At 39.7% G+C, this 57,671-nt stretch carries 49 protein-coding genes and 1 pseudogene (2 of these 50 running past the window's edge); 19 read left to right on the top strand and 31 right to left on the bottom strand.

The window, feature by feature from the left end; genetic code table 11:
- Both EMK97_RS17355 and EMK97_RS17350 read right to left on the bottom strand, forming a co-directional pair.
- Nucleotides 1-143 carry the 5' portion of a hypothetical protein gene (locus EMK97_RS17355; RefSeq protein ID WP_211342252.1) on the bottom strand. 586 nt of this gene lie to the left of the window's left edge, so only the first 143 of its 729 coding nucleotides appear in the window; the start codon lies at nt 141-143; its stop codon lies beyond the left edge, outside the window.
- The gene (locus tag EMK97_RS17350) at nt 136-738 is read right to left on the bottom strand and encodes an RNA polymerase sigma factor (protein ID WP_130604042.1); all 603 of its coding nucleotides are present in this window, start codon (nt 736-738) and stop codon (nt 136-138) included. Before EMK97_RS17350 ends, EMK97_RS17355 begins: the two co-directional genes overlap by 8 nt.
- Before the next feature lie 364 nt (nt 739-1,102).
- Between EMK97_RS17350 and EMK97_RS17345 the strand changes: the two genes are divergently transcribed.
- Nucleotides 1,103-2,428 (top strand): IS4 family transposase, encoded by a 1,326-nt coding sequence (locus EMK97_RS17345; protein WP_130600978.1) that lies wholly within the window; start codon nt 1,103-1,105, stop codon nt 2,426-2,428.
- 59 nt (nt 2,429-2,487) lie between these two features.
- Here EMK97_RS17345 and EMK97_RS17340 read toward each other — a convergent pair whose 3' ends face one another.
- The 3 genes from EMK97_RS17340 to EMK97_RS19085 all read right to left on the bottom strand — a co-directional run bounded on the left by EMK97_RS17340 (nt 2,488) and on the right by EMK97_RS19085 (nt 4,440).
- Complete coding sequence (locus EMK97_RS17340; protein ID WP_130604041.1) at nt 2,488-3,417, bottom strand: M14 family metallopeptidase; 930 nt, start codon at nt 3,415-3,417, stop codon at nt 2,488-2,490.
- A 21-nt stretch (nt 3,418-3,438) separates the two neighbouring features.
- A complete protein-coding gene (gene efpL / locus EMK97_RS17335) occupies nt 3,439-4,011 on the bottom strand; it encodes an elongation factor P-like protein EfpL (RefSeq protein ID WP_130604040.1) in 573 nt (190 codons plus the stop codon).
- A gap of 267 nt (nt 4,012-4,278) precedes the next feature.
- On the bottom strand, nt 4,279-4,440 hold the full coding sequence (locus tag EMK97_RS19085; RefSeq protein ID WP_170176804.1) for a hypothetical protein: 162 nt from the start codon (nt 4,438-4,440) through the stop codon (nt 4,279-4,281).
- A 322-nt stretch (nt 4,441-4,762) separates the two neighbouring features.
- Here EMK97_RS19085 and EMK97_RS17330 point away from each other — a divergent pair, with 322 nt between their 5' ends.
- Nucleotides 4,763-5,767, top strand: coding sequence for a lipid A deacylase LpxR family protein (locus EMK97_RS17330; RefSeq protein ID WP_130604039.1), 1,005 nt, complete (start codon nt 4,763-4,765; stop codon nt 5,765-5,767).
- Nucleotides 5,768-5,781: 14 nt separating this feature from the next.
- Here EMK97_RS17330 and EMK97_RS17325 read toward each other — a convergent pair.
- The 3 genes and pseudogenes from EMK97_RS17325 to EMK97_RS17315 form a co-directional block, all read right to left on the bottom strand.
- A pseudogene (locus EMK97_RS17325) lies at nt 5,782-6,276 on the bottom strand (methyl-accepting chemotaxis protein); the annotation flags it as partial.
- 21 nt (nt 6,277-6,297) lie between these two features.
- A complete protein-coding gene (locus tag EMK97_RS17320) occupies nt 6,298-6,687 on the bottom strand; it encodes a methyl-accepting chemotaxis protein (RefSeq protein WP_130604037.1) in 390 nt (129 codons plus the stop codon).
- Between the two features lie 156 nt (nt 6,688-6,843).
- Entirely contained in the window at nt 6,844-7,221 is a 378-nt protein-coding gene (locus EMK97_RS17315) for a hypothetical protein (RefSeq protein ID WP_130604036.1), read from the bottom strand.
- A 154-nt stretch (nt 7,222-7,375) separates the two neighbouring features.
- On the opposite strand from EMK97_RS17315, the gene EMK97_RS17310 reads away from it, so the two are divergent.
- Entirely contained in the window at nt 7,376-8,428 is a 1,053-nt protein-coding gene (locus EMK97_RS17310) for an aldo/keto reductase (RefSeq protein ID WP_130604035.1), read from the top strand.
- Nucleotides 8,429-8,552: 124 nt separating this feature from the next.
- On the opposite strand, the gene EMK97_RS17305 is transcribed toward EMK97_RS17310, so the two are convergent.
- Both EMK97_RS17305 and EMK97_RS19390 read right to left on the bottom strand, forming a co-directional pair.
- Complete coding sequence (locus EMK97_RS17305) at nt 8,553-9,872, bottom strand: dipeptidase (protein WP_211342251.1); 1,320 nt, start codon at nt 9,870-9,872, stop codon at nt 8,553-8,555.
- 108 nt (nt 9,873-9,980) lie between these two features.
- Nucleotides 9,981-12,311 (bottom strand): S8 family serine peptidase, encoded by a 2,331-nt coding sequence (locus tag EMK97_RS19390; RefSeq protein ID WP_130604034.1) that lies wholly within the window; start codon nt 12,309-12,311, stop codon nt 9,981-9,983.
- 346 nt (nt 12,312-12,657) lie between these two features.
- Between EMK97_RS19390 and EMK97_RS17295 the strand changes: the two genes are divergently transcribed.
- From EMK97_RS17295 to EMK97_RS17260, 7 genes are all read left to right on the top strand, one after another.
- Nucleotides 12,658-13,359, top strand: coding sequence for a 2OG-Fe(II) oxygenase (locus EMK97_RS17295; RefSeq protein WP_130604528.1), 702 nt, complete (start codon nt 12,658-12,660; stop codon nt 13,357-13,359).
- A gap of 131 nt (nt 13,360-13,490) precedes the next feature.
- Complete coding sequence (locus EMK97_RS17290; protein ID WP_130604033.1) at nt 13,491-14,597, top strand: c-type cytochrome; 1,107 nt, start codon at nt 13,491-13,493, stop codon at nt 14,595-14,597.
- 167 nt (nt 14,598-14,764) lie between these two features.
- Nucleotides 14,765-15,127: a GntR family transcriptional regulator gene (locus tag EMK97_RS17285; protein ID WP_130604032.1), complete on the top strand. Its 363-nt coding sequence runs from the start codon at nt 14,765-14,767 to the stop codon at nt 15,125-15,127.
- Complete coding sequence (locus EMK97_RS17280; RefSeq protein WP_130604031.1) at nt 15,127-15,984, top strand: ABC transporter ATP-binding protein; 858 nt, start codon at nt 15,127-15,129, stop codon at nt 15,982-15,984. The genes EMK97_RS17285 and EMK97_RS17280 overlap by 1 nt, the downstream gene beginning before the upstream one ends.
- Entirely contained in the window at nt 15,984-16,889 is a 906-nt protein-coding gene (locus tag EMK97_RS17275) for a hypothetical protein (protein WP_130604030.1), read from the top strand. The genes EMK97_RS17280 and EMK97_RS17275 overlap by 1 nt, the downstream gene beginning before the upstream one ends.
- A gap of 107 nt (nt 16,890-16,996) precedes the next feature.
- A complete protein-coding gene (locus EMK97_RS17270; protein WP_130604029.1) occupies nt 16,997-17,248 on the top strand; it encodes a cupin domain-containing protein in 252 nt (83 codons plus the stop codon).
- 355 nt (nt 17,249-17,603) lie between these two features.
- Nucleotides 17,604-18,185: a GNAT family N-acetyltransferase gene (locus EMK97_RS17260; RefSeq protein ID WP_130604028.1), complete on the top strand. Its 582-nt coding sequence runs from the start codon at nt 17,604-17,606 to the stop codon at nt 18,183-18,185.
- A gap of 13 nt (nt 18,186-18,198) precedes the next feature.
- Here the strand turns inward: EMK97_RS17260 and ushA are convergent, their stop codons facing one another.
- Both ushA and EMK97_RS17250 read right to left on the bottom strand, forming a co-directional pair.
- Complete coding sequence (ushA, locus tag EMK97_RS17255; protein WP_246028824.1) at nt 18,199-19,857, bottom strand: bifunctional UDP-sugar hydrolase/5'-nucleotidase UshA; 1,659 nt, start codon at nt 19,855-19,857, stop codon at nt 18,199-18,201.
- Nucleotides 19,858-19,896: 39 nt separating this feature from the next.
- Entirely contained in the window at nt 19,897-20,427 is a 531-nt protein-coding gene (locus tag EMK97_RS17250) for a DUF2937 family protein (RefSeq protein WP_342774609.1), read from the bottom strand.
- Nucleotides 20,428-20,638: 211 nt separating this feature from the next.
- On the opposite strand from EMK97_RS17250, the gene EMK97_RS17245 reads away from it, so the two are divergent.
- From EMK97_RS17245 to EMK97_RS17235, 3 genes are all read left to right on the top strand, one after another.
- Nucleotides 20,639-21,367 carry a FimV/HubP family polar landmark protein gene (locus tag EMK97_RS17245; protein ID WP_130604026.1) on the top strand — a complete coding sequence of 243 codons (729 nt, stop codon included), beginning with the start codon at nt 20,639-20,641 and terminating at the stop codon, nt 21,365-21,367.
- Nucleotides 21,368-21,384: 17 nt separating this feature from the next.
- Complete coding sequence (locus tag EMK97_RS17240; protein WP_130604025.1) at nt 21,385-21,915, top strand: SRPBCC family protein; 531 nt, start codon at nt 21,385-21,387, stop codon at nt 21,913-21,915.
- Between the two features lie 66 nt (nt 21,916-21,981).
- Nucleotides 21,982-22,719 carry a substrate-binding periplasmic protein gene (locus tag EMK97_RS17235; RefSeq protein WP_130604024.1) on the top strand — a complete coding sequence of 246 codons (738 nt, stop codon included), beginning with the start codon at nt 21,982-21,984 and terminating at the stop codon, nt 22,717-22,719.
- Between the two features lie 87 nt (nt 22,720-22,806).
- Here the strand turns inward: EMK97_RS17235 and EMK97_RS17230 are convergent, their stop codons facing one another.
- The 6 genes from EMK97_RS17230 to EMK97_RS17205 all read right to left on the bottom strand — a co-directional run bounded on the left by EMK97_RS17230 (nt 22,807) and on the right by EMK97_RS17205 (nt 33,507).
- Entirely contained in the window at nt 22,807-23,193 is a 387-nt protein-coding gene (locus EMK97_RS17230; RefSeq protein ID WP_130604023.1) for a GFA family protein, read from the bottom strand.
- A 176-nt stretch (nt 23,194-23,369) separates the two neighbouring features.
- A complete protein-coding gene (locus tag EMK97_RS17225; protein WP_130604022.1) occupies nt 23,370-25,949 on the bottom strand; it encodes a hypothetical protein in 2,580 nt (859 codons plus the stop codon).
- A 99-nt stretch (nt 25,950-26,048) separates the two neighbouring features.
- Complete coding sequence (locus EMK97_RS17220; protein WP_170176803.1) at nt 26,049-26,678, bottom strand: GntR family transcriptional regulator; 630 nt, start codon at nt 26,676-26,678, stop codon at nt 26,049-26,051.
- A gap of 399 nt (nt 26,679-27,077) precedes the next feature.
- Nucleotides 27,078-29,255, bottom strand: coding sequence for a winged helix-turn-helix domain-containing protein (locus tag EMK97_RS17215; RefSeq protein WP_130604020.1), 2,178 nt, complete (start codon nt 29,253-29,255; stop codon nt 27,078-27,080).
- A 162-nt stretch (nt 29,256-29,417) separates the two neighbouring features.
- On the bottom strand, nt 29,418-32,270 hold the full coding sequence (locus EMK97_RS17210; protein WP_130604019.1) for a TonB-dependent receptor plug domain-containing protein: 2,853 nt from the start codon (nt 32,268-32,270) through the stop codon (nt 29,418-29,420).
- A gap of 700 nt (nt 32,271-32,970) precedes the next feature.
- A complete protein-coding gene (locus EMK97_RS17205; RefSeq protein ID WP_130604018.1) occupies nt 32,971-33,507 on the bottom strand; it encodes an SRPBCC family protein in 537 nt (178 codons plus the stop codon).
- Nucleotides 33,508-33,874: 367 nt separating this feature from the next.
- Between EMK97_RS17205 and EMK97_RS17200 the strand changes: the two genes are divergently transcribed.
- The 4 genes from EMK97_RS17200 to EMK97_RS17185 all read left to right on the top strand — a co-directional run bounded on the left by EMK97_RS17200 (nt 33,875) and on the right by EMK97_RS17185 (nt 39,745).
- A complete protein-coding gene (locus tag EMK97_RS17200) occupies nt 33,875-35,944 on the top strand; it encodes a M13 family metallopeptidase (protein ID WP_130604017.1) in 2,070 nt (689 codons plus the stop codon).
- Between the two features lie 501 nt (nt 35,945-36,445).
- The gene (locus EMK97_RS17195; protein WP_170176802.1) at nt 36,446-37,090 is read left to right on the top strand and encodes a substrate-binding periplasmic protein; all 645 of its coding nucleotides are present in this window, start codon (nt 36,446-36,448) and stop codon (nt 37,088-37,090) included.
- A gap of 145 nt (nt 37,091-37,235) precedes the next feature.
- Nucleotides 37,236-38,708: a glutamate-cysteine ligase family protein gene (locus tag EMK97_RS17190; RefSeq protein ID WP_130604015.1), complete on the top strand. Its 1,473-nt coding sequence runs from the start codon at nt 37,236-37,238 to the stop codon at nt 38,706-38,708.
- Nucleotides 38,699-39,745, top strand: a complete 1,047-nt coding sequence (locus tag EMK97_RS17185; RefSeq protein ID WP_130604014.1) for a M14 family metallopeptidase — start codon at nt 38,699-38,701, stop codon at nt 39,743-39,745. Before EMK97_RS17190 ends, EMK97_RS17185 begins: the two co-directional genes overlap by 10 nt.
- Here the strand turns inward: EMK97_RS17185 and EMK97_RS17180 are convergent.
- The 5 genes from EMK97_RS17180 to EMK97_RS17160 form a co-directional block, all read right to left on the bottom strand.
- Nucleotides 39,742-41,031, bottom strand: coding sequence for a sensor histidine kinase (locus tag EMK97_RS17180; protein ID WP_130604013.1), 1,290 nt, complete (start codon nt 41,029-41,031; stop codon nt 39,742-39,744). The two genes, EMK97_RS17185 and EMK97_RS17180, sit on opposite strands and share 4 nt — an antisense overlap.
- 22 nt (nt 41,032-41,053) lie before the next feature.
- On the bottom strand, nt 41,054-41,803 hold the full coding sequence (locus EMK97_RS17175) for a response regulator (protein ID WP_130604012.1): 750 nt from the start codon (nt 41,801-41,803) through the stop codon (nt 41,054-41,056).
- Between the two features lie 44 nt (nt 41,804-41,847).
- Nucleotides 41,848-42,279, bottom strand: coding sequence for a DUF3019 domain-containing protein (locus tag EMK97_RS17170; RefSeq protein ID WP_130604011.1), 432 nt, complete (start codon nt 42,277-42,279; stop codon nt 41,848-41,850).
- 10 nt (nt 42,280-42,289) lie between these two features.
- Nucleotides 42,290-43,342: a MipA/OmpV family protein gene (locus EMK97_RS17165; protein WP_130604010.1), complete on the bottom strand. Its 1,053-nt coding sequence runs from the start codon at nt 43,340-43,342 to the stop codon at nt 42,290-42,292.
- 181 nt (nt 43,343-43,523) lie between these two features.
- Entirely contained in the window at nt 43,524-46,568 is a 3,045-nt protein-coding gene (locus EMK97_RS17160; RefSeq protein ID WP_130604009.1) for a ligand-binding sensor domain-containing diguanylate cyclase, read from the bottom strand.
- A 555-nt stretch (nt 46,569-47,123) separates the two neighbouring features.
- On the opposite strand from EMK97_RS17160, the gene EMK97_RS17150 reads away from it, so the two are divergent.
- Complete coding sequence (locus EMK97_RS17150) at nt 47,124-47,960, top strand: mechanosensitive ion channel family protein (protein WP_130604008.1); 837 nt, start codon at nt 47,124-47,126, stop codon at nt 47,958-47,960.
- A gap of 50 nt (nt 47,961-48,010) precedes the next feature.
- Here EMK97_RS17150 and EMK97_RS17145 read toward each other — a convergent pair whose 3' ends face one another.
- A complete protein-coding gene (locus EMK97_RS17145; protein WP_130604007.1) occupies nt 48,011-48,934 on the bottom strand; it encodes an ABC transporter substrate-binding protein in 924 nt (307 codons plus the stop codon).
- A 253-nt stretch (nt 48,935-49,187) separates the two neighbouring features.
- Here EMK97_RS17145 and EMK97_RS17140 point away from each other — a divergent pair, with 253 nt between their 5' ends.
- On the top strand, nt 49,188-49,520 hold the full coding sequence (locus tag EMK97_RS17140; protein ID WP_130604006.1) for a GIY-YIG nuclease family protein: 333 nt from the start codon (nt 49,188-49,190) through the stop codon (nt 49,518-49,520).
- 11 nt (nt 49,521-49,531) lie between these two features.
- On the opposite strand, the gene EMK97_RS17135 is transcribed toward EMK97_RS17140, so the two are convergent.
- The 7 genes from EMK97_RS17135 to EMK97_RS17105 form a co-directional block, all read right to left on the bottom strand.
- Complete coding sequence (locus tag EMK97_RS17135) at nt 49,532-50,161, bottom strand: DsbA family protein (RefSeq protein WP_130604005.1); 630 nt, start codon at nt 50,159-50,161, stop codon at nt 49,532-49,534.
- Between the two features lie 58 nt (nt 50,162-50,219).
- Nucleotides 50,220-50,594, bottom strand: a complete 375-nt coding sequence (locus EMK97_RS17130) for a hypothetical protein (RefSeq protein ID WP_130604004.1) — start codon at nt 50,592-50,594, stop codon at nt 50,220-50,222.
- A gap of 398 nt (nt 50,595-50,992) precedes the next feature.
- On the bottom strand, nt 50,993-52,642 hold the full coding sequence (locus EMK97_RS17125; RefSeq protein ID WP_130604003.1) for a M6 family metalloprotease domain-containing protein: 1,650 nt from the start codon (nt 52,640-52,642) through the stop codon (nt 50,993-50,995).
- A 9-nt stretch (nt 52,643-52,651) separates the two neighbouring features.
- Entirely contained in the window at nt 52,652-52,954 is a 303-nt protein-coding gene (locus EMK97_RS17120) for an immune inhibitor A domain-containing protein (protein ID WP_130604002.1), read from the bottom strand.
- On the bottom strand, nt 52,935-53,420 hold the full coding sequence (locus EMK97_RS17115; protein ID WP_130604001.1) for a hypothetical protein: 486 nt from the start codon (nt 53,418-53,420) through the stop codon (nt 52,935-52,937). The genes EMK97_RS17120 and EMK97_RS17115 overlap by 20 nt, the downstream gene beginning before the upstream one ends.
- Nucleotides 53,421-53,898: 478 nt before the next feature.
- Entirely contained in the window at nt 53,899-56,019 is a 2,121-nt protein-coding gene (locus EMK97_RS17110; RefSeq protein WP_130604000.1) for a GspH/FimT family protein, read from the bottom strand.
- A gap of 484 nt (nt 56,020-56,503) precedes the next feature.
- Nucleotides 56,504-57,671, bottom strand: partial view of an OsmC domain/YcaO domain-containing protein gene (locus EMK97_RS17105; protein WP_130603999.1) — the 3' portion only. 1,019 nt of this gene lie beyond the right edge of the window; only the last 1,168 of its 2,187 coding nucleotides appear in the window; the start codon falls outside the window, past its right edge — the gene reads right to left on this strand; its stop codon occupies nt 56,504-56,506.

Below are 57,671 nucleotides of genomic sequence, written 5' to 3'. Positions count from 1 at the left end.
CGATTCCAATGTGGCACCTCTTCATCTTGTACTTGCCTTGCCTGCTGAGCTAAATACTCTTCAAAATCAGCATGCTGCTCTATTTGCTCAGAGGTTATCCTTTGTTGAGTGCTTTTTTTATCACTACTATCTTGATTAAACATGACTAACTCCCATGTTTTTTACATCATCTTTTGCAACTACATCTAGCTCGCCATCTTGACTAGCCAAATGGCTTTTCAGCTTTTCTAGGCCACTGTACAATTGCGACTTTGCTGTATTACTTGATATATCAAGTTGTTGAGCAATTTCTTCAAAAGTACACTGCTGAAAGAATTTTAGCTCTACCACCAGTTTCTGTTTGATTGGCAACAACTTCATTGCCTCCACCAACACAGATGCTCTCTGACTCGAAAACAATTGCTGCTCTGGGCATAAGCTAGCATCTTCACTTTCTTGCTCTGGCAGATCATCAATTGAGCTTGTCGGGCGCTTTTTCCGGTAATGTTCAAGACACCTATAATGGGCAATTCTAAAAAGCCAGCCTTTAAAAGGTGCATCGCCGCGAAAGCTTGATAAATTACGAAATACGGCAAGAAAAATATCTTGCATTAAATCCATTGCATCAGCTTGGTTATTCACCATCCTCAGCGCATAGTTGTAAACATTCTTTTCATAACGTTTAACCAATGACACCCATGCTTTTTTCTTGCCAGCCAATGCTTGCCTGATAAGTGCTTCATCACTGCGTTCAAACACAGGCTAGCCTTTTATTTTGTTGGTAATTTTGCATAATTTATTTAAGCGCTTTAATTTTTATATCTGCATTTAACTCGTTCTATTTATAAGGTAGCGTGACTTGTATAAATAGTTTTAATAATCTCGATTTTTTTTCATTTTTATTTTGCATTGATATAAACAAAAAGATTTTTAATTAAAAAAACAACAACTTGTAACAAATAAAATGGAATTTATTATTTTTTAATTATTGTATTTACATAGCCCCAAAAAACAAAAGCCACCAATTGGTTAACACCGATCAGTTAAGAAAATTATTATGATCGGTTGAACGATCTTTACAATCTGTCAAAATCCAGTGATCACAAGTCACTGGATTTTTTTTATGCTTTCAAATTGGTTACTCGATACAGACACTTTTGCTGCTCCCGAAGATTTATCTGTTTTCCAAAAACATTTGCCAATGGAATGGATAGAGAAGGTACTCGTTGAAACGGATAAAGCCAGTATGAGAAGGCGCAAACTACCAGCTGAGCTTGTTGTCTGGCTCATCGTGGGAATAGGCCTTTATCGTAATCGCCCTATTACCGAGGTTGTTGATAAACTTGACCTAATACTGTCAGATAAACTGGGTGAAACACTTGCTCCCAGTGCAATCCCGCAAGCACGAAAGCGCTTAAGTGACACTCCATTAGCTGAACTATTTAAATTGACGGCGACACATTGGTCACAACAACAAGATGGGGATGATACTTGGTGTGGGCTATCACTTTTTTCAGTGGATGGCACACAGCTTCGTTGTGCAGACACGCCAGAAACTGCAAGCGAGTTTGGGTATATCAAGCACCGCCAAGATAAGCACCTTGAATATCCAGTAGTACGATTATGTGCATTAATGTCATTGCGTAGTCGCCTAATAAAAGATGTCGCATTTGGCTCAAGCCGAGTTGGCGAGGTTAATTATGCGAAACAGTTAATTTCATCAGCATCAGCAAATTCACTCACTATTTTTGATAGGTGCTACCTAAGCGCAGAACTTATGATGAATTGGCAACGGCATAACCAAGAGCAGCACTGGTTAACCCCCATAAAAAGTAATACCAAATACCGTGTCATTGAACAGTACAGTGAACATGATTTTCTCATTGAAATGTCAGTATCAAATCATGCCAGAAAACAAGACCCGAGTTTACCTGAAGTTTGGCAAGCTCGCCTCGTTACTTACCCAGAAAACAAACAAAGTAATCATATTAAAGGGCTCCTGAGCTCTTTAACTGACATTAATAAATACAAAGCAGAAGATATTCTGGCAGTGTACTTCGAGCGTTGGGAGATAGAAAATGGCTATGGGGAGTTAAAGCAATTTCAACTTGATAATGCAATATTGCTTAGAAGCCAAACAGTTCAGGGCGTAAAGCAAGAAATATGGGGATTATTAATTGCGTATAACCTAATTAGAGCCGAGATAAGTCAAATAGCGACAGAAGCACAAGTCTCTCCGTTACGCATAAGCTTTGTGATGGCAATGCGATTTATCCAAGATGAGTTTATGTGGTGTGCAATAGCCTCACCAGGTAGTATTCCTAAAAAGTTGAGGGCGATGCGGGAAAACGTAAAACAATTTATATTGCCAGAGAAACGAAAACGGCCCAAAGCCCGGACCGTTCGTATTTCTAAAACCCGCTACCCTGTCAAATCAAAACATGCTTAATTGACATGTGTTAACCAATTGGTGACTTTTTAAAATGATTGAAAGCGAGTTAATAGCGGTTACTTTTGCTCAGCAAGAAAATCTAAGGCAGCGCTAATTGCCGCGACTTGCGCCAAAATACAGTTTTCATCATCCACAATTGGGCTATCAGGGTAAACCTCTGTTGTAGTGACCAAATCAGCATTGGTAAAACCCATACATAAACCTAGCTCTCTGGCGGCATAATTAATTACGCCCCACTGCTCAAGTTCCACACCAATTAATTGATTATTACTATCAGGCGGGGCAATATGAGTCACTTTTTCAACACCTGAAATAATGGCTTTTTGAAAATCTGCTTCTGGCTTTGTGCTATCGCCGACCAAATAAAAACCATCAGGAATATTCCAGTTGTTATGCTCAACCGCATCTCGTGCCGCTAGTGCAGGTCTAAACTCACTATTATCCGTATCTGTTGTTTCATGTAAATCAATGTGCAAAGCAATATCAACATCTAAGTTATTGATAAATTCCATTAATGCGGCTGACTCTTGTGCAGGGCTTTGCGGATAAAATGAGCGGTTAGGGTCAATAGCCTTTGGGTTCCATCGATTAATGGTTTCATATCCCCACGGGCTGACACAAGGAGCAACAATAATATTAAACTGCTTGTTGTACTGGCTAATATTATTCACTTCATTTTCTAAAAAGCGAATTGCCCCCTGCACACCACTTGTTTCATAACCGTGCACACCACCAGTAACTAAAATGGTTTTGTTTTGACTTTGCCAGGTTTTACTTTGCAGTGCATATAAAGGATATCGACTGTCATCAATGGTCAACGCACCATATTGGCTGAGCTCAAAGTGCTCTGATAAAGGCCTTAACTTAACCAATACTTCATCTTGATAGCTGCGCTTTATGCTTTGCTGAGCAAACCAAGCCTGTTTCTCTTGCTCTGCCCACTTCACCCCTGGTGTGCCAATTGGATAAGCTTCGCCATTTTTCATAAAAATTCCTCTTACAGCGCGTTACTTATCAGCACGTCCCATAAACTTCTGCTCAGCGGTGTTCACTTTAATTTTATCACCAGTAGAGATGTGCTCAGGTACTTGAACAACCAAACCTGTTGATAACGTTGCAGGCTTTGTGCGCGCACTTGCTGAAGCGCCTTTTATTGACGGATCAGTTTCAGTGATCACTAATTCAACGCTAGCCGGTAAATCAATACCTACTGGGTTGCCATCAACTATGATGACTGAAAGGCCTTCCGTGTCTTCATTAATATAAAGTACTTCTTCACTGATAGATTCTTTATTCAAGTTATACGGGGTATAGTCTTCGTTATCCATGAAAACATACTCATCGCCATCTAGGTACGAGAACATCGCAGGTCTGCGGCTCAAGTCAGCTAGGTTTAGCATATCTTCTGCTTTAAATGTTTCATCAACTTTACCACCTGTAACCACATCGTATAAACGCATACGGTATAGGCTACCACCTGCTCTACCTTGAGGTACTGAGCGAGTAATATCTCTAACAATAAGCACTTTACCATTATGTTCTATGGCTGCATTTTTCTTTATTTCACTTGCCTTTGGCATACTAAATCCTTAAATAAAACCTTTGCTAATTAAAGGTAGTTATTGAAATCATAATAATTGTGGCAAAAATAGCATGTTCACTGAGTAATGAAAACAACTTAGCCATGAATGAAATAGGAATTATACCAATTGAGTTAACTAGTTGTTCATTCAGCGAGAGTTAAAAGGCTTATAGGCAAGGCAAACAAAAAAGCAGATATAGTTCACTATATCTGCTTTTTTATAATCAAAGGGCAAATTTTCTAGGTTAGTTACCTAGCTAGGCTGTTACTCGTATGAACGCTCAAGCCAGGCAATTTGTAGCTTAAGCTCTTCAATTTCACGATTAGCATCAGCTAACTGTTGTAAGGTTGATTCATGCTCGTTTGAAAGGTTATCTAAGTTCGCTTCTGCTTTTTGTGACATAGTACGTCTTTCCTCATGGGCCATAATAGCCTCCAACAATTGTTACCACAGTTGAATTATTACACAAAAACTTTCATTTGTAACCTTTGAAGCAAAATATTTAGCATTCATTTTGTAAATATCACTTACGAAACGAAAGGATAGTTTTTAGGATAAAATTAATGGAGTTATCAATCAGCGCTATTCTCTGCAATGATTCAATAGCTAACTTATAGCTTTCACAACACTTTGTGGCATTAGCTTATAAAAGCGCCCATTAAAAGTAGACAGTAAAGTTTTCTCACCTCAAATCATTACATAATTTTTGCCACTATAATTAAGGTAGTAGATAGCGGTAAGATTTAGCATGCTCTATTTTCAGTTCTTTTTTGCAAAACTATTTCTCCTTGTAGCTTGCACTTTATTTGTACTAGCGCCTGCACTAGCCTCCCAGTGGCATGCACAAATAGAAAATGACGCGACATTTGCTCAAGATGGCAATTACACCAATGCCTTAGCTTTAGGCTGGGAAAGTGCCCCTATAACTGATTTAACACTGAGACAACAAAAACTACCGTTATGGTTTCATTGGCAACATGCCTTTTTAATTTCACAGCGTAATAGCCAAAATAGCTACGGTATTAAACTTAATCAGCGAATGTGGACGCCAAATGAAATAAAGATCACTAGCCCCCAACCCTATGATCGTCCCTATGCTGGTCTATTACAGCTTGAAAGTCATACCAGCAGCTATAAAAGCAACTATGCGCAAAAAAACTGGTTTGCTATTGGCGTTACAGGCCCGGCCTCAGGAGCAAAACAAGTACAAAAGTACATACATGATTGGCGTGATGCATCTAAGCCAAAGGGTTGGTCATATCAAATTGAACAGCAGCTCACGGTACAGCTTGCTTATGAAGTTGACACTTTGCTTTATCGACAAGCAAGTATTGCCAATACCGATTGGGAAATCAGTGGCTATAGCCATATTGAGCTAGGTAATTTTAGAAGCCAGGCAGACCTAGGGTTAATGCTGCGCTGGGGCAGCAATCTAGCGAATACTTTTGGCAGACTAAGTAGCCATTATGCTCAACTTGGTAATATAACTAGCCAAGTTGATAGCAGTGCTATTATTGCCTATACCAAAGTGCAGCGAGGTTATCGCTTTAATGATCTATCCATTGAAGGAGACTTACCTTATCAATCCTACGTTAAGGTTCAGCACCAACAAGCAAAAGTAGCGTTAGGGTTTATTTGGTCTTTATCAAGCTTTGCCATCGATTGGAGCTTTAATGGCTACACAAAAGATTACACCAGTGATGCAAAAACATGGCACGGCTACGGCTCTTTATCACTGATTTGGTCAATGTGATTAAGCCCCGATAATTAAGTCCTAAATCTCGCGACAGATTGATTAAAGCTAGTCGCTAGCTCTGTCATTCTCATCGAGGTATCGCGTGTTTCCATACTGCCCTTCGATACCGCATCGCCTACTGTTTTAAAATGCTCAACCCAAGATCTCATATCAACCACTTGATGGTGTGACTGCTCAGCCTGCCCAGCAACTTCATGACTATCATCACTTAACGACAAAATAGTGGTTTGTATTAATGACAGTGCTTCTACCGTTTGTTGTGATAATTCCACCGCTTGGTTGGCATGAAGTTGGTTATTTTCCATGGAGGTAACCACTTGAGAAATGGATGCAACTATCGCTTCAAGCATAGTATTAATTTCGATGGTAGATTGATGGGTGCGTGTCGCTAAGGTTCTCACTTCATCTGCTACCACAGCAAAGCCTCGGCCTGACTCTCCCGCTCTTGCTGCTTCTATAGCAGCATTTAACGCTAATAAATTGGTTTGATTGGCAATTTCAGCAATTGTACCGACCACAGTTGAGACTTAGTCACCTGACTTTCTAAGCTCAACTAACATTTCTGCTGAACTTTCAATGTCTTGTGCAAGCGAAGCAATACCAGAAGAGGTATCTGCCACTTGCTTAGCACCGTGCTCTACCTCTTTGGCACCTTGCTTGGCTTTAATCGACGCTTCTTGAGATTGTTTAAAGCCTGTTTCAATCTGGGCTTCTAGCGTCAACATGGAATCAAGCAGTGAATCAATTTTTTGATTTAATAATTGCACTTGCTCATCAGCATTTTCTGAAGATCGCCCTAAAACATCAACTAAGCCGTTAATATCATTGGCAATCGTTCGAACATCAATAATGCCGTTAGCAAAGGCATGTAGTAGTCGGTTTATACTCCCCTGCAACACCAACTTCGTCTTGGGCATGCTGTGGTACGGTTACTGTTAAATCATAATGTTGAGCAACATGATCTAATTCTTGGCTGGAGAATGACTACAGCGGCATAAATTTGCTTTATTCTCACCTCCCTGACATAGCTCTGAACTGGTCAAATAATTATTTCACTTGGTATAAAGATAAATTTATTTAGCCAAGCAAGATTTAGCCCAGCTAATTGCCTCGGCAATTGAGTCAACGACTTTGTAATCACCGTAAGGATCACCATATTTTTCCAACATAAATGCTGGCACCAGTGGCGGGTTAACAAAGATGACAAATTGGCAGTTATGTTGCTCAGACCATTTTTGCAACATAAGCAATGGAGCGATGGTTTCTTCACCACCACCTTCCCACTGACTTAGGTCAACAATTCTTGCCCATGGCGAGCTAATAATATCGGCGGCTTCAAGTTTAACTTGCTCCTGATAGGCCTTAGTTTGTTCGTAATTCCAAGCACCATAAAACCGACTTATCAGAATGTTACCAATAACTTCAATATGATAATGCCCGTGCTTTTGCATAAAAAACCTTTACAAAATACCTATCAACTCAAACCGTTTTATTTAGTATAACTAACTGACTAATAAAAATTCACTGTCAATATATCACATTTGAGATAAAGTGGTGACTTAACTCCATGATGCAAATCATTAAAACAGCTGATAAGGATAACCAATGAAATATGTAAGATTAGGTAGCAGCAGTCTTGAAGTATCACGTATTTGTTTAGGCACTATGACTTGGGGTGTGCAAAACAACCAACAAGACGCGAATTTGCAGCTTGATTATGCCCAAATGCAAGGAGTCAATTTTATTGATACAGCAGAAATGTACGCCATTCCTCCCAGAGAAGAAACTTACGGTAAAACCGAAGAAATCATAGGCAACTGGCTAAAAGCAAATCCTTCTAGACGCAAAGAAATCGTACTAGCAACCAAAGCTGCTGGGCCAGGATTTTCATATATTCGAGAGGGCTCTCCTCTTTCAGGCGAGAGTGTTATTCAAGCAGTTGATACGTCTTTAAAGCGCCTAAAAACAGATTATATTGATTTATACCAACTGCATTGGCCAAACCGGCAATCACCTCATTTTGCTAATCACTGGCCTAATGGTATTGCCTTTACAGAAGTTAATGCGCTAGAGCAAAGCGAAACTATGCTAGATATTTTGCAAGGATTAGATAGTTGCGTTAAAGCGGGAAAAATTAGGTACTGCGGCTTATCAGACGATACCCCTTGGGGTATAAGCCAGTACCTATCACTTGCCAAAGAGCACAACCTGCCACGTATGGTCTCTATTCAAAATGAGTTCAGCTTATTGCACAGCAAAGACTGGCCTTACCTAATAGAGCAATGTGTCCATGAAGATATTGCCTATTTGCCTTGGTCACCTTTAGCAACGGGCATGCTAACAGGTAAATACTTAAATGGCGCACGACCTTCCGGTAGTCGATGGACATTTATGCAGCGCAACGGATTATTTAGAGATACACCACAAGCACATAACGCTGTGCAAGCATTTGTCGACTTAGCTAACCAGCATCATATTAGCCCTGCCAAACTTGCTTTGGCTTGGTGTGACCAAGTAAACGGCGTCACATCAACTATCATAGGTGCAACCACCATGGCGCAGTTAGAAGAAAATATTGCTGCTTATAGTGAGCCTTTATCTAATGAAGTATTAACTGAAATTAGTAATATTCTTAAACAGCACCCTATGCCATTCTAGGTTAGTAGTTCATTATAAAAAGCGAATAAAAAAGCCTTAGCAGTTAACCTGCTAAGGCTTTTCAATTTAGCCATTATAATACAGGCACAAGCAGTCAAAATAGCCGTTCTACCTGTTCAAAAGGTTAATTATTTGCTTGAATTTCTTTCGCTACAGCTTGTACCTCATCAAGTACTCTTAATAAATTACCGCTCCAAAGTTTATTAATGTCCGCTTCACTGTAGCCACGTTTTACTAACTCTAAGGTAACATTGAAGGTTTCAGAGGCATCATTCCAGCCTTGCACGCCGCCACCGCCATCAAAGTCTGAGCTGATGCCAACATGGTCAATACCAATAAGTTTTACCATATAGTCAATATGATCAACAAAGTCGCTAACCGTTACTTGTTCTATTGAGGCTGCCGCTTTATCTATGTCAACTTTGGCAATATCGCGTATACCATTAAATGCCTTGCGATATGCTTGCAGCTCTTGTTCAGGCCACAACTTACGTTCATCCCAACTGATAATCTCAAAGCCTACTTGATCAGCATACTTTTGATAAATGGCTTTTTTAGCTTCACTAAAGGCTTTGCTTTTATCGCCATCAATGTAGGAACGAAATGCTACTGCTTGTACCACACCGCCATTTTTCTTTAAAGCCAATAATTCTTCATCGCTTAAATTACGACTGTGATCATACAAAGCGCGACTTGCTGAATGCGATGCAATTACTGGGGCTTTTGATAAATGCATCATTTGCATATTCGCTTGTTTTGATGGGTGTGAGATATCAATCATCATGCCCCATTTATTCATTTCAGCAATCACTTCACGACCCAGCGGACTTAAGCCATTATGTAACCAAATTCTATCTTTTTCGCCGGTGTTCGAATCACTTAGCTGACTATGACCATTATGTGCTATCGACATATACCTAGCGCCAAGATCATAAAACTTCTTCACATTGCCAACATCTGTGCCGATTGGATAGCCATTTTCAACGCCAATCATGGCAACCTTTTTACCGCTTTTTACGATTCTGCGTACATCATCAGAGTTCAATGCTAATTCAATTTTATCAGGGGCAATTTCACTGGTAAGGCGATGAATAGCATCAAACTTAGCTAAAGCCTGTTTATGCGCCCTAGCATAGCCTTGCTCATTAAGCTCTCCTTGGCTGGTATAAACAATAAGCCAAGAAACATCTAAACCACCTTCATCCATTTTAGGTAAGTTAACCTGACTTCTAAGACGCATGGTATAGTTTTGTTCTTCAGAGAAGTCTGCCAAACTAAAATCATGATGAGTATCTAAGACAATGGCGTTGTTATGGATTCTCTTTGCCTTAGCAAGCAATTGCGCGTCCTTATCAACACTGTTGCCTGAAACACAGGCCGTTGTTAGCGAAATGGCGAATGCCACCAAGCCAAGTTTTAATTTCATCATATTGTTTATACTCATTATCTAATAAATTCCTGATAATTTATCACAATTGTCCTATACGTTTGAAGCAGATACAAAAAAGGGCAACCTAAGTTGCCCAATTAATTTATAAGTAAACAAACAATGCTATTTTGGTGTTGCTGTTAGGTTTAAATCAAAACCTGAAGCAGCAGAGTAACCATAGATATCGATATACCATCTACCTTCAGCCGGTGCTGAGAATGAACAGCTTTCATCGTTACCGTTGTTCCAAGAGCGACAATCATAGCTTGAACGTGTTGATTGCTGACCTTGAGTAATATACAAATCAGCATCACCGCTGCCACCAACTAGCGTTATCGTTAAGTCATCATAACCCGCCGCTAAATCATAGGTGTAACGTGTCCAACTTCTTCTATCTACTGAAATATTAGTCACAGTTTCATTAATTGGTGAAACGTTACCGCCACCACCTGTGCTTGGCTCAGTGTACGATGCAGTTAAGTTAACACCATCAAAGCTGCTATAAGCTTTAACACGAACATAGTAAGTGCCATCAGTATCTGTACCTGTACACGACTCACTGTTGCCATTTGCCCAAGGACGACAATCGTAAAGATCATCCGTTGGTGCTGAGCCAAATTTTACATATAAGTCAGCATCACCTGTACCGCCACTCATAGCAAAGTTAATGTCTGTTGCGCCAGCTGGCACATCAAAAGTAAAGACAACATCATTACCTTTATCAGCAGCAATATTAGATTGGGTTACACCGTTTTCTAATACACCTTCTGTTGGCGTAGTACCACCGCCACCTGTGCCGCCACCGTTGCCAGAGCCGTCACAACCATTTGCACTGATATAGTCGATAGCTGCTTTAGTTTGTACTAAACCGTAACCGAACTTAACATCGCGACCCGCGCTGCCTAAGTCTTCTGCTGTGGCATTTAATACATTACGGATTTCAACATTGCTACAGCTTGGGTGATGACTCCATACTAATGCAGCAACACCAGCAACATGAGGCGACGCCATTGAAGTACCGCTCATCTTACCGTAATTACCCGCACCAATATTGATACTTGCATTGCTGCCTACATTAGCGAGCATAGCTGCGCCATCAGTATCAGATACAGTTACCGCAGGAATAGAAGTCGCGTTAGATGTACCTAACGTACCACCAAAACTACCAGCAGCATTATTATAGATAATGGCACCGACACCACCGCTGTCTTGACACGCTTTAACTTTATCGTGGAAAGAAATATTACCGCGCTGAATTAAACAAATACTACCTGAGGCGCTAAAGTCTGTCGCTTCACCAGTACCAAAATCATATAAGCTTGCAGAAGCAGAGCCTGAGTTCTCCATAGCGTTAGCTGAATAACCTGTACCAGCGACACTCACTTCAACCACAGAGCCAGTACCTTCAGGATATGCCGATAAAACATCAACACCTGGGGCAGCAATTTCTACTTGGCTATTTTTTTGTGAAAAATCCGCGAGTGCTTTATTGCTATCAATTGCGGCTACCGAAACCACTGAATCATATGAAGCTGGATAACTTTCAACATCGGTAGTGCTTGAAGCCACACCATCATTACCCGCTGCTGCAATTAATAACACGCCAGCATCATAAGCGGCTTTAATACCATTTCGCTCCGTGGTACTTGAGCCTGTACCACCTAAACTCATATTAATAACGTCTGCACCATTATTAGCACAAGTATTAATAGCGCTCACTAGCTCAGAAGAGTAACCCCAGCCAGATTCATTAAATACTTTAATAATATGCATACTTGGATCACTACCAATAACCCCACGTACACCAATACCATTATTAAGTGCAGCAACAGTACCTGCTACGTGTGTACCATGTGGACCACCATGATCATACCAATTCCCTGTACCGCTATCATTTGTACCTGAAATTGTACCACCACGAGTTCCCATATCTTCGTGCGGTAAGTCTAAACCTGAGTCAATAATACAAATCTTTTTACCACCTGCAGATGCTGAGGCAACACTGTCATCAACTTGGCTTGCTTGTACCATTTCAATGCCATAAGGCATAGTTTGCGCCATAAAACGGCGCTGCAAATCTTCTTCAACGTACTCAACATTGCTATCACGGGCTAAAAGTTGCGCATCACGTTCGCTCAATTCCGCTGAAATCACATTAATGTTTGGGTACTGACCTTTAACCTTTGCGCCAAGTGCGTTAATTGTATTGCGCACAGCCATTTCTGCACTGTTATTAGCAAATGAATTTACAGCACCTATTTGCTTATATTTAACAATATAACGTTTAGGAAGGTTTGAGGTTTGGCTCGCCTTTAACAAGCTATCTGTTAATTGCACGCCTTTTGGCTCTGCCGCATAAAGTGCGTTAGATACGGCTAAAGCCAAAACACTGGCAGTAGCTACTACTGACGATGTTTTTACGACTGTTTTGGTTAATCTATTTTTATATGACATAAATAGTCCTGGAGTATGTAGTTATAATTATCAGTTTTTTTATGTTGCTTATTATTTTGTAATAATTTGCAACAAAACATTAACATTTAAATTACATTTAATGCAATATTAATTTTTATCACTTAGAAATATTACAAACTCGACAACAAAAACCACTGCGCACCTTGTAAAACGTACATCAATCACAGCAAGCAACAAAGGTACGACCAGATACAATCAATTAACATACAACTATAGTTAAAAGAAAAATCAGCCTAGAACACTCGGTAGGCAATATGATATGTTAACATTCAGTAACAATAATAATTACAAAGGTGTGATGGTCATTGACTATTACAAAGAAAAAATGACTCAATTTATTGAAGTATATGAAAATGCGCTAACGAATGAACTCTGTGACAAAATCATCAGTCGTCATCAAAGTAGCAATCAAGTAACTAAAGGGCGGGTTGGTAGCGGTGTCGATATCAAATTAAAAGATAGCCATGACGTATCTATGATTCACCGCGAAGGTTGGCAGGAGCTACAACAAGAAATTATTCAATCCAGTTACCCACACTTACGCGCATATTTAGAAAAGCACTATCTAGCAGTTATCGCGGCATTAAACCCTACGGTAACACACCCTAAAACAGGGGAGCCTACCAAAGTAACCAAAGATAACTTTCATGAAGTCGGTTTACCTTATCTTGATCAACTGATTCAATATGTCTTTAGGTATGATGGTTTTACCGTACAAAAATATGATAAAGGCCAAGGTGGCTACCATTACTGGCATTCAGAGATTTATCCGCAATTGCCAGATAATAAACCACTACACCGAGTGTTAGCCTTTTTATATTACCTCAATGACGTAGAAGAAGGTGGTGAAACTGAGTTTCACTATCAACAAATCAAAGCCAAGCCAAAAAAAGGCAACCTTATTATATTTCCAGCAGGTTTTACTCATACCCACAAGGGTCATATCCCTATCTCTAATGACAAGTATGTCGTCACCTCATGGCTTATGTTTAATCGCGCCGAACACCTCTATGGGCAGGCAAAATAAAGGCAAACCTAAGTGCATGTGTCGGTAATCAAGTGCTGAAAAATTTGTTACAAGCAGTGTAATCTTATTGAACATTAATTGAATGCCCTATAGGCTTATCGCAGAGCATTCAACAACAATTAAAAGCACTCATGAAATATTTCAGCATTACTTCCGCCCTATCAGTCGTAGTAGCTATTTTCTTTATTACACCAGTAAGTTACGCTAGCTCAGACGAGGTGGGCACATTACCGCCACCACGAAAATTAACAACAAAGCAGGCTGAAGTTGCCGCCGCTAATTACCAGAAATATTGCGCACTATGTCACGGCGAAGATCGTCAAGGGCATGCCAACGATCATGCGCCATCACTACGTAGCAAAAGCCTGCTTGAGTCTGGCGTTCCGCACGCCATATTACGCCCTATGCAATATGGTCGGGTTGGCACGGCAATGGGTGGCTATTTAGATGAAGTGGGTGGCCCAATGACACTCGATGAGACATGGGATTTAACCTACTGGTTATTTGAACAAGCAGGCTATGATCGCTTAGCATTAACCACCAATCCTGTGCATGGCGACATACCACGAGGTGAACTGCTTTATCAACAAGAGTGCTCTACATGCCACGGCAAAGAAGGTGAAGGTGTTACCGCACCAGCACTAGGTAATCAATCTGCCTTGGCACATAACACCGATGAGTTTATTCGCCACGCGATTCAAAATGGCCGCCAAGATACTCCTATGCAGGCCTTTAAAGACAAACTTTCTAGTCAAGATATTAATAGCATTACCGCATTTTTACGCAGTAAAGCGCTTGGCTGGCAAGACAACACCACCATATTACGTGCCCTACCAACACCGGACGAATATGTTATTAATAAACAAGGTACAGATCCAAACTTTAACCTTAAAGATGATATGTATGTGCTCTCTAAAGATTTACATCAAGCACTGACAAACAAAAAGAAAATGGTGTTACTGGACACTAGGGTAACATCTGTTTGGCAAACCGCCCATATTGAAGGCTCTGTGCCCTTTCCCTACTATGCTGACCTTGATGAAACGGTAAAAGGCATTCCTAAAGATGTGCAAATTGTTGCCTACTGCTCATGTCCAAGGGCGGCAGCTGACTACACCATCAACAAGTTAAGAGCCAAGGGCTACACACGCACCGCTGTACTATGGGAAGGTATTTTTGGCTGGATGCAACAAGGCTACCCAGTAATGCGTGGTGATATTGCTGGCGTACAAGATTAGCCTGACTTAAAACCAGCTAGCTGTTGTTAAGAGCGTAAAAATTAAGGCAGTAAAATACGGCCTTTCACATACTTTTTTACATTTACGCTAACAATTTAATTTGCTCTAGGTGTGCTGGTGATGTATAACACTATATACAAATTTATAAAAAGTACTTGGGCGATGACATGACAGCACAATGGAATAATGAAACTCCCATCTACTTGCAGCTCTATCAGCAAGTAGTTTCAAGGATAATAGATGGCTATATCAAAGAAGGTGAAGCGCTCCCCTCAGTAAGAAGTGTGGCGGCACAATATCAACTAAACCCGATAACCATTTCAAAAGCTTATCAAATGTTGCAAGACGAAAATCTAATAGAAAAGCAACGCGGTAAAGGTCTATTTGTAAAACAAGGAACCCAAGAAATTATGCTAGCAAGAGAAAGAGAGGCCTTTTTAACCAAGCAGTGGCCAGAAATAAAACAGCAAATCTCTAGGTTGCAACTGTCAGCTGCTGAGTTACTTGCCAACATTACGGAGGATAAGTAATGACAACATTGATCACAACGAACAATTTAAGCAAACAATACCATAATAAAAAGGTCGTAAATGAGGTCAACCTGACGATTGAAGCAGGGCAAATTTTAGGGTTAGTTGGCCCTAATGGCGCAGGTAAAACCACGTGTTTTCAGGCTATATTAGGGTTAACTGATTTTGAAGGTAGCGTTGATGTTTTAGGTTATAACCCCAATAAAGAGCGCACCGCAATGCTAAAAGACGTTGCTTACATCGCCGACGTCGCCGTATTACCTAAATGGATGAAAGTTGAACAAGCCCTAGTTTACATGGCTGGTGTTCACCCTAATTTTGATCGAGAAAAAGCCGAAGCTTTTCTCGCGAAAACCAATATTGCCAAAAAGTCTAAAATTAAACAGTTATCTAAAGGCATGATAGTACAAGTTCATTTAGCATTAATTTTAGCTATCGACGCTAAAGTACTTATTTTAGATGAACCAACACTGGGGCTAGATATTTTAACAAGACGCCAGTTCTACACGCACTTATTAGAAGACTTTTATAGCGAAGATAAGTGCATTATCGTCACCACACATCAAATAGAAGAAATTGAACACATTCTCACTGATGTCGCTTTTATTCAAGAAGGCAAAGTGGTGTTATCAGACAGTACAGAGCGCATTAAAGAACGCTTTAAACTGGTTGCAGTGAATCATGAGAACCTCGCACAAGCACAAGATTTACAGCCACTAACGGCTAATAGCATTATGGGGCTTACTACCATGTTATTTGATAATGCCAATGATGCACAACTTTCAGCATTAGGTCATATAAGCTCACCAAGCTTGGCAGACATATTTGTTGGTGTAATGACCAAGGAGGCTTGCTAATGAATATCTTACAAATAAAAACAAGTATTCAAAAAGAAATGTGGGAGTACAAAAAGATCTTTTTATGGCTACCTATAACCATTGCCGCTCTGATCATCTTAGCTCCCATAGCGGCTTATTTATTGTCTGATTCTGCCAATGGTTACTGGCTTGGCAGATGGGAGCAATTAGCTGAAGCGCAAAATAGAGCTATGTTTAGCAAAATATTTTATAGTTTTGTCTCTGCCTTATTCGCCCCTTTTTTACTGGTTGCGACTTTAGTTCAGCTCTACTACTTTATTGCCTGTTTATTTGATGAAAGGCGTGATCTTTCCATTTTATTTTGGCGCTCTTTACCGGTTTCCGATGCCATGAGTGTTGGCGTAAAACTATTGGTTGGCGCATTAATATTACCCGGTATATTTTTACTGGCAGCAACAATAACACTTGCCCTATTCTTACTGGCAGGCTTTGTACTATGTTCAGTCATATCAATAAGCCATGATATTTCATTATGGGGCTTATGGGCTAGCAGCGACATTATCAGCAATACATTAAGTATGTGGGTAAGCTTGATACCATACAGCTTATGGCTATTCCCTGTTTACGCTTGGTTAATGTTGGTTTCTATTTACGCCAACAAGGCGCCATTTTTATGGGCAATAGTACCTGTAGTACTCATCATATTGATCGAATCATTTATCGTGCAATACTTCAATTTTGATTCCAGCTTCTTTGTCAACGCACTAACTAATTACTTTGCCATTGATAACGAAGCAGTTAAGTTATATGTAGACAATAAAGTCACGGTATCGACCATTCCTATGTCTATTTTTGCCGATAAAGTCAGCTTCGCAGGTATCGCAGTGGGTAGCGTATTTTTGTACTTAGCCTATTGGTTTAGAGCAAATCGCAGCCATAGTTAAATCAAAAAATACAAACTAACCATAAAAATACCTAGCGACTAATACCTAGCCACTATGGCTAGGTATTTTTTTGCGTTATGCTGGTAAAAAAGTGACAAGCAATGACTATGAATATTTTTAATAACTTACCTGATGATTTATCTGAAGAAGTCTTTGAAGACCTCATTAAAACAAAACACTTAAAAATAGAGCGCATCATCTCTAAAGGGCAAACCAGCCCGGAAGATTTTTGGTATGATCAACAGCAAAATGAATGGCTTATTGTGCTAAAAGCTAGTGCAATCATTGCCTTTGAAAATCAAGCAAGTATCACACTAAAGCAAGGTGATTATCTTATACCAAATGAAATAATTATTTGACCAGTTCAGAGCTATGTCAGGGAGGTGAGAATAAAGCAAATTTATGCTGCTGTAGTCATTCTCCAGCAAAGAAATTTGTAAAATTATCATCTTCCTGACAAGCTCCCAAGGGCGAGTTTAAAAGGCATATATGCTGTGTTATTGATTTTGATAAGGGAATAACCATTCTCCGCAATCAATGCCTTGCCTATAAGCCTTATAAATCTCGCTGAATGAGCAAATAGTTAATTCAATTGGTATTAATATTAAAGCGCATCAAAAACATCGCGTTCACTGGACCAAGCCTGATACAGAAACCATATGGTTAGCTATTCATTATTAAGGTGTGTTAAGTAAAATTTAAAGGAGTAAAACTATGTTAACTATCACTGAAAATAGTGAGTTCTCAGCACCGACATTGCAGGCTGAGCATATCTATTTACGTACAGGCAAAATAAGTGATTTTGATGCCATTAAGGCTTATCGACAAGATGAAGAGAATTGTAGGTATATTAGGCCTGCAGAAGACGATGCCACCACATTAAAAATGGTTGAGCAACTGAGTAGCCCATGGCAATTAAGTCAAGGTCGCTGGAATGGCTTAGTTATTTGCCAAGCTAGCAATAATGAAGTTATCGGAGAGATTGCATTTAATATTGAAGATTGGACGCATCAGCGTGCAGAAATAGGCTATCGACTAACTAAAACTGCCTCAGGAAAAGGCTATTGCACCCAAGCTTGCCAATTACTAATCGACTTTCTTTTTAAAGAATTTGGCTTTGTTAAACTGGTTGCTAAGTGCGATCCGAGAAATATTGCTTCATATAAAGTGATGGAGAAGCTCGGCTTTATCCGTGAAGCTCACTTTAAACAGCACTACCTATTGGGCAGCGAATGGACAGATCAATATGACTATGGCCTGTTAGCTACTAACTGGCTAGCACAACAAGCTCAATAACGTCTTTGTTCAGTTACTTAGGCTCATACTGAGTAACGTCAATAGGGCTATTGTTACTGATAAACTCTTTTAACACTTCAGCATCAATATAATGAGTTGCCACATAACCTGGATGTTCAAGTAGTTTAGGGTAACCATCACCACCTGCGGCATTATAAGAGTTAATACTAAAGCGATACTGCTTATTTGCTGCTATCGGTTGCCCTTGAATACGGATATCTTTAATTTGGCCATTAACGCTTTGCAAAGAGACACCATAAAATTGAGTATAAGCGCCTGAATCAGGTGGATACTTCGCAATTGTGGTGAGATATTGCTCTAGCTCTTTACCTAACATATCAACATAAACAATACGGTTCTTAAACGGATGTACCGAGAGGATTTGCTTATAATTAACCTCACCCGCATCAATAGAATTTCGAATACCGCCTGAGCTGATAATACCAAAATCCGCATTGACTTTAGCCATTTGCGCTGCTGCAATTAAGCGACCTAAATTAGTTTGTTGAAAGCGTACAATGCTTCTGTCACCTTCTAATCTGCCATTAATTGAGCCAACTGGCTTAAGAATTTTCCCTTCACCCTTTTGCTGATACGGCAATAAAAATTGATAAATATCAGCATCTTTTTCAAGCTCGCCACCAACAAACTTCTCTTGCACGCCATCAGTTTGCTTATGCTTGTTATTAATTAAATTAACAGGAATTAACTGATAAGAAACCAGGTTTACCTCTTGATTAATTATTTCAAATTCCGCCTTACCAACGTACTTGCCCCACTCATGCGCTTGCATAATCCAAGTGCCATTTTGTTTATCAGGCGTGCAATTATCACCGGGTTGATAGTCAGTTAGCGCTTGATTTTCTTGCGCCATACACACAGGCTCTTGCGAGTGACCACCAATAATAACATCGAGCTCGCCCTGCGCCATGCCTCTTGCTAAGGTGACATCACCCGGAGCATTAATACCATGTTTAGCATCAGTAAAATGTCCCATATGGGTCACGGCAATGGTGATATCTGGCGTTGCGGCTGCACGAATTTCTGCCAATGCTTTTTTCGTAGCAGCAACTGGGTTGGTAAATGCTAAGTGAGAGATATATTCTGGATTACCAATAACTTCAGTATCCGTTGTTGTTAAACCAACAAGGGCAATACTGATATTACCTTTTTGAATGACACTCGTTGCTTGATAGGCATACTGCCCTGTTGTTTTATCAATAATATTGGCAGATAACAGCGGAAAGTTTGCCCATTCATGTTGTTTCTCTAGCACCGAAAGAGGGTTATCAAACTCATGATTGCCAATCGCCATGGCATCATAACCTAATAACGACATGCCTTTAAAATCAGGCTCAGCCATTTGCATATCTGATTCAGGTACACCGGTATTAATATCGCCACCCGATAATAAAATGACCTCTTGCCCTTGCGCTTTTGCTTGTGCCCTTAATTTATCTAGCAAGGTTTTTCTTGCTGCCATGCCATATTCGCCTTGCTCGTTGTGCCAAAAGCGACCATGGTGATCATTGGTATGTAATATCACTAATTTCTTAACATCAGCTGGCGGCGCTTTAACAAAAACACTATCCGCACAACCAGACAAAAACAAGCAAGTGGCAGCAATAACAACAAAGCGAGTACGAGAAATAAGCATGATAAAGTTCAACATAAAAGCGAGATTTTTAGATTGTAAAACAAACCTGTCCAATTAGTCATGTTTTTCTTTGCTTGGCATAAGGGCATGTGCTCTTTGTCTGCGTTTTCTAACATAAGTAAACAGCAACACAGGTGAAGTAATCACTAAATTTAACAATAAGGCAAATACTACGCTAAAGCCAATCGCGTTAGCAGATAAAGGCACGCCCAAAGTAAAATGAGTTAATGTTTTCTCTAAATAGGAAAAATGCGCTGGCTGTAACATGGTATAAGCTTTTTCAATTAAGTTGCCGGTTTCAAATACCTGATTAAGCTCAATTAAACTCTGATGTAGTGCCAAGGTATCAAGCTTTTGCTGGGCATCTGTACGCACGCTTTTAACATCATTTTGCAAATGATGAGCTATCATGGCATTCACATCCTCATATTCATGTAAACGGGCTGTTTGCTGATACCCTAATACTTGCGCGTGAGTCGCCTGATAAAGGCCGAAAATAAACTGCTGATAATGATCAGCCAACTGCGGCACTTGTAGCGCGATAATTAAGCTTAAGCCAAAAATCAATTTATCTATTAATCGCATAAACAACTAGCCTCCCCAGAACTAAACACTTAGCTAAGTTTTTAACACTGCCTAAACTGACTATACCTTGTCACCATGTTAAATCAATAACGCAGTGAAGGGTTAACTAAGCAAAGAGTGAAAACAGCTATCCGCATATAAATTACTCTTTAAAGTCAATTGAATTTAATGCTAATGTTAATGAATTAGCATTATAGTTTACGGGTACTCAATGGTTGTTCAAAAAAAACTCTCTGTCTTTATCCTGTTATCAGCGCTGTTTTCTGCATCAAGTTTTGCCAAGATAAAGCACATAAGCCTGCATGAAATTGAGTCCTCAGGCGAGCAAGCGCTTTCGATAAAGTTGAATATTGTTGAGCAACGAGCCAAGCCCATTAAATTTACCTTAGTGAGTCAAAATGCTGAATGGCCGCTAGAATTTAAACGATTAAATGATTACATGCTGCGAATTAAAGGCAGCATGGCACTAAAACTACCTGCTAGAATCAATGTTTATGAAAAAAACAGTAGTCAATGGCTCAAGGTTAAAGAGGTCCCGTTATCAAAAGAGCGTGCGACATTAGCATCTGATAAAACAATTATCAGCAGTGCAATCAAACCCAATGACAACTTTGCTACGACAAGCATTAAAAATGATATTCCCCCCGTTGTCACCCAAACGGGTATTAACGCGCAAAAACAGCAGTGCTTATTAACCAGAAAGAATAATAATGAGACCTTGTGGAGTATTGCCAGTCGCTACAAGCTAGAGTGGAGTACTGATGTCTATAGCGCCATGATAGCCATATATCAAAGTAACTTAGCCCAGTTTAATAATCAACATATTAGCCAATTAAAAAGTGGCGCTTTACTTGTGTGCCCTAACCCACAATCCCTTGCTAAGTTAGGCGGTAAAAAACAAATGCAGCAAAAATTTAACGCTTTAAATAATCGCAAATGAAATAATGGATAAAATTCATGTTACACACGCATATAGTAATAAAATTATTGGTTATCGCTTTACTCGTTATTTCACCAGCGAGTCACAGTGAAGTTATTAGTAAAGCTGATAATGGCTTTGTTATTAACATTGAAGTACAAGTACCTGTTGATACAGAGACAGCTTATCTACAGTTTCTAAAAGTAAGTCAATGGTGGCATCCCGATCACACCTGGTTTGGCAAGTCAGAGAACTTAACCATAGACGCTAAAGTTGGCGGCTGTTTTTGTGAAATCGAAGGTGATAAGCAAGCACTTCACATGTTAGTCACTTATGTAGAGCCTAATAAAGAAGTACGTATGACAGGTGGTCTAGGTCCATTACAAATGCTGGGAGTGCATGGCGGTATGGCGTGGAAATTTACCCATATTGATGCAGATAAAACCAAAATAAGCTTTCAATATCAGGTGACTGGCTATGTAGAGGGCGGGTTAGATAAACTCGCCGATATAGTCAATAAGGTGCAAGCGCTACAAATCAATCGTTTGCAAGAAAAGCTTAGCCTTTAACTCCAATATTAATCAGCGAAAATAAGCCCTGCTATACTAAATCTTGATGTTAAGGAGGGACAAAATATGAAAGCTGTTGTCAGCTTTGCGCTAATAACTTATCTACTCACACCGCAGCTGGTTTGTGCAAAAAAAACTATTTCCATAGGCACTAGTGAAGCGCCACCACACACAATTAATGGCAAAAATAAGGGCATTGATTTAGATATCACCGCCCTTGTTTTAAATAAATTAGGCTATCAGGTCAACTTTCATTTTTTCGGCTTAGCACGCTCAGCTATTGAAGTGCACGCAGGCAGGTTAGATGCAACAACCCCTATTTTTTGGCAAGAAGACAAGCCAGGGATCTATAGTTCTAATGCCATTATTAACTATTTACCTACTGTTTTTTCTTTGGCTAAAAATGAATTTTCGCCAAAAAGTCTGACAGATTTGGCAGGTCACTCCATTATCACCTTTCAAGGGGCAAAAGGTTATTTCGGCGAAGAGTTCGTTATGCTTTCACAACAAAGTCATTACCATGAAGTGAACGATATGAGTGTCATTCCCCAGTTACTTTATAAAGAGCGTTTTGATTATGCCGTTTTAGATAAATACGTTTTTTATTACTTCTATTTTCAATCAAGCGAAGACAAGAGAAATGATATTTTTGACGAGTTTAATTTGATTCCACAAGTACCTTCAAGCGTCGCTTTTCATGATAAGCAACTACGTGATGAATTCAATGACATGCTAAAGCAAGTCAAAACCACTGAAGAATACCAAGCCATTATCAAGCGTTACTTTAACCGCACTCAGCCATAATTATTGTCGACAGCGCGTATGACCTATTTATTAGTTGCATAGCAAAAAACCACTTTTGCGCCATCCACTGTTATTTTTTGCCGCCTGCTATTGCACATCCAAGCTCTTGTGCTTTAACTTCTCGGCATTAGCTTCCCAATTCTGGCCATCAAAGGCGACAACCTTAACTGACTTAGGCTTTTCATCTAAACAGCGCAGATTAATATCGACACCATCAGGATTAGAGCGGGGAATATAAAAAGGCTTACAACCGCAGACCTTACAAAAGGTATGCTTAGCTACCTTACTATTGAAACTATAGGTGGTCAGACTGTCTTCACCAGTTAATAAGGTAAATTTCGATTTAGGTACAATTAAATGTAAAAAGCCAACTTTGCTGCAAATAGAGCAATTACAGTCTTCCACCTCTATCTCTTCTGGACATTCCACGCTAAAGGTTACTGCTTGACAATGACAACTGCCTAAATATTTCATAACACCGCCTTATACCAAATTGATTTAATTATCTTGGTATTTAACTTACCATCAAAATCAAACTGGCTGAATTAAAAACTTTGGCCCAAATAGTCAAACTAAAAAAGCCGATAGCAAGGTTATTTTACTATCGGCTTATTAAGCTCTGCGGGTTATTCCCTACGAATTATTCAATCTTAGCGGTTAAACTTCGCTGGCACGTAAGGTAAACGCTTTCTTACTAATACCGGCTCGCCATCAACCTCAGCAACAACGCTCACTTCATACCAAGCATCATGCTCTAACTCTTTTTCTGTCACGTTAAATTTATGATTAAAAGCTAACTCTTGATACGGCTTAATTGAAAACTTCTCACTTGCGCTTTCTTTTTTGCCACTATGGTATAAATCAATCGTTATCTCACCTTGGGTTTTACCTGCAAATGGCCCATGCAACATGGCATTTACGGTAAAGTTGTCGTCTTGATAACTGCCATCAATACTGGCTAGCTGATAGCCATTATACTTTTTGGTTTTTTGCTCAATTTGCTGAGTTATAGCTTGTTTATGCCACTGGTAATTAAGGCGAGTAGAAACCATTTTACCTTTCGCTAATAAGCTTTCTGGTACCAATACTGTTTGCTTTTCACCAGCCTTAATCGCCACAGAAGTTTCAGCTGATTGCGTACCTGCAACAGTAAAGCTCACCTTAGCTTGTACATCTTCTTGGCTGTGGTTGGTAATAATAGCGTATTGCTTCAACGCTTTAGTGCTTGCGCCTAACCAATCTACTTGCAACTGAACACCAGATAACTCAACAAGTGCGTTATTAAGCTTGGCACCATCTGCCGCAAGTTTTGCCATACTTGCCACAACCGCTTTAATTTCGCTATCTGCCGTTTTAGGGCTTAATGCCGCTTTATTTAAGCGATTAAAAGCATCACGCCATGACTGTGGCGTTTGCTTGCCCGCCTTCCAATTTGCACGAGCAAAACGTTGTGCTAGCTTATCACCTTTAAAGCCCCAAGCATTGGCTGCGGTTTGCTGCGAGTAATCTGCTTTATTTGGATTTAAATCTCGTCCATCGTCAATATATGGCGTTATACCATGTTGATTATCTGATGAAACCAAGCCAAAGTTACGATTAACTAAAGCATCATACTGCTCAGGCGAAATTGGCTCTTTCACTACAAAAGTTTTCGCATCATCAGCTTTTACTGTGATCACTAACTGCTGCTTGGTTATGGTGATAGAAACCCCTAACTCAGGCTCTGCTTGTTTAGCTAAACTTGCGCTAATATCGCTTGGTAAATCAACCACACGCTTTTCACCGTTTAAGTTGCGTGCATCAATAATTAAGCTACTAGCAGCGCTTACTTCAATACGTAGCTGCTCATCTAAGTCAGTGTTAGCACCTTTCCAGCCTCGGTAGTCTTTTGCTTTTGCTTGACTGTTCTCTTGTGTAGATTTCACACCTAACGACATGCCTAATTTACCTTGAGCTAAACTCGCTTTTTTATAAGTAAGCAAGTAGGCAAGTGTTGGCTGTTCGACACCACGCTTAGCGGGTAATAATAAATCGCTAGCATCAGGCGATGGGAAATCTATCATAAATGGACGGTAGCTTGGCTGCTCTGCCGGTGTCATAGTAAAGCCAACACGCTGCGGCGCATAGTCATAATTTGACTTACGCTTATAAAACATATTGCCATCCATTTCCCACTGACCACGACTTGCAACCACATGGGTTTCATCGATATCAGCGACCCAAGCGGCAAAGTTTCTCTCTAACTCAGCCCAATCAGGTACAACAGCTTGCAAAACTTCAAGCGACTTGGCTCTGCTATCGGTTTGTAAACGCATAATTTCCTGATGATAAACTTTCATATATTGAGAGTACTCAGGGTTGTTATACATAAACTGGGTAAAGAGCACATTTAAACCACGGTCAAAACGTTTACGGTTGTGAATATCGACGATAGTAGGTTGTTGATATTTTTTATATGAGGCCAGTCCCCAGCTCATCATGTCAAAAATAGGCACATCATGACCAAATACGGTTAACTGCTTTTTCTTGCTATTAAAGTTATGGTTTGCGGCAGAATCACCCAAACCTTCACCATGCCATGAAGGTGTCCAAGGGTAATTACCTAGTGCCATTTGATAAGAATGCATGGTTTCATGAATCGCAATATAACGTTGATGCTGCGGACGCTCTGTTGGGAAACTATAACCTACCCAGTTATAGTACATGGCTTCGCCACCAGCGGTATGGTGAATACCGCGATTAAAGCCATCATCAAACATGGCAGTGCGCAACTTATCATTACTGGTGGCATAGGTTGAAGCAATACGCTGCTGATCAATATTTGCCGGCTCCATACCAAAATATTCAACATAATATGGGTAGGACAGCTCTAGCAACTCTAAAAAGAATTTTGCTCGCTCTGCTGGATAGTCTGTTTTTAAAGCAAAGTGTTTACTTACATACCAGTCAAAACCTTCGGTATTATCAACTTTGCCATCACTAAAAGTGAACGGGATTTGTTTGCCTACATAAGCAACATCAATATGGTTCACCGTAGAAACCCGAGCATTGGTTACTACATCAGCCACCATGTCAGTAGGTGCAGGAATAGCTTGCACTCTTGTTAAGTCTTGTTGCATTACTGCAACTGAATTATTAACCGCTGTACTTTGAGATGTGCTTGGTGTACTGGTTTGCGCACACGCTCCAAGCAGCACCAAAGTAGATAATAAACTTAATTTAAACTTCATAGCTAGCCTTCAAAATTGAATAACAAAGCTTCAAAAAATACAATATACACTTCAATTAAGCAATATTAATTGTAACTCAGGTGTACTTTGCTGCTCTGGTCATAATAATTGTCTTATCTCATTTTTTCTCGCCAGCAAATGCGATTTTAACTCTGCAACGGCTCTATCTGTTTTTCGTTCAAGACAATATTGTAAAACTTTACTATTGACTGCCACTTTATCGCCATGAAACTTTGAGTAATAAAGTCGACTATAACGCTCAGTTTTACGCCTTAACGAATTGAGAATTTTTTGGGTTTCAGGACGTTCGCTGCCAGAATACAAACAATCGTAATATTGCGTAGATAGCTCGCTCCAATCATTGACATTATCGGCGTCTTTCAGCTTGTTTAGGATATCTTTTGCTTCATTAAGCTTACTTTCAGATAAATTGACAATAGAGTTAGCCAAAAGATCGGACTCAAGTAGCATTTTTACCGAGAACAACTCATCAACATGGGCTGAATCGACTATTTTAGCAATCGCACCTCGATTAGATTCCATGGTGATAAAGTCCTCGCCTTTTAATAGCAAAAGTGCTTCTCGTACAGGGTTTCTACTGATGTTAAATTCATTGGCTATTTTATCCAAATTAATCCTTTGCCCAGGCTTAATTTCACCGCAAATAATCTTCTCTCTTAGTTGCTCAACGACAAGCTGAGCAATGGTCTTATGTTTAATTTTATTCATTTTAATTAACATACCTCTCAATATTTTCTGCTAGTAAGCTAGGTAATACCAAGTGAAATAATACTTACCACTAGCATCGGCTAACCTAAACCTTGGCTAACCTGATCAAGATAGAATGTAATATAAGTTAAAAATAACTGTAAGAGCCTGAAAAGTTCATAAATGAAGTCACAAAGAATCATTTAGAAAAGCAGATGATTCCTCTTCATCAGTCACCTTTTCAACGTATTGAATAAAAAGGATAAATCAAAAAAAAACAACCAACACCCCATAGGAAAAACACAGAAATCAACTGACCTAATTGATAATAAATGATCAATTATTATTGCTAAAATAACGCCTCGAAAAAAAGTGAGCCGCGTATCAACTCAATCGCTTTAAACACAGGCTTTATTTTGATTAATTGATAAGTAATAACGAGCTATTATTATCAACCGACTCTATCAAATAAAGGTATTTTTCATCATCACTGAGGACAATATTGGGGTAGTTGTCTTTACTTTTAACCACATAGCTTGTGCTTTCATCGGCAAAGCGATAGTAGTAAATCGCATTTTGCGTCACTGCGACTCTATCCATGTAGTATATACCTTGCGACGTTACAACAAAATCATTCACCGAGTAACGATTATTTATATGCGTTCGATCTATAATTTTACGCTCCTCACCTGTAGTTTTATCAACAGCGTAAATATCATAACCAGGCTCTTTCGAATAATAAAAATTGCCCTTATTATCTTGATGAATACTATTGGCAGACTTTAGTTTAGCTAGCTTGGTTAAAGGGTAACCACTCGCGCCAATTTTTACCGCACTTGGCTCTCCTTGCTTAAACCCAGGGATAAATAACTGCGTTGCATCATTAGAAAAACGGGCGGCATAAAGGTTTTCATTATCAGGACACAAAGGCGTATCTTTACCATCAACAATACTAATCAAGCGACAACTGTTGTTGATTGATAACAGTGCGGATTCTGAGGCACTATGCCAGTCAATACTTAGCGGATAGCGATATTCAGGCTTTTCATTAAATGCCTCTAATTTACTGGCCTGCCCTTGCTTATACTTCCATAATTCAACATGAAAATTTGGCTTGATAGAAGCAAACAACAAGCCATCATTATCAATGCCAGCAATAGAGCGAATTGACATATTATTATTAACCACCACTTCTGAGCTACCATCACCACCCGTTATAGGGTTATTAATACGAATAATTTGGGTTGTTAAAGACGATAGCCCCCAATCTTGCTGCATAATAAATTGTTGTTTATTAGGAACTTTCAAAGGCCAATAACCTAAATGCTTTTGTGTGGATATTCTTGTTAGCTGTTTATTAACTATGTTGTAGCTAGACAAGAAACCTTGTTGGTCAACAAAATAAACCTCACTACTGTCATCAGAAAAACTAACATTAATATTGTTTTCGCTACTTTCAACGGATGTTTCTAGTAAAGACTTGGCCTGTAAGTCATACAAGAAGAGACTAAAACCATTACTGGATTTTGCCCGCATAATCGCAAGCCACTGCTTATTTGGTGAAGCCATCACGGCAAAGTCTCCCGAGCTATTTAGCGGCGGAGAGGTCACTTGTTCAGAGCGATCTAATGCTAGGTTATATTGATACACCCTTAGCGGAGCATTATCAGCTTGCTGAGCGGTATAAAAGAACTGACTGTTATCAAGCCAAGTAATCGCTGGCGATAAGTTATTATCGTCAAGGGGAATGATCAATTTAGCCTTGCTTGCGGTTAACCGCTGTGGGTTAAAGTCTGCGATATAAATCCCGTAGTCATTGGTATAACGAATAAAGGCAATATAACGCTTGTTAGGCGAGATACTGACAAAGTTATCGTTTGACTTTTCTTCAGGAAAAACTTTTTGCGCATCTGAACTAGAGTTAAGCATTTTGGCATAAAGTTGCCATGGCGAATCTCTATTAACTCGATTTGAATAAATTAAAATTTCGCCATCTTCAGATATAGCTGGGCTTTGCTCCCGACCTACTTGAATCGTTAAGGTTTCACTTTTGTCATACATTTTGGCGCTAGAAAATAGCATTACCAGCAAAGCTGACAATAAAGCTAAGCCTACAATTAAGCCTGATAAATAAACTAGCCTTCTGCGTTTATTCTGTATTTGACTGCTAGGCACTTTAACAGCACTTGATGTGGCGTTTAGCAAGGCATCAGCTTGATTGCTAGGCAAAGTTTCAGATTCTTGCCCTTGTTCTTCTTGGCTTTCATCTAACCAAAGCGCAGCGGTAACTAAGCGATAGCCACCTTTACTGCCAGTTACCGTATGGAAGAATTTAGTTTCGCTATCCAGCTTAGCTAAGGTTTGCCGCAAACTATAAATATGGTTATTAATCGTATGGTTAGATGCAGTCGGGTTTTGCCAAACCTCCTCTCGTAAGCTATCTCTGCTAACAACTTGATCATTGTGCGCTGCAAAGTAACAAAGTACTTTCATCGCCATCGATTTAATTTCTATGGTTTTGCCATCACAACTAATTTCATCTGTGGCTGGATGAACGGTAATATTGGCTAACTTAAATGGCTGTTGATTATCGTGCATACTAAAGCGTTCTATTTATCGTTTTGGTTTGAGCAGCATTCATTTCACATTCTCATTTTGACAAAATATTGTCAATTACCCCTATGAGCAAAAAAAAAAGCACAAACCCTAAGATGCTTGTGCTTTGATTAAAAATTAACAAGTTAATTTCTTAATGGTGAATTAAAACTCGTATGAGAAACCGCCATAGAAGTAACGTCCCATAGAGTCATACTGTGCTCGCCCGTATGAGGTTTCAGGGTGATTGAAGTAGTTTTTATCAAAGACATTACTGATACCAAAATACACATTAGTGTTATCATTTACATCATAAGCAATTCGGGCATCATGCATAATTGAATGTGGTGCGAATGGCTTATCATACAGATCATAGGTTCCGTATTCAGATACTTGGAAACCATCGGCATAGTTGGTTGTCCAGTAAACCTCTAAATCTTCATAAGTATACGTTGTTACCAAACGAGCCTTAAGCTCAACATTGCGATAACCTATACCTGTCACGTCATGGATACTATCTTCATCTGAATCTCGATAGGTCGAATCTAAAAGCTTCGTTACATTAAAAGCAAAGTCAATCTCACCAAACTTATCTAACCCCTGTAAATAAGAAACCTCTATATCTATCCCTTTTATATGCACGTATGCTTGGTTAACCGTGGTATTTAGAACATCAACAATATTACCGTCACTGCCTCGCGTAACTAAAGGGCAATACACACTATTATTGATGTCCTCTTCTTTAGAGCACTTATCTAACGTGTTTTGAATACCAGCACTGCCCATGGCATCTTCCAATTCGATGTCATAATAATCTACAGTAAAAGATAAATTATCAACAAAACTAGGTGTATATACGATACCTGCAGTCAAAGTATCTCCACTTTCAGGCTTCAAATAGCTATTACCTGTAGTGGTTACATCAACACCAGCATTTACACGCGCTAGAGAATCAAAGTTTTCTGGGTCATCAATGCCCCATGCCTGACAGTTAGCTATAACTTGTGCTTTGTGTTCTGCCGGCGTATTCATTATCTGAACTTGGTCACAAGGATCCAATTTACCAGACGAAAAACCCGTTCGAACCGCTGAAAATTGCTCGCTCAACTGAGGCGCTCGAATTGTATGAGCCAATGTTGAGCGCATAGCCAAGCCATCAATAATGCTCCATGTTGCACCTAACTTCCAAGTTTTATGGGTGCCAGCATAGGTGTAACTTGAAATACGGCCTGCGGCACTTAACAATAATTCATCAATTAAAAAGACATCTGATATAATAGGAGCTTCCACTTCTAAAAACATTTCTTGAATTGTTTTTGCCGCTTTCCACGGATGTTTTTCCGTATCAGCAATGCCACTTTGCCAGGTTTCATCCACTTCCATATCTATTGATTCGCGACGAATGTCAATCCCCGCAGCAAACAATAAGCCGCCAGCAGGTAAATCCATAAGATCACCACTTGTAGAAGCTGAAAATGTACTCTGTTCCGTAGTAATTTGACTCCCAAATGGATCAAGCGTGATATAGTCAAGCGCCTCTTGTGACATAGATACCAATGGGTGGCTGCTAGGACAATCAAAGACATCTACACCACAATATTGACCATCATCATTGGTAACAGAGTCATGACCATCACTGAATCGATATTTATTTGTGTAGTTACTTAGTACTGTATCATGGTTAGTTTTACCACTTGAAACATATAGATCCCAGCTCCAGCCATTTGAAAATTCACCAGTTAGTGTGCTGGTAAAGGCTAATAAATCGCGTTCAACATCACTGGTACGTGGGCCTAACTCATTTAAGCCAATCGAGGTGACAAAATAGCCGCTATCTTGTGCGAGCAAATCTTGTATATGCTGCGGTCTTGCTATGCTGGCATCAAAATCACCATCATTTAGCCAGCCACTCCAATAGTTAAACTCTGATGAAATTTGGTTTTGACTCTCTACCTTGGTATAGCGAAAATCAGCTGAAAAATGAATATCATCGGTTAACTCATAATTTACTAAAGTATAAAACGTTGCACGTTCATAAGGGCTATTTACCTTGTTATAACGGTTAATATGCCAACCAGTAGCATTGTCACTTTCTTGTAAATAAAAAGGTGAGCGCCAGTCGTCCCAGTTATACATATATACTGATTCATTACCGGTAACATTATAGAAGTTTGTGTTACCAGTATCAGCGTCATAAACCCCCATCATTTGGCCATGTACATTATAATCCGGCCAAGCTAAATTATAGCCAGCAATTTTATTGGGGATGCCGTCATCAGGATCACTGGTATTATCGGGATTATTCAGCCAAGATGTTTGCTCGCCTGAGCCTGGGCGATTCATTAAGCTGGCGCCTTTCTCATCAAAATAATCTAATGAGAAAACCACATTACCTTTATCATTATTAAAGTTGTGGCCTGTGGTAATAGTAAATGAAGCCGCTTCACCATCACCTAAATCCGACTCGCCATACTGAGCAGAAACACGTGTGCCTTCATACTCTTTTTTCATAATAAAGTTAACAACACCAGCTACCGCATCAGCACCATAAGTAGCCGCAGCACCACCGGTAAGTACGTCAATTCTGTCTATTAAATCTACTGGTATATACCCTGTATCAGTTGCCATAAAGCCATTATCATAAGTTGACTGAACAACTCGACGACCATTTACAAGAACAAGTGTTCTATCTGTACCAAGGTTACGTAAATTAACTAGATTTAAGCCAGCATTACCAAAGCTTGAGTTACCTTGAGAACTATCAAAACCCATTGCAAACTGCGGTAATTGAGTAAGTAATTCATTTGCATTTAAAATACCCGAAGATTTAATAGCTTCAGAGCCAATAGATACTACAGGTGACGGCGTTTGCGTGTTAATGCGAGCAATGCGAGAGCCGGTAACTTCAATACGTTCAACATCGGCAGAGTCATTTTGTGTTACTTCCTCTGCCAATGTATGAGTTGAAGACAATGCTGCTATAAGCGCTAAAGCAACAGGCGATGTTGTAAATCTCATTTATTATTCTCCAATATATGTCTCATGCAAACTTAGAGGCGGTGCTAAGCGTTCTGGAATTCCCTTTCGCTTTATTTAGACTTTTCGCCTTTTTCTAAGTCACATTCGTTGCAAAAATGTCTAGTTACCTTGGCAAAGTGCCCCATAGCTAACTGCAATTTATTTGTCGTTATAATTAGCTAGCCTGCCAAGGTGCATACAATATATGGCTGTACAGCATTTTCTGTAAACACCCGTAAAATGGGCGTTTCAGGCGATAATCTAGGCCAAATGATTTTTTAAATAGACATTCAGCCTTACCGACTGATGATTCTGAAAGCAGTGATTCTTATAGTGAAAAGAAGTAAGTTTTGAAGAAGTAAGATTGCAAAGTAGACAATGACAAAATAACTAGCCTTTGCGGACAAATAGCAGTCAGTTGATATTTTATTTGATAAAAAATGATGACAAGTTATCAGCAAAGTTTGCTGAACTGATAAATTAGTCTACCTCGTAGTGTTAATTAGCAGCTTTGTGAGTATTTAATTGCCAACACAACAAGGCAATTGTTAGCACAACAGGACAAAAAAACGAGTTATAGGGTAATTACCTATAACTCGTTTTAGCATCAAGCATCAGCTAAGCACTAAATTAAACTAGATAGCAAAGCAGTACCTAGATAGCCTTTATAGCGTTATTAAAACGCTCACTGTTAACTAGGCTATTGCGACTCTTGCAGCGTTTTTAAATTATTTAACCCTGTTTGTAAGTCATCGCCAATAATTTGTTCGAAGTCCATAAATAGCATCATCAAATTCATCGGGTAATCTAAATGACCACTAAAGCCCCATTTCACTTTGGTTTGATTTGCAGAAATCCCCTCAGTGGTCATATAGGCTGGCTCAGTTGCTTGAAAAGGTTTTAGAAAACGCAATTGAAAATCAACCCTTTTACCCTCAACAATCGCCATGATTTCTTGCTCACCACTACCCACCTCTTCATTATCTGACTGCCAAGCAGAAACAAAGCCAACCGTGCCATCAACACCGCGATATGATTTTTTCATATCAGGATCCATCAAGGCCCACTTACTATAGTTATCTTGATTCTTTAAGTGTTTTACATAAGCAAAAACCTTATCCACTGGTTGCTTGATAATCACCTCACGTTCAACGTCATAACTATCTTTAACAAATAATGCTGCCACCAAAGGTAATAACAAGATAATAAACAGTGTTAGTGCAATTTTCTTAAGCATTACTTTCCCTTACTTTATAGAAATTTATTTTTACCTTAGTTCATTCTGGTAGAGCAATTCAAAGTTTGCAATATCAAAATCATTTTCTGCATTTACCGAAGCATTAATTGCCAGCCAATAATCAGGCTGAGCTAGCACCCACAGCAAAGGTCTTAATCCGCCTAAGCATCAACTTTGCCGGCACTCACAGCATTATTAGCAAAAAATCAGTTAAATCACCGAGAAAATAAGGTGATTTATCGTAACTTGATTGACTTTTGCTGGTTCTTCTAGATGATAGGCAGGTTATATGTAACAAATTAGCAACAAGGCCTTAACAAAGGCATAAACAGTTAGCTAATTTGCCAACACACCCAGGGAGTAACCAATGAAAAAATCTTTAATTGCCGTAGCGCTAGCAACTAGCCTACTTAGCGCTTGTGGCACCTCAACTACACAGCAAGACACCAGTAGTACTGAAGTTAAACAAAGTGCTGGCAAAGCAGAGCTAGGCAGCTTTGGTGTTGACTTAAGCGCGCGTAACGAAGCGATTAAACCAGGCGATGACTTCTTTATGTATGCGAGCGGCACATGGTACGACAACTTTGTTATGCCAGCAGATAAAACTCGTTACGGTGCATTCACAGGCTTGGCAGAGCGTAGTGAAAAACAAGTAAAAGAAATTATCGACGACATCACTAGTCGTAAAGACTTAAACGAAGAAGAGCAACTAATCGCTGATTTTTACCACGCCTACATGGACACTGATACCATTAACAAGCTAGGTATCAAGCCAATTCAAAGCACTTTAGATGAGATCAGTGCCATTAAAAATACTGATGATTTAACCAAAGTATTTGGCGGTGCTTGGTTAACAAGTGCCCGCTCACCTATTGGTGGCTACATGTGGTTTAACCGTTTAGATCCAAACCAATACGAAATGTCATTAGGTGCTGGCGGCTTAGGTTTACCAGATAGATCTTACTATCTAGAAGATAGCGAGCGTTTTGCTAAAACACGCGACGCTTACGTTGCCCATATCAGCAAAATGTTAACCTTTGCTGGTATTGAAAATGCTGACAAACGTGCCCAAGCCATTTTAGATTTAGAAACAAAAATTGCTCAAGGTCACTGGCCACGTGAAAAGCGTCGTAATCGTGATTTAACTTTAAACCAAGTTAAGCGCACTGAGCTAAGTAAAGAATACCCAGGCTTTAACTGGGATCTGTACTTTGCGCAATCTGGTCATAAAGTACCGCAATTAAATATTTTACAGCCAGAGCCTGTAAAAGCGATGATTTCCCTGATAAATTCTGAAGACTTAAGCGTATGGCAAGATTACTTAACCTTCCATACTATTTCAGGTAATGCTGGCTTATTATCAGAAGAAATCTACGCCGCTAATTTTGAATTTTTCGGTAAAGAGCTAAACGGCCAGCAAGAGCCTCGCCCACGTTGGAAGCGTGCTATTAGTCAAATGTCAGGCACGGAATCACTAGGCTTTGCCATTGGTAAAGTATATGTGGCTCGTTACTTCCCTGAAAGCTCGAAAAAGCAAATGTCTGAGCTGGTTGAAAACTTACGTACTGCTCTAGGTCAGCGTATTGATAATTTAGATTGGATGGGTGAAGAAACCAAAGTTAACGCTCATGCCAAGCTTGCTGCCTTTAACCCGAAAATTGGTTACCCTGATGTATGGCAAGAATATGATGGTTTGAACATTTCCAAAAAAGACCTTGTTGGTAATGTGCAAAACTTACGTAAATTCTTTAATGATGACAGCGTCGCTAAAGAGCTAGAAAAAACTGATCGCAACCGTTGGGGTATGACGCCACAACGCGTGAATGCCTATTACAACAGCTCATTTAACGAGATTGTTTTCCCAGCAGCCATTTTACAACCACCATTTTTTGATCCTAACGCCGATCCAGCCGTGAACTATGGCGGCATTGGCGCGGTTATCGGTCATGAAATGGGTCACGGTTTTGACGATCAAGGTTCAAAATCAGATGCCAATGGTATTCAACGTAACTGGTGGACAGACCAAGATAGAGCAGCCTTTGAAGCCAAAGCTGATCGTTTAGCCGGGCAATACAGCAAGTACGAACCAATTCCTGATAACTTTGTTAATGGTCGCAACAGCTTAGGTGAGAACATTGGTGATGTTGGTGGTTTAGCTATGGCATACCATGCCTATAAGCTAAGCCTAAATGGTAAAGAAGCGCCTATTATTGATGGTTTAACGGGTGATCAACGTTTCTTCTTAGCATGGGCACAGGTATGGAAAGAAAAACGTACTGAAAAAAGTATGTTAAACCAATTACGTGCAGGTACTCATGCACCGGGTAGATTCCGTGCGTTAGCGCCAAGAAACCACGACGCTTGGTACAAGGCCTTCAACGTACAGCCGGGTGATAAGCTTTACTTACCAGAAGATCAACGCGTACGCATTTGGTAATTATCAAAGCGATATAAGAGCATTAAACATGCCAGCCAATTGACTGGCATTTTTTTTATCCCACTGCCGATATTAACTAATACCTACTAGCATATAACGCTGACAACTGCGCATATAAGTCATGGTCAATACCAACAGGATAATTGATATGGCTTAACAAAACGGAGGGAGTTTATAGATTTTAATCAGAGTATTGACTACATTTAGCCATATATACATGCGACTTATTTAAACTCAGCTTTGCATAAGAAACAACCTATAAATCAGTAAAAATAGCAGCTATAAGCACATAGCGTATGTGAAGCTGAAGTTATATAATCGCCGCTTTATATTTAGATAATCATAGCTAAGCAGCCTAGCTCGCACACTGGTAATGAAACATAACTGATGTTAATTAAATCAAACAAGCTTTTTGCCAAATTCACCACTTCCTGCCTAACCCTTGTATGTCTGCTATATACACACAGCATTTATGCCAAAGAGTTTTTAATCGCAGTAGGTTTGACTAAACCCCCTTATGTTATACAAGAAACCAATAAAGGCTTTGAATTAGAGTTAATTATCGCGATATGCAAAAGAATGCAAAAGCAATGTCGATTCGTACATACTGAATTTGGTCACTCCGTAAAAATGCTACAGGTTGAACAAATTGATGCGGTTATGACGGCAAGCAAGCAAGTATTTTCAGGTCAGGCACATTTATCAACCTCTTATATTACCTACCAAAATGTCGCGATTAGCCTTAAAGAGCGAAATCTAGATATTCAATCAATCGCCGACTTAGGTAAGCTCTCCATCGCTTCCTTTCAAAGTGCTCATAAAGTGCTAGGTAAGGAATTTGCTCAAGCGGCGCAAGACTCCCCTATGTATTTGCAGATAGCCATACAAAAACAACAGCCTTTGCTATTACTTAAAAAGCGAGTCGATGTGATTGTTATTGATATCAATATTTTTAAATATCTTATTAAAAGCATGGCATTAGGTGATATTGAAAGCCAATTTAACATCCACCCTGTTTTTCCTCCATCAAAATATCACGTGGCCTTTAAAGACGAGCAACTTAAAGATGCCTTTAATGCTGCATTCGAAATTTTCCAATACAGTAAGGAGTATCAAAAACTTAAAGTGAAATATGATTTTCATTAGTCAACAAAGATAAACGCGCCCTAGACTAATTTCACCAAATATCAAGTTAGTATTGCTTAATTAACCACCAAGTTGTTGACTATAGTCAATAACTTCTCTTGTGACCTTGTGACATGCTTGCAGTGAGCTGCAAAAGGAAGTCAACATGGGATCTAATATTGAGCAAACAGATTTTTCTCAACATGATTACGCCTGTTTTCAAGGTAAATTGTTTGAGCAATTAGAACAACTCAAAGACATCATAGCAACACCTAGCTTTGGTCAGCAGCCGTTAAAAATTGGTGCCGAATTAGAAATGTACCTAGTAGATGAACTCGGTAGCCCAACACTCAATAACATCGCCTTATTACAACAACTTAACGATGAGCAATTCCAGCCCGAGCTTAATCGATACAACATTGAGCTTAACTTATCACCTGTTGATATTGCTGGCTCGCCATTTAGCCAGATTCGACAAGAGATCTTAAGCAAAACCAAGTACCTTGAAGATACTGCCAGCAAGTTAAACACTAACATAGTGCCCATAGGTATTTTACCGACCCTGAAACAGCAACATTTAAATGTTGATAACATGACAGATATTGCCAGATATCACTGTCTATCCAAACACCTTTATCAACAACGCGGCGAAAACTTCAAAGTTAACATTAACGGTGACAAGCCACTATCGATCGACTTTACCGATATCTGTGCTGAAGGGGCTAATACTTCCTTTCAAGTGCACCTTATGACTAAGCCAGAGCAACTCACCCAGGTATTTAATGCCGCGCAACTAACCTTGCCTTTTGTTACCGCAGTGACAGGCAATTCAGGCATTTTTTTAGGGCATTCGTTGTGGGATGAAACCCGTATTGCCTTGTTTAAACAATCTTTAGATATTCGCTTACATGATCAACACCAATGGCAACAACCAACACGAGTCAACTTTGGTCACGGCTGGCTAAGACAAAGTATTTGGGAGTTTTTTGCCGAAGCCGTTGCACTACATCCGCCATTAATCCCTTATTGCAAGCAGCACAAACAAGATGACTTACCCTCATTGCAAGAGCTAAGCATGCACTTAGGTGCTATTTGGCCATGGCACAGGCCAGTGTACTCCTCTGAAGGCAATGGTCATATTCGTATCGAGTTTAGGGCTATTCCTGCCGGACCAACAAGCTTAGATATGCTGGCAAATGCCGCTTTTGCCATCGGCTTAGCTATGGGCTTGCAAGAGCAAGTAGATGAAATGATCGCCTATATCCCTTTTCGCTTTGCTGAATATAACTTCTATCGCGCTGCTCAGCATGGCCTTAACGCTAAAATCCTTTGGCCAAGTGACAACAAGTATCAACCTGTTGAAACTAACATAAAGCCAGTGATTGCATCACTTTTACCTGTAGCCAAGCAAGGGCTGCTAGCTTTGGGCGTATGCGAGGATGAAGCAGATAAATACCTTAATATTATTCACCAGCGCCTTGAGCAAAATATCACTGGCGCTATTTGGCAAAAAAATACCCTAAAACATTTCGAGCGCTCAATGAGCACAGCTAAGGCTTGCCAAAAGCTGGTATCAGAATATTTAACAAATAGTCGTAGCTGTCAACCCGTCGCCACTTGGGAAAGATTATGGAAATAAATTACCACGAGATATCTTACCTTAAAGATCCTAAGCCACTCACGCTTAAGGCAGATTATCAACAATTTCTCTTGTCATTAACCGGTGTTACTGTAATTGATATTACCGGCGTAGATACAAATAAATACCGCGTTATTACCACCTTACTTCATGGTAATGAGCCATCAGGCTTAATCGCGATTCACCGTTGGCTCACAAGCGAGCACGAGTTAAGCAAGCCTAGCACCAACTTACGCTTTATTATCTGCTCAGTTGAAGCGGCCAGCTTAGCGCCCATGTTTACGCACAGGTACTTGCCTGAAGGCGTCGATATTAATCGTTGTTTTGGTCAAGCAAATAAACAGGGCTACTATATACGCGCCCAGCTTATTGAAAAAGCCATTAGCGAGGTATCGCCAGAGCTAGTGGTAGATTTACACAACACCTCAGGCTCTGGCCCGGCATTTGGCGTAAGCACTCATATGGACTCCTTAGGATTATCACTTGCCGGATTATTCTGTGACACGGTAATTTTATCAGGCATTACCTTAGGGGCATTAATGGAGCAAAACTTTAACTGCCCCGTTTTAACGATAGAATGTGGCGGCGCCTTTGATGAGCAAGCTCACCAAGTAGCCTATCAAGGTATATCTTCATTGGCTAATAAGGCATGTATTCTCAATAGTCGTCATCATGCCCCTGTTGAAATTGTTTACAGCCCAATGCGATTGACACTAAATCATGGCGTGGAGTTATCTTTTGCTCAACACGATGAAGGCAACCAAGGGGTGACCTTAATCGAAAATATAGAGCAGTTCAATTTTGGTAGTATTCATAAAGGGCAAATTTTTGCATGGTTAGACAATCAAGGTTTGGCTAACTTAACACTAAAAAATGATGCCGGTGAAAATGTCATAAATGAGTACTTTTATTTAAGCGGTAATCGACTACTTTGTGCAAAACACTTTCGCATATTTATGGCAACCACCAATGTAGACATAGCGAAAACTGATTGCTTATTCTACATAGTAGATTTACCAAACAGCGACCCTCATTAACGAACCCTAGGTAGTAACACAGTAAATTGAGCACCCTGTAGTTGTTTTGATTCGCTTATCTCTAAACGACCTTGGTGCCATTGTATAACACGATTAACTATGGCTAAGCCCATACCGTAGCCCTTAATTTTTTGCTCGCTATCCTTACCACGAATAAAGGGTTTAATTATCTTTTCCCGCTGCTCTGGTGCAATGCCTGGGCCATCATCTTCGACACTAAGCTGCACATAATCATCCGCCTCAGATAGTGTTACTCGGATATTTCCCTGACAATACTGATATGCGTTTTGCAATAAATTACTCACTAACACCATCAAGTAGGATAAATCACCATAAACTTGCGCAATGTTTTTCGGGTGAATAAATTGTAAATCAACATCATCTTGGCTTTTGTTATCAATGCAATTTTTAACTAACGCCGGCAACTCTACAGGTGCTTTATTAAGCGTGATCAAGGTTTGATCTAATCTTGCGTAGCTTAGTAGCATTTCGACTAGCTCAACCATTTCATCGACATTATCGCTTATGCGCTGTTCAAAGCGCTTTCTCAGTACGGGATCATCTTCTTCTTGAATTGTGTCGATACCAAAACGAATTCTGGCTAACGGCGTACGTAAATCATGAGAAACCGCGCTGCTAAGTAGCTTGATATCATTAACCAAATCATCGATGCGCTGCGCCATTCGGTTAAACTCTAATTCAATATCTCGTATGTAAGAAATAGAGCCAACCGTTATGCGCTCATCAAGCTTGCCCTCACCAAATGCTTTTGCCGACTGCCTTAGCGCCATTAACCGACAAATAAGTGGATACAACCAAACTAACACCAAGAGTAATACCGCGATATAAAACAAGCTGGTAAAAATTATCGGCAACAAGACATTGTTATCATTACTGACGATTTGCGGCCTAGCGACTCGTAATATCTCATTCGAGTTAGCTAGGTAAAAATGCAATGCGATGCTTTCATCCGTTTCGAGCAATAACGCCTTACCCGATTTAACCTCAGTTAATAACGCCTGCGGCATAGGGAACTGATCAATTGGCGCTAATGTTAAGGTAAATTGCCCTTGTTGCGGCCAATGGTCAATAAGTTGTTGTCTATCCTCAACCTTTGCCAATGCTTTGGCTAACTGACTACCAAATTGCTCGATAACACTAATGCTGTCATGGTTTTCACTTGGTGTATCTTGCTGAAAATGACTGTAAATTACATCAAACATCCAGCCTAAACCTATGGTGGCAACAAGCACCACCACAACAAGAGATAAAGTTAAATTACGCATGCATGGCTCTCACAACTACGCTTTACCAAACGTCATTGGCAAATAAATAGCCTTTGCCCCAAATGGTTTTAATACGAAATGGCTCCGATGAGTCATCGTTCAACTTCTTACGCAATCTTGATATACGTAAATCAATTGAGCGGTCAAAGCCGTCATAATCAAAACCGCGAAAGTGAGCAACCAACTCTTTGCGTGATACCACCTGCCCAGCTTTTTTAGCCAAAAACACCAGCACATCAAATTCATTTGACGATAATTTTACTTGCTGACCATCTAAAGTGACGGTACGAGTTTGCTCGCTTATAACCAAGCCACTAAATTGCAATATGCCCTGTGCTTGTTCTTCCTGACCATCAGCACTAGTTGACTCAGTATCAGTGGCTTGTTGTTTGAACTTATCATGTAAACGCAGTTGTCCTCGAATACGTGCTAGCAATACGCGAGCACGCACAGGTTTAGTAATGTAATCATCTGCGCCCATTTCAAGGCCTAAAACTTCATCAATTTCTTCATCTCGGGCGGTGATCATAATAATAGGCTGAGTAAACTTATCTCGTACGGCTTTACAAACATCCATACCGTCCATGCCAGGCAGCATGCCGTCTAATAGTACAATATCAGGCTGAAGCGATAAAATTTGCTCTACCGCTTCATCACCACGATAACAGGTGGTAACCTTAAATTCACGCGCTATAAGGTAATCTGCCATCCAATCAGCTAGCGCGATATCATCTTCAACAAGTAATATATGAGCGCCAGTTTGCCCTGTCATGCACTATTCCTCTATCTCTATTATTTTTGCTTAATGGCTAATTGTTAAAATAAGCGCCACGATTTACGCGCTTGACCTTTCTTTTTATGCACCCAAGCCATTTTCACTACCGCGGTGGCTAATGTTTGTTGCTTATCTTGTCGTCTTAAAGCAAAGTCTAAATTCACTTTACTGGTAAAGGCTTGTTGAAATTCACCGCGCTTACTATTTTGCCAACAGCTGATTGCAGGCTCCTTACCAACAATATGTAGGCAATAATCCCCTGGCGTTTGCACCTGCCAAGTCAAGACAACAGAAACATAACAAGATTGCCCTTGCTTCATCGCCACACATTGATCAGGTTGCACTTGCATACTCGCCTGTATATCTGTGGCATTAGCGATAAAACTAATCAGCCACAATAAAACCATCAAGCTAATTGTTTTAATTTGAGTTAAGCCACGCTGTAACTTTGCTGTCACTTTTAAAGAGTTCATCAGGCACTCCTTAAAAGATAAAGGTTAATAGCAAGCCAGCACGATAACCGTCTTCAACGTTATCTTGGCGTTGACTAATAGCGCGTTCAGACAAAGCATTGTAACCAACATAGCCCCCAAAAACCCAATCGGTGGTCAGTGGGTACTCTACCCCAAGCTCTGCTGAGTAACTAATGCCGTCTTTGCTAGATAAGTCATCATCAAGATAGGTTTCTTGACCAAACGGTGTTACCTCTTTTGAGCGGTACTGTATACCTAAATTGGTGTAGTAATTCCAATTTCTAAACTGCCAGCTATGACTATAAGAAATCGACGCTTCAATACCATCACTGCCAATATCATTTCGACTCACAGGGGAATAAATTGCTTGTAACTGACTGTTTTCAAAAAAGCCCGTCATGCGCAAACCGGCACGCTCATCTTTATTTCTTGATTGAATCCCTTCTAAACCTTCAATGCCTCGGGTCGAATATTGATAAAATAAATCAAAAGACCAATCTTCACTGTTATAAAAATTTAACCCCCAAGATGGCAGAGAATACATACCGTGAATTCTACGAGTACTAATACCTGACGACTCCATAAATAAGCCAAGTATTTGTACCCGATAACTCATGGCAACATCAAAATCAGCATCGGTATCTTCATGCTCAGGCACAGCATAATCATCACCAACACTGCTAATAGCGCTAACATCTACATAGAAGCCATCGCGCTTATTACGAAATCGATACGAATGAGAGTGTTCTTCTTCATCATTATCGGCACACACTTTTTCGCAGTCTGATTTAGCGGTTTTAACATCGGCTTGCTTGTCTTTATCGGTGCCTTTTTCAGTACCTTTTTCAATATCTTTTAATTCATCTGGCGAGCGAACGGCTTCAACTGGCTTGTTTTCTTGCTCTGCTATTTTTGCTTCTTGCTCTGCTGGTTTCGCTTCTTGCTCTGCTGCTTTTACTTCATTGCTAGCGGCTTTTTCTTGATGTGCAGCTACTGAAAAAGAAGCCAATACGCAACTACTTGCCAGCACACTTACAATGGTTGTTTTAGTTATATTTTTCATAGTATCCCTGTGAACGTCTGTGTTTGTTAACACTAATATTACTCAAGGGTTGGAGAAATAGACGTATCACACATTAAGCAGATGTATCAACTTGTATCATGTTCCATGACAAATGTTACAACATTTGACATTTCTCTGTACAAAATGAATTGTTTACGATTGTTGCAGGAACTATAACGCCCTAGTTTAACGTAATAGCATTAGCTCTCGAGGTACGGTTTCGCCCTTCTGCTTTACCAATATAAAGTGCTTTATCGGCACTTAATATTACAGAATCAACCGAGGTATTATCCGTAGGTGTTAAGGTGACAACACCAAGCGTCATAGTGATAAAGGCACTGGTTGCTGATTTTTCATGAGGGACTTTCATCGCTTCTACAGCCAAGCGCAGCTGCTCGGCCAGATAATTAGATTGTTCCTCATTGGTATTAGGTAGAATAATGGCAAACTCCTCACCACCGTAGCGACAGCACGAGTCGGTTATTCTGCCAACACATTGACGTAAACATTGAGCCACTTGCTTTAAGCAATTATCACCGGCTAAATGACCATAATGATCGTTATACAACTTAAAATGGTCAATATCACAGAGTATTAACGATAAATCTTGTTGCTCGCGGCTATGGCGTTTTAGTTCTTCAAATAAATGTTGATCGAAATAGCGACGATTATATAAACCGGTTAAGCCATCTTGAAAGGTAAGCAACTCCAGTTGTTTATTCGCTATCAGCAAGTCTTGTGCTTGTGCATTAAGGGAAGAAGTCTTTTCCGCAACTTGCTCTTCTAGTGCTTGCACAAATTGCTTTTGCCGCATGATTTCATTCTCTTGGCTACGGGTTCGATAAACAATAATGGCAGAGATAATTATGAGCGCAAACAGTGCGTATAAACAATAAGCCCACCATGTTTGCCAAGGTGGGGGAGCAACATAAAGTCGAATACTTAACTGTTTATCGAGCCACTTACCATGGCTATCAGTGGCTTTCACTAATAAGGTATAATAGCCGCCATCAAGGTTAGTAAATGCCGCGACATTACGGTTACCTATTTCAATCCAGTTTTCATCATAACCTTGCAACTTATAGGCGTACTGGTTTTTACTCGGCGAGCTAAAGTCTAATACTGAGAATTCAAACGAGATAAAGTAGTCTAAGTAGGATAGCGCTATTTCATCAACATAAGCAAAAGGCTTATCTAAACTCACCTCTTGTCCCATTTTACTAAAACCAGTCAAAACAATATTAAATTGGCGATTGTTATCATCTAAGATTTCAGCTGAAAAATACTCAATACCACGCTGGCTATTGGTAAAGAGTATATTATTGGCGCCTTTAATTAGGCTATTAGCATAGTAATTAATGCCAAGTAAGCCGTCGTAACCATCATAATTAACGAGATAATTCGACTTAAGGTTTAACATGGAAATGCCCTTATTGGTGGTTAACCATAAGTTGCCCATGTCATCATCTTCAATGGCGCGAATGAGTGACGTAGGTAAACCATCCTGACGACCAAAATGGCTAAAGGTCTGGCTATGCTCATCAAATAAATTTAGACCTTTTTGCGTTGCCACCCAAATTTTACCATCGCGAGATTGATGTATGTCTTGAACAATTTTTCCCACTAAACTGCCAGAATGAGTGCTATTTTGCTTAAATTGAGTAAATGATTGACTACCCTCTCGCCACAAACTCACGCCGTCTCCCGTTCCGACCCAAATATTGTTTTCTCTATCCTTGTATATTTCCAGTACTTCGGGGTGAGTTAAACCGGCAGTATGACCTAAATGACTAAATGTTTTCTTGCTGACATCATAAATATAAATACCGCTTTTATAGGTACCAACCCAAATATTGCCATATTGATCAGAGTTTAATGCCCTTAACTCACGAAATTCTTTATGCAATGGTTCAGATTTAGGGTAGCGTAATAAGCTCACTGTGTTGCTTTGTAAGTCAACGCTCGCCAAGCCGTCATCTTGTGCGACCCATAAGGTGTTTTTATCCGCTAAGTGTAAAACAGGCCTCTCGAGTAATCTGTTTTCACTAAACCCTTGCGCTTTAGTAAATATTTGCTCAGTAAGTTGTAGCAAGCGTTGTGATTTTACTGACCATTTGTACAACACAGATGACGCAGAAACGATAAGCAAATCACCTTGTTCATCTACTGTAATACCATTAGGCGCGAGTAGTAAGTCACTGCGAATATTTTTAAACTTACGCTGTGGCGTAATTTTATAAATACCGTGCACTTCACTTGTAACCCAGATAATGCCTGATCTATCTTCAAAGACAATTCTCAAACCATTATTATGAGGTAGCTGTAGCTGATGAAGCTGTTGATTTTGCCCTAAACGAAACAAGCCTTTGCTTGAAACGATCCATATACTACCTTCTTGATCTTCAATAATTGAATTGACCTGTCCTAATGGCTTTTGCTCCGCAGTCGTAATTGGCAAGAAGTGCTCAGATTTAACATCAAACTGAAAAAGACCTACCTGAGTGCCGACATACAATAAACCAGCATCAGTTTTTAATAGATTGCGAATTTCATTCGCTCCTGTAGGTGTTGTATTTTGTGGCTCAGGTAAAAAATTAATAAACTTTTCAGTCTCTTTATCAAATAAGTTAAGACCATAACTGGTTGCTACCCAAAGAGAATTGCTATTATTTTCTTCAATATCCCATACTCGGTTATGTGAAATAGTTGCCGGGTTATGCTGAGTATAAAGGTAGCGCTTAAAGGTGTTATCACCTAAGTATTTATTGAGACCATGGGCATAAGAGCCCATCCAGATAGTACCCTTATCATCAAATAATGATTGAATGCGATTGGAAGAAATAGAATTATGACGCTGCTCGTCATGTTCAAAGTGATTAAATAACCCTGTTCTGATTTCAAGGTGGCTAGCTCCACCTCCCCATGTGCCTATCCAGATATCGCCATTATCTGCCAATAATAAGTTACCAGCATCATTATGGGATATACCGTTCGCTTGGTTATCATCATATTCATAGTTAACCACCTTACGACCGTCATACTTTAAAATACCATTTTCACCCGTACCAAACCAAAGTAAGCCCTTGTTATCTTGAATGATGGAATAAATTTCAGAGGAAGTAAAACCATCTTCTGCGGTTAACAGCTCAATTGAATACTCATTATTTAAGTGTTTTACAGCCGTTTGTGCAAACGCGCCACAACAGATAAATAAAAGTACAACCATGTAGAGAAAACGACTAAAAACAAGCAATTTCAGTTCTCATATCAAAGCAAAAAGTATCTAAACAATCAGAGGCTAACTTAACGATTGTAGTTTATTTATCATACACTGTCTATGCAGCTTGCTGTAATTTAACCAATTGTTCAACATTAAAAAAACACAAAATTAATGAAACGACTAGGGCGTATTGAACTTTCGAAATTATTTTTGCAGCGATTTGTTGGGCTTTAATACAAGGCAGAGACTTTGCCATGTAGTTATTCAGGATAATATGCTCCTGCATAATCTAATAAGCTACATCCAGATAGCGTTACTTAAATAATCGATAACGCAGTAAAAATGACCAACAAATGCTGTCCGAAGGATTCGGCTAAAAGCATTTTACTCTTTGTTGAACAGTATTTGCTTAGAATGACTAGGCAGCATACTATTCGCCTCGATTAAAACGCTTTTATCTCGAACAAAATTTAACCGCGAAAAATCAACACGCCCTATTGTTTTTAACCTAGGTGTCGATAAAATAAGTTAACTTATAATCAATGCCTAAAAGGATATTTCATGAGCACAATCGACGAATCTGTCACACAAATAGAATCATTAACATTAAAGGCTTACGAGTTAGGCCTTGAATATGCACCTAAGCTTGCCTTAGCGATTATTACCCTACTTATAGGGCTTTGGATAATCAGTGGCATCATAAAACTGACTAAAGTATCCATGAATAAATCTAAGGTAGACCCTACCTTGATCCCCTTTATGGCAAGTCTGGTTTCTTGGACTTTAAAAGTTCTCCTGTTTATCTCAGTCGCCTCTATGATAGGTGTTGCTACCACCTCATTTATTGCCGTACTCGGTGCAGCTGGTTTAGCAATCGGTTTAGCATTACAAGGCAGCTTAGCTAATTTTGCCGGCGGCGTTTTGGTGATGATATTTAAGCCATATAAAGTGGGTGACTTAATAGAAACACAAGGCCACTTAGGGGTAGTAAAAGAAGTACAAATATTTAATACCATTTTATTATCACCACAATCTAAACGCATCATCATTCCAAATGGCGCGACCTCAAACGGCTCTGTAATAAACTATACCGTTGAAGGCAAAATTCGCGTCGATTTATCGGTCGGTGTTTCTTATGATTCAGACTTAGATAAAACCAAATCTGTATTGATGGCAGTATTAGAGAGCCACGATAAAGTGATGAAAGATCCTGCGCCTTTTGTTGGTGTTTCGGAAATGGCAGATAGCTCAGTAAACTTTGCTGTCAGACCACATTGTTTGCCTGAACATTACTGGGATGTTTATTTCGATATCAACGAAGCAATGAAAAAAGCACTGGACGAGAATGCGATTACAATTCCATTCCCGCAACGCGATGTTCATTTAATTCAATCTTAACAAAGCTTGAAAGTGCATTAGCAGCGTCGAATTCCTTTGCTGCTAATGCCTTACGAGGAACAGGTAAAGTTCAACCAAGCACTTTGATGGGCAAATTTATCTAACCAGCTATTCATGGCTTCTTGCTCTGTCTGTTTCTCAACACCATACAAAGCTGAGGCCTCAGCAATCATTTCATGAGTAAAATCTACGTATTGCATCAACTGATAAATACACGGCCATTTATCTTTTAACCCAGGCCAAACCGCTTTCTTAATCAAGGTCTTCTTAGGATTACCACAATCATGAATCATGGTTTTATTAACTCCCCAAGTAGGATCATCAAGACAGGCATGTTCAAATGCCGGAAACTCAATAAAGCGGCCATCAAGGCGAACATCAAGCCAGCTTGGCGTCCAGTTAAGTAAGACAATGGCCTCTTGATTATCTATCGCTTGCCTTAGACGTTGCCATAACTCATCAGCACTTGCTAAACGTGTAATAGTAAAGTTAAGTTTTAACGCCCGAATCAGTTCTGCATCGCGGTAATTCCATGGCCCCGTATAAAAAACACCTTTGCCACCTTGACCAAATAGCGCAGCGCAATCTTTTAACGCCAGCCAATGAGGTAAACCAGGACACATGGCTTGCACATATTCTGGATACCACCAATCTTCCCGCCCTATTGCGCTATAAGCGCCCATATCTTCAACTAAACCGCGTTTAACTGCTTGACTAAAATCATCATCTTTTTGGCTTTGCCAAACTGAAACCTGAATATGAATAACCCCAGTTCTCAAAGCGCCGATTTGTAAATCAGCTTTTATTGGCAAATAGTCAACAGCAAAACCTAATTGCTCTATTTTATTTCCAACAAGTTTAGTCAGTAGTTGTTGACTAGCCCAATGATTTAACGGCAATACAATTTTGTCTGCCGAACTAGCAGGCATTACGCTAAAAACCAAAGTTAACAAAGCAATCGCTAATATACGCACCTAAGATACTCTTAAAGCCAATAGCCTATTGCTTAGTATAGTGGCTTTTTTCTTTATCAGAGCCAGTGAAACAATAATAAATTCATGCAATTTTTGCCTAATGATTCAACATCTAACATTAACTACGGGTTTAACGTATATACTTTATTAGCAAAATTACTTTATACTTAAAAAGCTGAATAGTTAGTTGATAGCGATTAAGTTAAACAACAATTAACCAGCTTTACTTAATATTAACAAGGCGTTAGGTTTTATGAGTATTTCTAAACAAACGGACAGTTGTGCGAACATTTCTGTGGGAAATGTCTATGTGATGACACATTCTCTCTTTTCTGATGTGGTTAAAATTGGCTGCACGCCTAATGATCCAATAGAGCACGCGAAAAAATTATCCGCGAAAACACCTGGTGATTACTCAGTTGCCTACAGTTTACAATGCGACAACCCATGCAAAGTAAAGCGACAAATTCGCGAATATTTAAATGCTCAAGAATACGTCAATGAGTTTTATCAAGTTGCCCCTGAAGTGGCAGCTAAGTTATTAAAGCGTGAAACCTTAAAAATACCTGGCTTAGTCGCCTGTTAATTTAAATTAGCTTACAGGTTTAACAGAGCACTTATCTCTTGTAAGCTTTGCCTCGCATCTAAGTAATTGACCGCTATATTGCTATAACGGTCTTGATGAGCCAAGACTAAAGATGGAAAGCCTTGCTGAGTTAACTTTCGTGCTAATGCAATTTGCGCAACTAACTCGCCCTCTACCTCATCAGAGCTAATATCCTTTTTAAACAGGTCAATATCAAACCCAGTATGCTGCACAGTTAGAGTTTCAGCCATTAGACAAAGTGCACTAATATCTGATGGGTTTTGTGCCTGTAAATAATAACCTCGCTGAATGGCATCAATCATTGGTAATTCCATCCCTTGCTTTTTGGCGGCTATTACGGCTCGACAAGCATTATAAGTAGAACGCCGTGGCGTGTTATTAAGCCAAAAATCAAAGTTAAATTCAGTGCCTAACTTGTCTCTGATGGTACGCCAATGCGCTTGAATCATTTGCTGCTGTGCTAATGGCATAGGCTGGTCGTTGTCAGGAGCCAAGCCACCGACAACATAGTGTACCTGCACAGATTCAGGTAAAAGCATTTGTAACTCATCCCATACCGGGCGATAACCCCAGCACCAGCTGCACATGGGGTCATGAATATAATAAAGTCTGCTTGGCATTGAACACTACCTAAAAATTTTTTCGCAGCATAGCATATTGACCAGTAGCGATAAAATTCTAACCTACGCTAACCAGTTTAGCTTTGTGCTCCTTATGAGGTTCTGAAGCTAACGAGACAGAATGCAAGCGCGGCTGGTTATTTTTAAAGCGTTCAAATTGCACTTGCTCGATACCTAATTGGCGTAAAAACTCACTAATGACTTTTGCGTCTATACGGGCAAACTCTTGTTCTGATTTAGTCATTAAACTATCAACAAAAGCACTTTCACCATGAATATTAATATTAGCCATTGCTGAGTAAGGCTGACCATAATCACTCACGCGAATTGCTCTAATGGTTTTAATTTCAAATATCCACTCATTAAAGTTAACAAAACGAGACATAGGCTTATCTTGTAAATTCATTTCATCTTTAGCTATGTTTTTAAACATTAAAACAGACCTCATAGCGGTACTTTTCTTGCTGTAAATAGAAGAAACACGGCAGAAAAGTAACGGGAAAAATTAACATGACGCTATTGTCAGCGCCGACTCGGCTAGCAGAGCATTATTCACGCCATATTTATTAAAGAGCTGATATATAAACATTTAAGTCAAAATACCCAGGCAAACCTGTCGCCTAATAGCGACAAAGATTGTGATTTAACACGCTAAATTTACAATGCGCTAAATATTATGAAGACAAAGCCTTTGTTAACAGGGGTTAATAGCTTTATTGATTTTGCAAGAAGACTGTCGCCAGATAGCAACAGGGCAAGTATCTTATTTAAAAACAAGTGATGTGTAATAGAGCACATCACTTTGTTTCTTTTAGTAATAACTAAAAAGTTTTACTCAATTATAACCGTTAACTGTCCGCTGCTAACACCGCTGCTTCTACCGCGAATGGCAATATACCAAGTTCCTGCAGCTGGGTTATTTAACGTGATATTATTGCCCGCTGTATCTCGGGCATCATAGCTTCGAGCGCTCGCTTCACTGCCTTGCTTAATCATCAGCATAGCTGAGCCACCATTTTTATCCAAATCTACTGTTAACTTGCTAGTATTTGCCGGGATATCAAGAGGAATATGCTGATATTCACCGTTTGATACGTTTACGTCATAGCTGGTTTGTGAGCCTGTTGAGCCATCACCATTTCCAGAGTCATCACCTTCAACGTCATAACTAGCGGACAAAGTAACATTTTCAAATGCTCGGTCATTATAGCCTTTAACGACGACATAATAAGTACCAGCCTTAGTTGCACCAAATTCACTTTCATTGCACACTTCGACGGCACTACTGGTATTTAAAAAGCAATCTGCCGAACTGCTATCCGAGGCGCTAGCATAGTTCACGTACAGATCAGCATCTCCGCCACTATGATGCTCAATGGAAATCACTAAATTACTCGCGCCTTCAGGTACTTGAATACTGGCAAGAACACTATCATTACTCTCTGCTTGAATAATTTCACTACTGCCATTTTCAAGCACTAACTCACCTGTCGCAGGCGGTGTTCCACCAGTATCACCATCGCCGCCGTCACCTAAATCAAAGGTCATGGTATCGCCCTTGGCAGAAATGTTGGTCATGCTAAATTCACTTGCCGAGTTATCCCACCAGTTACTATTTACTTCAGCATTGGCAGCAAACTCGGTATCCCAATCTTGGCTAGAGCCATATTCACTTGAGCCGCCATCACCATCACTGCCAAAGGTATCGTGCTCATCACCATCATTAAGATCATCTTCCATATCAAAATAATAATCAGCAGATACCACGGCTACGCCATTATGGTTTCGTGAACAATCTTGAAAGCCCAAATCACAGGCAACGGTATTAACACCACTTTGGGTTTGAAAGTTATCTCCAGGAGCAGCCAAGGCATCATCAATATGCCAAACAAGTAAGCCTCTGCCAGGAGAATAGGCATCAAAACCACGCTGATTTTTATTTTCTACAATAAAGTATTCATCTCGATTGGCAGGGTTTTCAAATAAAATGGCTTCAGCATGATTTACTGATTCGTTTAATTCAAAACCTGACAAGTTAGTGCCATTAACTTTAACTGGGTCAATCCAGCCAAGCATGTACTTACCCCAAGCCGAGATATGAGCTGGCGACTCACCATCGCGATTCGCACCTGTTTTACTGCCAGAGGCCATTAAACTCCAATCCCCTGCCCCAGCTGTGTAACCGTCAGTGCTACCATTAGTGTCATATAAATCAGGCAAGCCAAAGACATGACCAAATTCATGAGCAAAGGTACCAACATGAGCACGACCACCAGCAGTGTTTAATTCCGGCGCAACAAAATAATCATTAATCACCATATTTTGTCGAGGATCAGCAGGACAAGTATCATCAGTTTCATATTTGCCGTTACCATCGCCTTCTTGTTCAAGGTAATACAAGCTGTACTTATGTGCCCAAATATCATTGCTTGAGCCGACCGCTTGATGTTCACCATTACCTTGGTAAATAAAGGCAATCAAATCGACAGCTCAGTCATTGTTTTCATCCGCGTATTGCGAAAAATCAATGTTACTATCTGCAACACTCAAGGCATCTTCAATCATCACGCCAATATTAGCATCATAGCCGGCACTGTTATTTCGTCCGTAAAATTGGTGATTTTCAGGTAGCTGAATCCAATCAATCACACCAGATGTTCCGCCTTGAATATTTAACTTACCGTACGAAACTTCATCATAGTAGGCAGTTAATCCCTTGCTATCAGCAAATAAAAAATCATTAAAGTCGCGGCGCGAATAACTTGCTTGTCTATCAGCAAAGTTTAATAACATTAATGGTGCCTTGAATGCTTGTTTTTGACAGTGTGCTTGCATGACCGCCATTAACGGCACCGTTGCCATCGATATGCTCTCGTGAAAATACATTTTTATTATGGGCTTGTTTTCGGCGTTGCTGATTTCGTTGTTTTGCCTTACCACTGCGACGAAGTGCTTTGCTTTTTGCTCGCTTTTCACCTTTTTTCACTCGTTGGGAAGAGGAAACTAAATCGCCATTGCCATCTTGTTCGGCAAAAAACCATAAGCCGGTTTTTTCATCTTTTATAACTGAATAACCTTCTTCAGTTTCCCAGCCGTGAGAAAATTCATCCCCCCAGCGACAAATATTAATTTTACTGCCATCTGCTTGGGTAACACTAATTAGTCTAGTATCTGCTGGCTCTGCTTTCGCCGTAAAAGGCATGCTTGATAAAGTCGTCATGATAATAGATGACGCTATTGTTAATTTTTTGATGCTCAATTTCTTATTCCTACTGTTAATCGTTATAGTTATTCGTACTGTCCATTGAGGTAAATCCTTCTAAAGTGTTATTGCTGACAAGCACATTTCTTCATTGCTAAAAACCACGCAATTTAAGTTAGCCTGCTAAACACTTAAGCTAAAAACTATTACCTTTATTCACAGTAAACAAACCAGAAAACAGCAGGAAAAACTGACAAATGATAATTTCTCAGAATAAAAGCAAGGTAATTGATAAAAGCGTTCGAAATAGCCACTTTTGATGATTTAAAAAGCTTATCAGGTGATAAAAAATGCTCGAGAAATATGAGGTATATAACCTGCGAATACCGTGCGAATAACCTGCTTTAGGCTAACTCAAGGTAAAATAAGCGAATAGACAAGAAAAAAGGCAGCATGCAATGTTGCAATACTGCCTTCAGGTTACGCACATGTTCAAAGTTAACAGCACAGGCGCATTGTAATAAATGGTCGTTGCTTAGTGCATAGTGACTTGAACTTCAATCCATGCACCTGTTGTACCTTCTGTGCCACCACGATTCACCGTTTTAATGGTAAAGCCTCTGCCCCACTCATCGGTATAACTTTTATCCATCATTAAGGCGCCATCATAAAAATCGTCAAAATCATCATGTTCATCGTTTAAATCATCGACAAAAGTGTAAGGGGTAAAATCAAGCAAATACGATACACCATAGTAATAGCTGCGATCATCTTCATCAGGGAAGTAGCCTTCAATATTTACTTGAATTCCATCTAAATCTGCGCCATCGCCCGTACGATACTCTAGCCAGTAGGTATAATCACCATTACCCGACTTCAATCGTAAGCCAATATCACGATCACTACGTAAAGCGTCTTGCTCTAGGGCATAAATACGATAGGTACCTGATTGAGTAACTTCAGGCGTATAAGATTTAATATTCCAAGTTTTAAAGAAGTTTTTGTAATAAAGGTTTAAGCTACCGAACTCCCAAGCTCTGTTGCCCATCAAATCATATGGATTACCGTATTGAATCCTTTCTGATTCATAATGACCTACACCAAAAATAGTTTCTTGGCCATCTATGCCTTGCGCATGATGAAGCCCCATAGCATGCCCCATTTCATGAGCGATACCGCCAGCTTGAGAGCGAACATCACCAGTATCATAAACTCTAATAGTACCAGGATTGACACCAGCTTTTATACCATGAGGTCGCCAACCATAAACGCCATCTTCAATCTCTGCCCAGTAATTAAACTCAGGCGCTAGCGCTAAATATATGGTGTTGTCATCAATATCGTTATAATCCTTTTCACCTAAATCAATCAGCGTTTCTTCAATGTAAGCCCGCCACTGTGACGATGTAGTGCCGTCCCAATCTGATTTACGCGAATTAATTTGAATAACCTCTTCATGAATTTCATAGGTGACAGCAAAACTTCCATAAGATTGCTCATCAAAGTAAGTAACGATTTCATTCATTTCTGATTTGATACGGCTATCAGACCAAGTTAAGTCAACATCGGTAAATTCAAACTTAAATATTTTCACGTTAACATTGTCATGTAGCCACTGCACATGTGAGCCATAGAGCTTATCTTCTCCTCCACTTGAGCCTCCGCCAGTATTCCCGCCACCGGTTGAACCACCAGAGTGTACCTCTGCTGTGTAGTCTTCAATTTCACCCCAAGTAAAGCCAGTGGCATTTGCCTCACCATCACCATTCATAGCCACTCGCATACGAGCAATACCATCATCAATTTGAGATAAATCTACCGTGCCACTGACTGCTCGACCTCGTCGACCGCTGGCTGAAAAGATCTTTTCGTCGCTGTCAAATGAGCCATTATTATCGCTATCAATCCAAACGGCCCAATCGCCATCCCAGCTTGAGTTTGGTGTTAAGGTAATATTATCGCCATCGCTGATGGAAAATGTTTGCTTGGCGGTAAAGTCTGCATAGCCATTATCATTACCTGAGCTATATTCATCGCTATTAATTAACACCGATGAAATATGTTCATTACTGCCGCCTTTAGGCACTTGCTGCAATTCATAGTCTGAACTGCCACCGCCAGTGCTACCACCACCAAGGTTAACTGTAATATCTTTACTATCACCATAACCGTCATAGCCACAAGAATCAGCGTTTATATCATCAGCATGAAATACAACCCGCATGCTCGTGCTATTAGCATTAATATTATTAGGGATGTTTATACTAGCCGAAACCAGGGTATTACTAGCGCTACTGGTATTAAAGATAAGTTCATTCGCATCAGCAAAGTCACCATCATTATTTAAATCAAGCCAGACATGCCAATCGTTACGATAAGCATAGCCACTATAACCTGGCGTTAACTCTAAGAGATCACCATCAGCTATATTGGCACCATTTGATAACGCGCTACCATTTAAACTAATACTTTGAATAAATTCATAGCGATCATTTGCTGATATTTCACATACCGCGACAGCGCTTTGCGTTACAAGCGCAGATAAACATCCTGCCATCATACTTGCTTTATATTTGCTCTTTTGACTACTTCCTGTAATTTTTTTCCTTGATTTACTGTGCAAATGAGCTGACTTTATTATCGTTTTAATCATCATTCATTTTCTCCGACATATTCTTATTGCAATAAATAAACCCAAGACAAACTGCAGCATGGAGTTTACTTATCAACACTTATTTAGCTTATTGAAAAGCCTTGGTGCACTTTTATTGTTGTTAAAATGTGCAATCGCCAGTGTTGGTTATTTGCCAAGCAATGTAAAAAATCAGCGATAATATAAAGAAATGATAAAAGCACTTTATTGTATAAAACGCTAACCAGCTGTATTTAAAGAAATATTAAGAGTAAAACAGTTGCATATAAAAAAGGGCAAGTTCAGTTAAGCTAAGAAAACGGCAGCAACTGCCAAGTGAAAGATAAAAAACCAAGTATATGGTGATATTAAATTATTAATGGCCTTGATTGGCTGATTAAAAATTATCAAATTCAGCGTCGCTATAGGCATTCTTTGGCACATAAAAACAAAAAAGCCAGCGTCTTTAAAAAAAGCTGGCTTTAAAATCACTTTCCAAAATAAGAAATTACTTTTTGCTTGCTGCGGCGCGCGCTTGATGTAATTTCTTATAGCTATCAATTAAACGTAAGTGCTTATCTAAGCCCTCTAGCTGCATATTCGTTGCTGTTAAACCGTAGAATTTCACATCACCTGTAATTGAGCCTACCACATTATCCATTACCTGCTGGCTAAACATACGAGTTAAATTAGCTAAGTAATCTTCAAGTTCCAATTCTTCATCTAATACAATTTCTAGTACTGTATGTAAGGCTTGATAGAACAAGCCACGTTCAACGGTATTATCATTGTACTGTAAGAACTCTTCTACTAACTCAATAGCTTCTTCTAGCTGCTCTAGCGCCAAATAAATTAATATTTTAAGCTCTAAAATAGTCAGCTGACCCCAAACGGTGTTTTCATCAAACTCAATACCAATGAGGGTGCGAATATCAATATAATTATCTAGTTGGCTCTCTTCTAAACGCTCCGCTAAATCAGCTAACGCGTCATCAGACAAGCTATGCAGCGTTAAAATATCTTCGCGATAATCTAATGCCTTATTGGTGTTATCCCAAATTAAATCTTCGGCTGGATAAACTTCAGAATAATCAGGTACCAAAATACGACAAACGCTCGCGCCAAGCTCAGTAAACTCAGCAACATAAGCTTCTTTGCCTAAATCTTTTAAGATGGCGAATAAGCCGTCGCACTCTTCTTCATTGCTGCCTGAGAAATCCCACTCACAAAAATCATAATCATGCTTAGCACTAAAGAAACGCCATGAAATCACGCCAGTAGAATCAATAAAGTGCTCAACAAAATTTTCAGGCTCTGAAACGGCCATGCTGTTAAAAGTTGGTTTTGGTACATCATTTAAACCTTCAAAACTTCTACCTTGTAAAAGCTCCGTTAAGCTGCGCTCTAATGCCACTTCAAAGCTAGGGTGAGCACCAAATGAGGCAAATACGCCGCCTGTTCTTGGGTTCATCAAAGTCACACACATTACCGGAAATTGCCCGCCAAGTGAGGCATCTTTAACAACTACCGGGAAGCCCTGTGCTTCAAGCCCTTCAATACCAGCAACAATGCTCGGGTACTTAGCTAGTACCGCTTGTGGTACATCTGGTAAAACAATTTCTTGTTCAATAATTTGTCTTTTTACCGCTCGCTCAAATATTTCAGACAGGCACTGA

The sequence above is a fragment of the Litorilituus sediminis genome (assembly GCF_004295665.1).
Lineage (GTDB): Bacteria > Pseudomonadota > Gammaproteobacteria > Enterobacterales > Alteromonadaceae > Colwellia > Colwellia sediminis.
Note: the sequence above shows the minus strand (reverse complement) of the source record. Positions and strands in the feature narration are given on the sequence as shown.

Coding starts and splice junctions, on each gene's coding strand:
- EMK97_RS17235 (WP_130604024.1), top strand. CDS start 21,982: ATGAAAGCTGTTGTCAGCTTTGCGCTAATAACTTATCTACTCACACCG.
- EMK97_RS17295 (WP_130604528.1), top strand. CDS start 12,658: ATGACTCAATTTATTGAAGTATATGAAAATGCGCTAACGAATGAACTC.
- EMK97_RS17245 (WP_130604026.1), top strand. CDS start 20,639: ATGGTTGTTCAAAAAAAACTCTCTGTCTTTATCCTGTTATCAGCGCTG.
- EMK97_RS17310 (WP_130604035.1), top strand. CDS start 7,376: ATGAAATATGTAAGATTAGGTAGCAGCAGTCTTGAAGTATCACGTATT.
- EMK97_RS17280 (WP_130604031.1), top strand. CDS start 15,127: ATGACAACATTGATCACAACGAACAATTTAAGCAAACAATACCATAAT.
- EMK97_RS17220 (WP_170176803.1), bottom strand. CDS start 26,678: ATGAATAAAATTAAACATAAGACCATTGCTCAGCTTGTCGTTGAGCAA.
- EMK97_RS17190 (WP_130604015.1), top strand. CDS start 37,236: ATGGGATCTAATATTGAGCAAACAGATTTTTCTCAACATGATTACGCC.
- EMK97_RS17165 (WP_130604010.1), bottom strand. CDS start 43,342: ATGAAAAATATAACTAAAACAACCATTGTAAGTGTGCTGGCAAGTAGT.
- EMK97_RS17305 (WP_211342251.1), bottom strand. CDS start 9,872: ATGAGTATAAACAATATGATGAAATTAAAACTTGGCTTGGTGGCATTC.
- EMK97_RS17250 (WP_342774609.1), bottom strand. CDS start 20,427: ATGCGATTAATAGATAAATTGATTTTTGGCTTAAGCTTAATTATCGCG.
- EMK97_RS17170 (WP_130604011.1), bottom strand. CDS start 42,279: ATGAACTCTTTAAAAGTGACAGCAAAGTTACAGCGTGGCTTAACTCAA.
- EMK97_RS17210 (WP_130604019.1), bottom strand. CDS start 32,270: ATGAGATTTACAACATCGCCTGTTGCTTTAGCGCTTATAGCAGCATTG.
- EMK97_RS17110 (WP_130604000.1), bottom strand. CDS start 56,019: ATGATGATTAAAACGATAATAAAGTCAGCTCATTTGCACAGTAAATCA.
- EMK97_RS17200 (WP_130604017.1), top strand. CDS start 33,875: ATGAAAAAATCTTTAATTGCCGTAGCGCTAGCAACTAGCCTACTTAGC.
- EMK97_RS19390 (WP_130604034.1), bottom strand. CDS start 12,311: ATGTCATATAAAAATAGATTAACCAAAACAGTCGTAAAAACATCGTCA.
- EMK97_RS17150 (WP_130604008.1), top strand. CDS start 47,124: ATGAGCACAATCGACGAATCTGTCACACAAATAGAATCATTAACATTA.
- EMK97_RS17290 (WP_130604033.1), top strand. CDS start 13,491: ATGAAATATTTCAGCATTACTTCCGCCCTATCAGTCGTAGTAGCTATT.
- EMK97_RS17185 (WP_130604014.1), top strand. CDS start 38,699: ATGGAAATAAATTACCACGAGATATCTTACCTTAAAGATCCTAAGCCA.
- ushA (WP_246028824.1), bottom strand. CDS start 19,857: ATGTTGAACTTTATCATGCTTATTTCTCGTACTCGCTTTGTTGTTATT.
- EMK97_RS17140 (WP_130604006.1), top strand. CDS start 49,188: ATGAGTATTTCTAAACAAACGGACAGTTGTGCGAACATTTCTGTGGGA.
- EMK97_RS17135 (WP_130604005.1), bottom strand. CDS start 50,161: ATGCCAAGCAGACTTTATTATATTCATGACCCCATGTGCAGCTGGTGC.
- EMK97_RS17330 (WP_130604039.1), top strand. CDS start 4,763: ATGCTCTATTTTCAGTTCTTTTTTGCAAAACTATTTCTCCTTGTAGCT.
- EMK97_RS17175 (WP_130604012.1), bottom strand. CDS start 41,803: ATGACAGGGCAAACTGGCGCTCATATATTACTTGTTGAAGATGATATC.
- EMK97_RS17240 (WP_130604025.1), top strand. CDS start 21,385: ATGTTACACACGCATATAGTAATAAAATTATTGGTTATCGCTTTACTC.
- EMK97_RS17130 (WP_130604004.1), bottom strand. CDS start 50,594: ATGTTTAAAAACATAGCTAAAGATGAAATGAATTTACAAGATAAGCCT.
- EMK97_RS17315 (WP_130604036.1), bottom strand. CDS start 7,221: ATGCAAAAGCACGGGCATTATCATATTGAAGTTATTGGTAACATTCTG.
- EMK97_RS17120 (WP_130604002.1), bottom strand. CDS start 52,954: ATGTTATTAAACTTTGCTGATAGACAAGCAAGTTATTCGCGCCGCGAC.
- EMK97_RS19085 (WP_170176804.1), bottom strand. CDS start 4,440: ATGGCCCATGAGGAAAGACGTACTATGTCACAAAAAGCAGAAGCGAAC.
- EMK97_RS17225 (WP_130604022.1), bottom strand. CDS start 25,949: ATGAAGTTTAAATTAAGTTTATTATCTACTTTGGTGCTGCTTGGAGCG.
- EMK97_RS17275 (WP_130604030.1), top strand. CDS start 15,984: ATGAATATCTTACAAATAAAAACAAGTATTCAAAAAGAAATGTGGGAG.
- EMK97_RS17345 (WP_130600978.1), top strand. CDS start 1,103: ATGCTTTCAAATTGGTTACTCGATACAGACACTTTTGCTGCTCCCGAA.
- EMK97_RS17215 (WP_130604020.1), bottom strand. CDS start 29,255: ATGCACGATAATCAACAGCCATTTAAGTTAGCCAATATTACCGTTCAT.
- EMK97_RS17285 (WP_130604032.1), top strand. CDS start 14,765: ATGACAGCACAATGGAATAATGAAACTCCCATCTACTTGCAGCTCTAT.
- EMK97_RS17160 (WP_130604009.1), bottom strand. CDS start 46,568: ATGGTTGTACTTTTATTTATCTGTTGTGGCGCGTTTGCACAAACGGCT.
- EMK97_RS17180 (WP_130604013.1), bottom strand. CDS start 41,031: ATGCGTAATTTAACTTTATCTCTTGTTGTGGTGGTGCTTGTTGCCACC.
- EMK97_RS17320 (WP_130604037.1), bottom strand. CDS start 6,687: ATGCCCAAGACGAAGTTGGTGTTGCAGGGGAGTATAAACCGACTACTA.
- efpL (WP_130604040.1), bottom strand. CDS start 4,011: ATGCCAAAGGCAAGTGAAATAAAGAAAAATGCAGCCATAGAACATAAT.
- EMK97_RS17270 (WP_130604029.1), top strand. CDS start 16,997: ATGAATATTTTTAATAACTTACCTGATGATTTATCTGAAGAAGTCTTT.
- EMK97_RS17260 (WP_130604028.1), top strand. CDS start 17,604: ATGTTAACTATCACTGAAAATAGTGAGTTCTCAGCACCGACATTGCAG.
- EMK97_RS17230 (WP_130604023.1), bottom strand. CDS start 23,193: ATGAAATATTTAGGCAGTTGTCATTGTCAAGCAGTAACCTTTAGCGTG.
- EMK97_RS17205 (WP_130604018.1), bottom strand. CDS start 33,507: ATGCTTAAGAAAATTGCACTAACACTGTTTATTATCTTGTTATTACCT.
- EMK97_RS17340 (WP_130604041.1), bottom strand. CDS start 3,417: ATGAAAAATGGCGAAGCTTATCCAATTGGCACACCAGGGGTGAAGTGG.